The organism is Brachybacterium subflavum (genome assembly GCF_009299795.1).
GTDB classification, from domain to species: domain Bacteria; phylum Actinomycetota; class Actinomycetes; order Actinomycetales; family Dermabacteraceae; genus Brachybacterium; species Brachybacterium subflavum.
Genome location: NZ_VIGP01000004.1, coordinates 390,167 through 445,887 on the forward strand (window position 1 = coordinate 390,167; position 55,721 = coordinate 445,887).

The 55,721-nt window shown below is 72.6% G+C and carries 52 protein-coding genes and 1 pseudogene (2 of these 53 running past the window's edge); 10 read left to right on the forward strand and 43 right to left on the reverse strand.

The window, feature by feature from the left end; genetic code table 11:
• From FHG10_RS12010 to FHG10_RS12040, 7 genes are all read right to left on the reverse strand, one after another.
• Positions 1 to 2,340 carry the 5' portion of an FtsK/SpoIIIE family DNA translocase gene (locus tag FHG10_RS12010; protein ID WP_152353565.1) on the reverse strand. 759 nt of this gene lie to the left of the window's left edge, so the window shows 2,340 of its 3,099 coding nt (coding positions 1-2,340); it begins with the start codon at positions 2,338 to 2,340; its stop codon lies beyond the left edge, outside the window.
• Positions 2,341 to 2,457: 117 nt separating this feature from the next.
• A complete protein-coding gene (locus tag FHG10_RS12015; RefSeq protein ID WP_152353566.1) occupies positions 2,458 to 4,158 on the reverse strand; it encodes a ribonuclease J in 1,701 nt (566 codons plus the stop codon).
• A gap of 15 nt (positions 4,159 to 4,173) precedes the next feature.
• Positions 4,174 to 5,094, reverse strand: a complete 921-nt coding sequence (gene dapA / locus FHG10_RS12020; RefSeq protein WP_152353567.1) for a 4-hydroxy-tetrahydrodipicolinate synthase — start codon at positions 5,092 to 5,094, stop codon at positions 4,174 to 4,176.
• 54 nt (positions 5,095 to 5,148) lie between these two features.
• Complete coding sequence (thyX, locus tag FHG10_RS12025; RefSeq protein ID WP_152353568.1) at positions 5,149 to 5,880, reverse strand: FAD-dependent thymidylate synthase; 732 nt, start codon at positions 5,878 to 5,880, stop codon at positions 5,149 to 5,151.
• Between the two features lie 29 nt (positions 5,881 to 5,909).
• Positions 5,910 to 6,656, reverse strand: a complete 747-nt coding sequence (locus FHG10_RS12030) for a type 1 glutamine amidotransferase (RefSeq protein ID WP_406565165.1) — start codon at positions 6,654 to 6,656, stop codon at positions 5,910 to 5,912.
• Positions 6,657 to 6,763: 107 nt separating this feature from the next.
• Positions 6,764 to 8,101, reverse strand: a complete 1,338-nt coding sequence (locus tag FHG10_RS12035) for a MurT ligase domain-containing protein (protein ID WP_406565163.1) — start codon at positions 8,099 to 8,101, stop codon at positions 6,764 to 6,766.
• Positions 8,102 to 8,130: 29 nt separating this feature from the next.
• The gene (locus FHG10_RS12040) at positions 8,131 to 8,868 is read right to left on the reverse strand and encodes an HAD-IA family hydrolase (RefSeq protein ID WP_152353570.1); all 738 of its coding nucleotides are present in this window, start codon (positions 8,866 to 8,868) and stop codon (positions 8,131 to 8,133) included.
• A 69-nt stretch (positions 8,869 to 8,937) separates the two neighbouring features.
• On the opposite strand from FHG10_RS12040, the gene FHG10_RS12045 reads away from it, so the two are divergent.
• Together FHG10_RS12045 and FHG10_RS12050 are read left to right on the forward strand one after the other, a co-directional pair.
• On the forward strand, positions 8,938 to 9,792 hold the full coding sequence (locus FHG10_RS12045; RefSeq protein ID WP_227488215.1) for an AzlC family ABC transporter permease: 855 nt from the start codon (positions 8,938 to 8,940) through the stop codon (positions 9,790 to 9,792).
• Positions 9,789 to 10,103 carry an AzlD domain-containing protein gene (locus FHG10_RS12050; protein ID WP_152353571.1) on the forward strand — a complete coding sequence of 105 codons (315 nt, stop codon included), beginning with the start codon at positions 9,789 to 9,791 and terminating at the stop codon, positions 10,101 to 10,103. Before FHG10_RS12045 ends, FHG10_RS12050 begins: the two co-directional genes overlap by 4 nt.
• Here the strand turns inward: FHG10_RS12050 and FHG10_RS12055 are convergent, their stop codons facing one another.
• From FHG10_RS12055 to FHG10_RS12080, 6 genes are all read right to left on the reverse strand, one after another.
• Positions 10,104 to 10,631, reverse strand: a complete 528-nt coding sequence (locus FHG10_RS12055) for a hypothetical protein (RefSeq protein WP_152353572.1) — start codon at positions 10,629 to 10,631, stop codon at positions 10,104 to 10,106. It lies immediately after the preceding gene.
• A gap of 2 nt (positions 10,632 to 10,633) precedes the next feature.
• Entirely contained in the window at positions 10,634 to 11,389 is a 756-nt protein-coding gene (gene dapB / locus FHG10_RS12060; protein WP_152353573.1) for a 4-hydroxy-tetrahydrodipicolinate reductase, read from the reverse strand.
• A 56-nt stretch (positions 11,390 to 11,445) separates the two neighbouring features.
• Positions 11,446 to 12,795: a M16 family metallopeptidase gene (locus FHG10_RS12065; protein ID WP_152353574.1), complete on the reverse strand. Its 1,350-nt coding sequence runs from the start codon at positions 12,793 to 12,795 to the stop codon at positions 11,446 to 11,448.
• Between the two features lie 109 nt (positions 12,796 to 12,904).
• Positions 12,905 to 15,154 (reverse strand): polyribonucleotide nucleotidyltransferase, encoded by a 2,250-nt coding sequence (locus tag FHG10_RS12070; protein ID WP_152353575.1) that lies wholly within the window; start codon positions 15,152 to 15,154, stop codon positions 12,905 to 12,907.
• 252 nt (positions 15,155 to 15,406) lie between these two features.
• Entirely contained in the window at positions 15,407 to 15,676 is a 270-nt protein-coding gene (gene rpsO / locus FHG10_RS12075; protein ID WP_152353576.1) for a 30S ribosomal protein S15, read from the reverse strand.
• Positions 15,677 to 15,842: 166 nt separating this feature from the next.
• Positions 15,843 to 16,853, reverse strand: coding sequence for a bifunctional riboflavin kinase/FAD synthetase (locus tag FHG10_RS12080; RefSeq protein ID WP_152353577.1), 1,011 nt, complete (start codon positions 16,851 to 16,853; stop codon positions 15,843 to 15,845).
• 333 nt (positions 16,854 to 17,186) lie between these two features.
• On the opposite strand from FHG10_RS12080, the gene FHG10_RS12085 reads away from it, so the two are divergent.
• On the forward strand, positions 17,187 to 18,761 hold the full coding sequence (locus FHG10_RS12085; protein ID WP_152353578.1) for a L,D-transpeptidase family protein: 1,575 nt from the start codon (positions 17,187 to 17,189) through the stop codon (positions 18,759 to 18,761).
• A gap of 207 nt (positions 18,762 to 18,968) precedes the next feature.
• Here the strand turns inward: FHG10_RS12085 and FHG10_RS12090 are convergent, their stop codons facing one another.
• From FHG10_RS12090 to FHG10_RS12125, 8 genes and pseudogenes are all read right to left on the reverse strand, one after another.
• Positions 18,969 to 19,190: a hypothetical protein gene (locus FHG10_RS12090; protein ID WP_152353579.1), complete on the reverse strand. Its 222-nt coding sequence runs from the start codon at positions 19,188 to 19,190 to the stop codon at positions 18,969 to 18,971.
• A gap of 193 nt (positions 19,191 to 19,383) precedes the next feature.
• On the reverse strand, positions 19,384 to 20,334 hold the full coding sequence (truB, locus tag FHG10_RS12095) for a tRNA pseudouridine(55) synthase TruB (RefSeq protein ID WP_152353580.1): 951 nt from the start codon (positions 20,332 to 20,334) through the stop codon (positions 19,384 to 19,386).
• Complete coding sequence (gene rbfA / locus FHG10_RS12100) at positions 20,334 to 20,846, reverse strand: 30S ribosome-binding factor RbfA (protein WP_152353581.1); 513 nt, start codon at positions 20,844 to 20,846, stop codon at positions 20,334 to 20,336. Before rbfA ends, truB begins: the two co-directional genes overlap by 1 nt.
• A complete protein-coding gene (locus FHG10_RS12105) occupies positions 20,839 to 22,110 on the reverse strand; it encodes a TRM11 family SAM-dependent methyltransferase (RefSeq protein ID WP_193636293.1) in 1,272 nt (423 codons plus the stop codon). Before FHG10_RS12105 ends, rbfA begins: the two co-directional genes overlap by 8 nt.
• A 130-nt stretch (positions 22,111 to 22,240) precedes the next feature.
• A complete protein-coding gene (gene infB / locus FHG10_RS12110; RefSeq protein WP_152353582.1) occupies positions 22,241 to 25,162 on the reverse strand; it encodes a translation initiation factor IF-2 in 2,922 nt (973 codons plus the stop codon).
• A 96-nt stretch (positions 25,163 to 25,258) separates the two neighbouring features.
• Positions 25,259 to 25,714: a YlxR family protein gene (locus FHG10_RS12115; RefSeq protein WP_193636294.1), complete on the reverse strand. Its 456-nt coding sequence runs from the start codon at positions 25,712 to 25,714 to the stop codon at positions 25,259 to 25,261.
• Positions 25,715 to 25,814: 100 nt separating this feature from the next.
• A pseudogene (gene nusA / locus FHG10_RS12120) lies at positions 25,815 to 26,744 on the reverse strand (transcription termination factor NusA); the annotation flags it as partial.
• A 1-nt stretch (position 26,745) separates the two neighbouring features.
• Positions 26,746 to 27,480: a ribosome maturation factor RimP gene (locus FHG10_RS12125; protein WP_152353585.1), complete on the reverse strand. Its 735-nt coding sequence runs from the start codon at positions 27,478 to 27,480 to the stop codon at positions 26,746 to 26,748.
• Between the two features lie 232 nt (positions 27,481 to 27,712).
• Between FHG10_RS12125 and FHG10_RS12130 the strand changes: the two genes are divergently transcribed.
• Positions 27,713 to 28,756 carry a DUF4439 domain-containing protein gene (locus tag FHG10_RS12130; RefSeq protein ID WP_152353586.1) on the forward strand — a complete coding sequence of 348 codons (1,044 nt, stop codon included), beginning with the start codon at positions 27,713 to 27,715 and terminating at the stop codon, positions 28,754 to 28,756.
• Between the two features lie 86 nt (positions 28,757 to 28,842).
• On the opposite strand, the gene FHG10_RS12135 is transcribed toward FHG10_RS12130, so the two are convergent.
• On the reverse strand, positions 28,843 to 30,624 hold the full coding sequence (locus FHG10_RS12135; protein ID WP_152353587.1) for a proline--tRNA ligase: 1,782 nt from the start codon (positions 30,622 to 30,624) through the stop codon (positions 28,843 to 28,845).
• A gap of 112 nt (positions 30,625 to 30,736) precedes the next feature.
• The gene (locus tag FHG10_RS12140; RefSeq protein WP_227488216.1) at positions 30,737 to 31,015 is read right to left on the reverse strand and encodes a hypothetical protein; all 279 of its coding nucleotides are present in this window, start codon (positions 31,013 to 31,015) and stop codon (positions 30,737 to 30,739) included.
• Between the two features lie 300 nt (positions 31,016 to 31,315).
• On the opposite strand from FHG10_RS12140, the gene FHG10_RS12145 reads away from it, so the two are divergent.
• Genes FHG10_RS12145 through FHG10_RS12165 form a run of 5 tightly spaced genes read left to right on the forward strand, consistent with a single transcriptional unit; the run spans position 31,316 to position 36,734 of the window.
• Positions 31,316 to 32,959 carry a sugar ABC transporter ATP-binding protein gene (locus tag FHG10_RS12145; protein ID WP_152353588.1) on the forward strand — a complete coding sequence of 548 codons (1,644 nt, stop codon included), beginning with the start codon at positions 31,316 to 31,318 and terminating at the stop codon, positions 32,957 to 32,959.
• The gene (locus tag FHG10_RS12150; RefSeq protein ID WP_152353589.1) at positions 32,956 to 33,963 is read left to right on the forward strand and encodes an ABC transporter permease; all 1,008 of its coding nucleotides are present in this window, start codon (positions 32,956 to 32,958) and stop codon (positions 33,961 to 33,963) included. Before FHG10_RS12145 ends, FHG10_RS12150 begins: the two co-directional genes overlap by 4 nt.
• Positions 33,960 to 34,961: an ABC transporter substrate-binding protein gene (locus FHG10_RS12155; protein WP_152353590.1), complete on the forward strand. Its 1,002-nt coding sequence runs from the start codon at positions 33,960 to 33,962 to the stop codon at positions 34,959 to 34,961. Before FHG10_RS12150 ends, FHG10_RS12155 begins: the two co-directional genes overlap by 4 nt.
• 56 nt (positions 34,962 to 35,017) lie before the next feature.
• A complete protein-coding gene (locus tag FHG10_RS12160) occupies positions 35,018 to 35,875 on the forward strand; it encodes a class I SAM-dependent methyltransferase (RefSeq protein WP_152353591.1) in 858 nt (285 codons plus the stop codon).
• Positions 35,876 to 35,879: 4 nt separating this feature from the next.
• The gene (locus tag FHG10_RS12165; protein WP_152353592.1) at positions 35,880 to 36,734 is read left to right on the forward strand and encodes a class I SAM-dependent methyltransferase; all 855 of its coding nucleotides are present in this window, start codon (positions 35,880 to 35,882) and stop codon (positions 36,732 to 36,734) included.
• Between the two features lie 6 nt (positions 36,735 to 36,740).
• Here the strand turns inward: FHG10_RS12165 and FHG10_RS12170 are convergent, their stop codons facing one another.
• The 9 genes from FHG10_RS12170 to rpsB all read right to left on the reverse strand — a co-directional run bounded on the left by FHG10_RS12170 (position 36,741) and on the right by rpsB (position 45,592).
• Positions 36,741 to 37,589 (reverse strand): GNAT family N-acetyltransferase, encoded by an 849-nt coding sequence (locus FHG10_RS12170; RefSeq protein ID WP_152353593.1) that lies wholly within the window; start codon positions 37,587 to 37,589, stop codon positions 36,741 to 36,743.
• A 13-nt stretch (positions 37,590 to 37,602) separates the two neighbouring features.
• Complete coding sequence (locus tag FHG10_RS12175; RefSeq protein ID WP_152353594.1) at positions 37,603 to 38,943, reverse strand: M50 family metallopeptidase; 1,341 nt, start codon at positions 38,941 to 38,943, stop codon at positions 37,603 to 37,605.
• 76 nt (positions 38,944 to 39,019) lie between these two features.
• Positions 39,020 to 39,568 (reverse strand): DivIVA domain-containing protein, encoded by a 549-nt coding sequence (locus tag FHG10_RS12180; protein ID WP_152353595.1) that lies wholly within the window; start codon positions 39,566 to 39,568, stop codon positions 39,020 to 39,022.
• A 92-nt stretch (positions 39,569 to 39,660) separates the two neighbouring features.
• Positions 39,661 to 41,007 carry a 23S rRNA (adenine(2503)-C(2))-methyltransferase RlmN gene (rlmN, locus tag FHG10_RS12185; protein ID WP_152353596.1) on the reverse strand — a complete coding sequence of 449 codons (1,347 nt, stop codon included), beginning with the start codon at positions 41,005 to 41,007 and terminating at the stop codon, positions 39,661 to 39,663.
• Positions 41,004 to 41,912, reverse strand: a complete 909-nt coding sequence (locus tag FHG10_RS12190) for a phosphatidate cytidylyltransferase (RefSeq protein WP_227488217.1) — start codon at positions 41,910 to 41,912, stop codon at positions 41,004 to 41,006. Before FHG10_RS12190 ends, rlmN begins: the two co-directional genes overlap by 4 nt.
• Before the next feature lie 38 nt (positions 41,913 to 41,950).
• Positions 41,951 to 42,517, reverse strand: a complete 567-nt coding sequence (gene frr / locus FHG10_RS12195) for a ribosome recycling factor (protein WP_152353597.1) — start codon at positions 42,515 to 42,517, stop codon at positions 41,951 to 41,953.
• Positions 42,518 to 42,693: 176 nt separating this feature from the next.
• A complete protein-coding gene (gene pyrH / locus FHG10_RS12200; RefSeq protein WP_152353598.1) occupies positions 42,694 to 43,452 on the reverse strand; it encodes a UMP kinase in 759 nt (252 codons plus the stop codon).
• A gap of 193 nt (positions 43,453 to 43,645) precedes the next feature.
• Positions 43,646 to 44,470, reverse strand: a complete 825-nt coding sequence (gene tsf / locus FHG10_RS12205) for a translation elongation factor Ts (RefSeq protein WP_152353599.1) — start codon at positions 44,468 to 44,470, stop codon at positions 43,646 to 43,648.
• Positions 44,471 to 44,569: 99 nt separating this feature from the next.
• A complete protein-coding gene (gene rpsB, locus FHG10_RS12210) occupies positions 44,570 to 45,592 on the reverse strand; it encodes a 30S ribosomal protein S2 (RefSeq protein WP_152353600.1) in 1,023 nt (340 codons plus the stop codon).
• Positions 45,593 to 46,143: 551 nt separating this feature from the next.
• Here rpsB and FHG10_RS12215 point away from each other — a divergent pair.
• Complete coding sequence (locus FHG10_RS12215) at positions 46,144 to 46,752, forward strand: murein hydrolase activator EnvC family protein (RefSeq protein ID WP_227488218.1); 609 nt, start codon at positions 46,144 to 46,146, stop codon at positions 46,750 to 46,752.
• Between the two features lie 11 nt (positions 46,753 to 46,763).
• On the opposite strand, the gene FHG10_RS12220 is transcribed toward FHG10_RS12215, so the two are convergent.
• The 11 genes from FHG10_RS12220 to rimM all read right to left on the reverse strand — a co-directional run.
• Positions 46,764 to 47,843 carry a tyrosine recombinase XerC gene (locus tag FHG10_RS12220; protein ID WP_152353601.1) on the reverse strand — a complete coding sequence of 360 codons (1,080 nt, stop codon included), beginning with the start codon at positions 47,841 to 47,843 and terminating at the stop codon, positions 46,764 to 46,766.
• Between the two features lie 80 nt (positions 47,844 to 47,923).
• Positions 47,924 to 49,201, reverse strand: a complete 1,278-nt coding sequence (dprA, locus tag FHG10_RS12225; protein WP_152353602.1) for a DNA-processing protein DprA — start codon at positions 49,199 to 49,201, stop codon at positions 47,924 to 47,926.
• On the reverse strand, positions 49,201 to 50,766 hold the full coding sequence (locus tag FHG10_RS12230; RefSeq protein ID WP_152353603.1) for a YifB family Mg chelatase-like AAA ATPase: 1,566 nt from the start codon (positions 50,764 to 50,766) through the stop codon (positions 49,201 to 49,203). The genes dprA and FHG10_RS12230 overlap by 1 nt, the downstream gene beginning before the upstream one ends.
• A complete protein-coding gene (locus FHG10_RS12235) occupies positions 50,763 to 51,170 on the reverse strand; it encodes a YraN family protein (protein ID WP_152353604.1) in 408 nt (135 codons plus the stop codon). Before FHG10_RS12235 ends, FHG10_RS12230 begins: the two co-directional genes overlap by 4 nt.
• 108 nt (positions 51,171 to 51,278) lie before the next feature.
• Positions 51,279 to 51,581: a DUF2469 domain-containing protein gene (locus tag FHG10_RS12240; protein WP_109275318.1), complete on the reverse strand. Its 303-nt coding sequence runs from the start codon at positions 51,579 to 51,581 to the stop codon at positions 51,279 to 51,281.
• A complete protein-coding gene (locus FHG10_RS12245; RefSeq protein WP_152353661.1) occupies positions 51,578 to 52,447 on the reverse strand; it encodes a ribonuclease HII in 870 nt (289 codons plus the stop codon). The genes FHG10_RS12240 and FHG10_RS12245 overlap by 4 nt, the downstream gene beginning before the upstream one ends.
• A 14-nt stretch (positions 52,448 to 52,461) precedes the next feature.
• On the reverse strand, positions 52,462 to 53,271 hold the full coding sequence (gene lepB, locus FHG10_RS12250; protein ID WP_152353605.1) for a signal peptidase I: 810 nt from the start codon (positions 53,269 to 53,271) through the stop codon (positions 52,462 to 52,464).
• A gap of 10 nt (positions 53,272 to 53,281) precedes the next feature.
• On the reverse strand, positions 53,282 to 53,857 hold the full coding sequence (gene lepB / locus FHG10_RS12255) for a signal peptidase I (RefSeq protein WP_227488219.1): 576 nt from the start codon (positions 53,855 to 53,857) through the stop codon (positions 53,282 to 53,284).
• Positions 53,858 to 53,859: 2 nt separating this feature from the next.
• A complete protein-coding gene (gene rplS, locus FHG10_RS12260) occupies positions 53,860 to 54,210 on the reverse strand; it encodes a 50S ribosomal protein L19 (protein ID WP_152353606.1) in 351 nt (116 codons plus the stop codon).
• 304 nt (positions 54,211 to 54,514) lie between these two features.
• Positions 54,515 to 55,246: a tRNA (guanosine(37)-N1)-methyltransferase TrmD gene (gene trmD, locus FHG10_RS12265; RefSeq protein ID WP_152353607.1), complete on the reverse strand. Its 732-nt coding sequence runs from the start codon at positions 55,244 to 55,246 to the stop codon at positions 54,515 to 54,517.
• A gap of 3 nt (positions 55,247 to 55,249) precedes the next feature.
• Positions 55,250 to 55,721, reverse strand: partial view of a ribosome maturation factor RimM gene (rimM, locus tag FHG10_RS12270; RefSeq protein ID WP_152353608.1) — the 3' portion only. It continues 83 nt past the right edge of the window; only the last 472 of its 555 coding nucleotides appear in the window; its start codon lies beyond the right edge, outside the window — the gene reads right to left on this strand; its stop codon occupies positions 55,250 to 55,252.

Here is a 55,721-nt window from a genome sequence, read left to right on the forward strand (position 1 = left end):
GGGGGAATCCAGGATCACGCGGGAGTCCTGGAGGGAGGAGGTCGAGAAGGCCAGGCGGCTGGGCACGTTCGCCTTGATGATGCCGGTGACCACGTCGACGCTCGGACGCTGGGTCGCGAGCACGAGGTGGATGCCGGCGGCGCGGGCCAGCTGCGTGATGCGCTGGATCGAGGCCTCGACGTCGCGCGGGGCGACCATCATCAGGTCCGCGAGCTCGTCGACGACGACCAGCAGGTACGGGTACGGGGCGAGGCGCCGCTCGCTGCCCGCGGGCACCTCGACCTCCCCGGCGCGCACGGCCTTGTTGAAGTCGTCGATGTGCTTGAAGCCGAAGGTCGCGAGGTCGTCGTAGCGGGCGTCCATCTCCTTGACGACCCACTCGAGGGCCTCGGCGGCCTTCTTCGGGTTGGTGATGATTGGCGTGATGAGGTGCGGGATGCCCTCGTAGATCGTGAGCTCCACGCGCTTGGGGTCCACGAGCACCATGCGCACCTCCTCCGGGGTGGCGCGCATGAGGATCGAGGTGATCATCGCGTTCACGAGGCTCGACTTGCCCGAGCCGGTGGCACCCGCGACCAGCAGGTGCGGCATCTTCGCGAGGTTCGCGACGACGTAGCCGCCCTCGACGTCCTTGCCCACGCCCATCACCATCGGGTGCTCGTTGCGGGTCGCGACGGGGCTGCGCAGCACGTCGCCCAGGGCGACGGTCTCGCGGTCGGCGTTCGGGATCTCGATGCCGATGGCCTTCTTGCCCGGGATCGGCGAGAGGATGCGCACGTCCGAGCTCGCGACCGCGTACGAGATGTTCTTGTCGAGCGCTGTGACCTTCTCGACCTTCGTGCCGGGTGCGAGCTCGACCTCGTAGCGGGTGACCGTCGGGCCGCGCGAGAAGCCGACGACCTCCGCGTTGACGTTGAACTGGGCGAAGACCTCGCCGAGGGCCTCGACCACGCGGTCGTTGGCCTCGGAGCGGGACTTCGCGGGCGGGCCCTCGAGGAGGAACGACGAGTCCGGGAGGGTGTAGACGACGTCGCCCGCGAGCTCGAGCTGCTCCCCCGCGCGCGGCAGGTCCCCGCTGGGCGGGAGGATGATCTCGGGGCGCTCCTCCTGCGCCGCCTTCGAGGCCGCGGCCGCCGACGGGGCCTGGCGGGTCTGCTGGCCGTCCTGCGCGCCCGCGGCGCCCTGACCGCGCGCGCCCTTCTGTCCGCGCGCACCGGAGGCCGGCATCGGCGCGGTGCGCCCGTCGGCCCCGGCGCCGCCGGCCGGGAGGGCGGCGGTCTTCCCGGGGAAGCCCTTGGCGCGGGCGTTCTCGTCGGCGACGGCGTCGAAGACCTCGGTGCTGTCGGTGCCCTCGGCGCCGTCCGCGGCGCGGGAGCCCTTGCGGGTGCGGGCACCGCGGGAGCGACGGCCGCCGGCGGCGTCCTCGTCGTCCTGCACGGCGCCGGAGAAGGCCTCGTCGCCCGCGTAGCCGAACTCGTCGTGGTCGCGCGCGGCGTCCTCGGCGATCTCCTTCTTGGTGCGGCGGCGACGGGGCTTGGGAGCGGTCTCCGCCTGCTCCTCGGTCGCGGCGGGGGCGGCGGAGCGGCGCGGGCGCATTCCGAAGCTCTCGCGCTCGGCGTCCTCCTCCTCGCTGTGGCCGACGAGGCTCGCGTACACCCCGCGGATCCGTGAGGGCAGCGCCTCGACGGGCGTGGCGGTGAGCACGAGCACCGCGAACAGGGCCACGAGGACGTAGACGGCGATCACCACGGGGGCCGGCACGAGCGCCTCGAGGGGCGCGGCGCCCAGGTAGCCGAGGACCCCGCCGCCGGAGGCGAGCGCGTCGATCCCGTCGGACGGGGCGGGCATGCGCGCGTGGATCGAGGCGATCGCGGAGAACGAGACCATGAGCAGGGCGACGCCCAGGGCGATCCGCGTGTTCGCGCGCACGAAGTCGGGGCGCCGGAACATGCGCAGCGCCCAGCCGATCGCGAGCAGGGGCACCGCGACGGAGGCGATGCCGAAGGTGCCGCCGACCACCGCGTGCACGCCGTCGAACAGCGCGCCGGGCGCGCGGAACCACTCGCGGGTCGCCACGAGGGCCGCGATCAGCAGCAGGAACAGGGCGTAGCCGTCACGGCGCTGGTCGAAGGGGACCTCCCAGCGGGCCACGCCGATCGCGCGGATGAACCCGCCGATCGCGCGGGCGATGCCGAGGTATCCGGCGCGGACTGCGCGCACCGGGAGCGGGAGCGTCGACGGATCGTGGGCGGCCGCGCCGGCTCCTTGCGAGGAGCGGGAGGACGAGGTCCGGGACGAGCCCTTCGACGCACGTGCGGGGGAAGACGTACGTGTCGCCATGGGGCCAATCTACCCTCTCGGGCCCGTCGGGCCCGGGTGCGGCGACACGGAGACGTCCCGGATCCCGCTCGGGGCGAGCGGGATCCGGGACGTCCGGCAGGGTGTGCGCCGGCCCGATCAGGCCTCGACGACCACCGGGATGATCATCGGGCGGCGGCGCAGGCGCTGACCCACGTAGCGGCCCACGACCCGCCGCATGACCTGCTGCAGCTGGTGCGTGTCGCGCTTGCCGGTCTGCTCGGCGAGGGCCTTCTCGAGGGCCTTGACGATGTCGGGTCGGATCTTCTCGAAGACGGCCGTGTCCTCCGCGACGCCGCGGGCGTGGATCTCCGGGCCCGCGAGGATCTCGCCGGTCTCGGAGCTGACCACGGTGAACAGGGAGATGAAGCCCTCATCGGCGAGGATGCGGCGATCCTTGAGGTCGGCCTCGGAGATCTCGCCGATGCTGGATCCGTCCACGTACACGTAGCCGTTGGGGATCTCGCCCACGACCTTCGCGTTCCCGTCCTTGAGGTCGACCACGGAGCCGTCGTGCGCGAGGACCACGTGGTCGGCGGGCACGCCCGAGGACTCGGCGATGCGACCGTTGGCGATGAGGTGGCGGACCTCGCCGTGCACAGGCATGACGTTCTTCGGCCGCACGATGTTGTAGCAGTACAGGAGCTCCCCCGAGCTCGCGTGCCCGGAGACGTGCACGCGGGCGCTGCCCTGGTGGACCACCTCGGCGCCGAGGGCCATCAGGCCGTTGACGATCCGGAAGACCGCGTTCTCGTTGCCGGGGATCAGGGAGCTCGCGAGGATCACGACGTCCCCGGGGCCCACCGAGACGCGGTGGTCGCTGTTCGCGATCCGGCCCAGCGCCGCCATCGGCTCGCCCTGGCTGCCGGTGCACATGAGCACGACCTTCTCGTCGGGCAGGGAGTCGATCTTCTTGACGTCCACGAGGGTGTTCGGCGGCACGTCGAGGTAACCCATGTCCGAGGCGATGCCCATGTTGCGCACCATCGAGCGGCCCACGAAGGCGACCTTGCGGCCGTGCTTCGCGGCGGCGTCGAGGACCTGCTGGACGCGGTGGACGTGGCTCGAGAACGATGCCACGACGATCTTCTGGCGCGAGCGCGCGAAGATCGAGTCGATGACCGGGCCGATCTCCCGCTCGGCGGTCGTGAAGCCCGGGACCTCGGCGTTCGTGGAGTCGACCATGAACAGGTCGACGCCCTTCTCACCCAGGCGTGCGAAGGCGCGCAGGTCGGTGATGCGGCCGTCGAGCGGCAGCTGATCCATCTTGAAGTCGCCGGTGTGCAGGACGGTCCCGGCGGGGGTCTGGATGTACACGGCGAGCGCGTCGGGGATCGAGTGGTTGACGGCGACGAACTCGCAGTCGAAGGGGCCGAAGCTCTCGCTGTCCCCCTCCTTGACGGCGAGGGTGTACGGCTTGATGCGGTGCTCGCGCAGCTTGGCCTCGATGAACGCGAGGGTGAGCTGGCTGCCGACGACGGGGATGTCGGGCTTCAGGCGCAGCAGGTAGGGCACGGCGCCGATGTGGTCCTCGTGGCCGTGGGTGAGGACGATCGCCGCGATGTCGTCGAGGCGGTCCTCGAGGTACTGGAAGTCCGGCAGGATCAGGTCCACGCCGGGCTGGGACTCCTCGGGGAACAGCACGCCGCAGTCGACGACGAGCAGGCGCCCGTTGTAGTCGAAGACGGTCATGTTGCGGCCCACGTCGCCGAGGCCGCCCAGCGGGATGATCCGCAGGGTGTCCTTGGCGGGCTTGCGGGGCTGCTGGAGCCGCTCGCTGAAGGGAGTGGTGAGTGTCATGGGTCCTTCCGGTGTTCAGACGAGCGTCGGGATCCCCTCGACGGCGGCGAGCGATTCTCTGAGCTCGGCCATCTGGGGTGCGCTCGCAGGGGCGAGGGGGCCGCGGACGGTCGCGTGCGGGAGAACGCCCTGGAGCACCAGGGCCGTCTTCGCGGCGACCGCGCCGGGCATACGGGTCATGACCGCCTCGACCACGGGGGCCAGGCGGCGGTTGAGCTGCTGGGCAGCGGGGAGGTCGCCGGCCTGGACGGCGGCGACCATCTGCGCCTCGAGATCACCGGCGACGTGGCCGACGACCGAGACGATGCCGGCCGCTCCGACGGCGAGCCAGGCGAGGTTCAGGGCGTCCTCCCCCGAGTAGTACACGAGGTCGGACTGGGCGGTGACCAGGGCGGCCTGCTGGAGGTCGCCCTTGGCGTCCTTGACCGCGAGGATCCGCTCGTGCTGGGCGAGGCGCAGGAGCGTCTCGTGCGCGAGCGGGACGCCGCTGCGGCCGGGGATGTCGTAGAGCAGGATCGGCAGCTCGGTGGCGTCGGCCACCTGCTCGGTGTGCGCGATGATGCCGTCCTGGGAGGGCTTCGAGTAGTAGGGCGTGACGACGAGCAGGCCCTGCAGGTCGAGGTCCGCGTGGGCGCGGGCGAGCTCGATGCTGTGGCGGGTGTCGTTGCTGCCGACGCCCGCGAGCAGAGTGATCCCGGGGCCGACGGCCTCGCGCACGGCCCTGACCAGGGCGATCTTCTCCGCGTCGCTCGTGGTGGGCGATTCGCCCGTCGTCCCGTTGACCACGAGGCAGTCGTTGCCGTGCGCGACGAGATGCGCGGCGACGGCCTGCGCCGCATCCAGGTCGAGCTTCTCACCGTCCTCGGTGAAGGGGGTGACCATCGCGGTGCCGACGGTGCCGAAGGGCCGTGCTGCCGGTGCGGGCTGGACGGTCATCTGTCCTCCTGGTGGGACTGCCTGATGGGGATGCGGGTCTGTCGGGCGGACGGGTCAGGGGGCGACGCGGCCGCCCGCCTCGAAGGCGGCGTGGGTGAGCGGCATCTTCTCGGCGAAGTGCTGCTCCATGAGCTCGGCGACCATCTCGATCTCGCGCTGCGGGAAGGAGGGGAACGCCGAGTCGGGGCGCTGGGTGCGCAGGCTGAGGAAGTTCATCATGCTGCGCGCGTTCACGGTGACGTACATCGAGGAGTACAGGTTCAGCGGGAGCACGGTGCGCGCGACCTCGCGGGCCACGCCCGCCTCGAGCATCCGCCGGTATCCCTCGTACGCGGAGGCCGACTGCGCGCGCACGGTCTCGTTCACGAGTTCGTGCTGCTCGGGAGTGCCGGGCTCGAAGGTGTAGGCGCCGGGCTTGCCGACCTGCTGGAGGCTGCGCTCGGGGCCGGGCACGTAGAACACCGCTCGCATCTTCCGGTAGCGCCCGGACTCCTCGTTGTAGGAGGCCATGCGGTGGCGCATGAACTCGCGGAACACGAAGATCGGCGCCTCGACGTAGAAGGTGAAGCTGTTGTGCTCGAAGGGGCTGCCGTGGCGGTCTCGCATGAGGAACCGGATCAGGCCCTTGTCGCGCTCGCTCGCGTCCTCGCCCGCGGTGGCCAGGGTCTTCTCCCCCTGGGTCGAGACGCGGGCCGCGAAGACGACGTCGCCGTCCTGCGCCGCCGACCGCACCAGCTGGACGGTCATGTCGGACCGGAAGACGATGTCGCTCTCGCTGTCGCTCATGGTTCCCCAGGGTAGTCGAGCCGGTGGCCTCAGCGCGGCCGGGACATGGCGATGTCGCGGGCGCGCTGGGTGACGATCCCCTCCAGGTCGGGCGCGGTGTACGCGCACTCCCCCACCCGGTGGCGCACGGCCGCCCCGAGCAGATGGTCGGCGAGCGCCGGGTTCTTGGGGAGCACGGAGCCGTGCAGGTAGGTGCCGATGACCTCTCGGTGCACGGCGCCCTCGGTGCCGTCGGCCCCGTTGTTCCCGCCGGCGCTCGAGCCGTCCTGGCCGAAGGGGCGCACGGTGCCCAGCGCCGTGCAGTCCGCCCCGAGAGTGGTCAGCCCGGAGTGGTTCTCGTAGCCGACCACGGGCCCGAAGCGCTCGGTCTCGATGGTGAGGTTGCCGATCAGGCGGGTGCTGCTGCCGCGGGTCTCGACGTCCAGCAGGGAGATGCCGGTCAGCGGCTCGTCGGCCGTGTCGCCGGTGGCCGGCACGAACACGTGGCCGAACAGCTGGTAGGAGCCGCAGACGGCGAGCATGGGGACGTCCTGCTCGGCCCACTCGCGGATCGCGGGGCCGTGGGAGAGCAGGTCTGCGGCGATGCGCATCTGGCCGGAGTCCTGGCCGCCGCCGGCGACCACGAGATCCACGTCCTCCGGGAGCTCGTCGCCGACCTCGTGGGCCAGCAGGTCGACCTCGAAGCCGCTCCACTGGGCGCGCCGGATCAGCGTGAGGGTGTTCCCCCAGTCGCCGTAGATGTTCATCTCGGAGGGGTAGAGCTGCAGGATCCGCAGAGCGGGAGCGTCCTGCCGGGCGGGCTGCTGGCGCGGCGTCGGGACCGGCGTGAGGTCCGCGCCGGTCCCGTCCTGCGCGGCCGACGGTGCGGGGTGCTCGTTCGTGCTCACAGGACCGTCTCCACGTGGGTGATCCGCGAGAGCTGCGTGCGCACGGCGAGCATCGCGGTGTAGGTGCAGAAGATACGCATCGGCCGGCCGCTCGCGCGGGCGGCATCGATCAGCGACCGCAGGGCCGCGCCGAGGTCGGTCTCGACGCCGTCCACGAGCACCTCGTCGTAGCGCAGGCGCAGGGCCATGTCGTAGGCGCGCACGCCGCTGACCACGTGGACGCCGCTCGCGCGCAGGGCGCTGAAGTCGACGTCCCAGAGCCAGGACATGTCGCGGCCGTCGGCGTACTCGTCGTTGATCGCGATCATGGTCTCGGCCGGGTCCGTGCCCGCGCTGAGCAGGCTCATCCGGAACCCGGCGGGGTTCTTCACGAGGGCCAGCTCGAGGGGGACGCCGTCGACCTCGAGCATCTCGCCGCGTCCGAAGGCGGCCCGCACGTGGGCGAGGGCGCGCAGCAGGGCCGGGAGGTCCGCGTCGGCCCCGAGCAGGGAGGAGGCGAGGGCCAGCGCGCCGGTGGCGTTGAGCATGTTGTGGACGCCGGGCAGCACGAACTCGACCTCGTGCTCGGCGCCGTCGACGAGGATGCGGGCGCGGCGGCCGTCGATGGCCTCGAGCCGCGTGGTGGGTGTCCGCGCGCCGTCGGCGGGGCCTGCGCCGAGGCCGGCGTCCTCGAGCATCGCGCCCCCGGCGTCCTCGCGGCGCAGGTCGTCGTCGGAGAGGAACACGCGGCGCAGCCCCTCCCCGATGCCGAAGCGCTCGATCCGAGCGCTCAGGTCGTCGGTGAAGCGCGGCGCGGACAGGCGCGGGTCGTCCCCGTTGAGGACGACGAGCTCGGTGCTGGCCTTCGCGACGGTGTGCAGGAGGTCGGCGGTGTGGTCGATCTCCCCGAAGCGGTCGAGCTGGTCGCGCATGACGTTCAGCAGCAGGCTCGCACGGGGACGCACCTGGCGCACGAAGTGCACGGCGTGGGCCTCGTCGAGCTCGAGCACGGCGATGTCGGCGGCGAGGCGACCGCGGGCGTCGACCTCGGTGAGCAGGGCCGCTGCCACACCGCGCACGAAGTTCGAGCCGGTGGGGTTGGTGAACACCCGCAGGCCCTGGGAGCGCAGCAGCTCCACGAGGATCTTCGTGGTGGTCGTCTTCCCGTTGGTGCCCGAGACGACGACCACGCCGAGCGGCAGCTCCTCGAGGGTGCGGGCGAGGAAGCCGGGATCGACCCTCTCGACCACGAGACCGGGGAAGGCACTGCCGCCGCGGCCCCCGCCGCGGAGTCTGGCCAGGCGGCGCGCGGCACGGCCGGCGGCCACGGTGAGAGCGGAACGCATGCTCGGCATCGTACTGGAGCCGGCAGGCGGGGACGCCCTCAGCGGCGGACGACGCGCAGGTGCCCCTCGTGCACCTCGACGGCGACGTCGTCCAGGGAGGTCAGCAGCGCCTGGGCGTGGGGTGCGAGCTCGTGCGCGAGGGTGGTCGTGGTCACCGCGATCGCCGGGCTCCCCGCGGCGCGGGCGGAGGCGAGGCCTCCCAGGGAGTCCTCGATCACGAGCGCCCGGGAGGGATCCGCGCCCAGGCGCTCGGCGCCGAGGACGTAGGGCTCCGGGTCCGGCTTGCCGCGGCTCACCTGGTCGGCGGTGACGAGGGTCTCCTCGGGGTAGGGCAGGTCGGTGATCGCCCAGCGGGCCTCGAACAGGCGCCGTGTGCAGGAGGTCACGATCGTCCAGGTGGGTCGGTCGAGCCGTTCGGCGGCGGACTGCAGCTCACCGATCAGCCGGGCCGTGCCCGGGAGGATCGAGATCCGCTTGGCGTCCTCGACCTCCAGGTCCTCGACGCGCGCATGGGCCGCCTCGATCTCGTCGGCCGGCATGTCGGGGAAGACGTCGGCGAGCACCCCGCGGGCGGGCTTGCCATGCAGGGTGTGGTCGAAGGTCCGGGTCGAGCCGTGCTCCTCGAACAGCTTCGTCCACGCGCGCTCCACCGAGGGGCCCGAATCGACGAGGGTCCCGTCCATGTCGAGCAGGAGGGCGTCGACATCCAGGGGGAAGGGGTCCTGAGGGGCCTGAGCGCCCTTCCCGGGGGCGCCCGCGGCGGAGGCTTCGTTCATGTCTCCCACGGTCTCATACCCCGCGCGACCTGCGCATGCGGGAAACTCCCCGGTTACTGTGGACGGGTCATGAGCATGCACGATCCGAGCGACCGCTCCCCCGCCGCGCAGAGCGCCGGCCGCGCTCCGTCACCGGATGCCGCGTCGGTGTCCCTCGCCGTCTCGGCCGCCCGTCGCAAGGGCCTGTCGGTGGGGGTCGCGACCGGCCTGTACGGGATCTCCTTCGGGGCGCTCGCGACCGCCTCGGGGCTCGACGTGTGGCAGGCGATGGTGCTCTCGGCGATCATGTTCACCGGCGGCAGCCAGTTCGCCTTCGTGGGCGTGATCGGAGGGGGCGGGAGCGCCCTGGGCGCGGCGCTGGCCGCCGTGCTGCTGGGCATCCGCAACACCCTCTACGGCCTCGTGCTCGCGCCCACGCTGCCGCGCGGCGGGGCGAAGGGTGCCGCGCGCTCCCTGCTCACGATCGACGAGTCCGCGGCCGTGGCCGCGACCGCCGGTCCCCCGGCCGCCAAGCGCGCCGGGTTCTGGGCGACGGGGATCGCGGTCTACGTGTTCTGGAACCTGTTCTCCCTGGTGGGGGCCGTGATCGGGCAGAGCGTGGGCGATCCGGGCGCCTGGGGCCTGGATGCCGCGGCCGCCGCGGCGTTCCTGGGGCTGCTGTGGCCGCGCCTGGTCGCGAAGGACGTGGTGGCCGTTGCGGTCGCCGCGGCCTTCATCGCGCTGATCGCGACGCCCGTCCTGCCCGCCGGTCTGCCGGTGCTCGCCGCGGCGCTGGTCGCGGTGGTCGCAGGACTCCTGCCCCGCCGCGCCGGGGCTGGCGGGAGCGCGGTCGACGGGAGCCGGGTCGACGGCGATCTCGCCGGCGACACTCCGACCGAGAACTCTCCGGCCGACTCATCGAACGGGGACGGTGAGCGCACATGAGCTGGCTGTGGGCGGGCGTGATCGCGGCGGCGGTGCTGTCGTTCGCGCAGAAGTGGATCGGCTACCAGGTGCCGCCGGGGGTCCTCGAAGAGCCGCGCATCGCGCGGGTCACCGCCCTGCTGCCCGTCGCGCTGCTCGGCGCGCTGGTCGCCACCCAGGCCGCGGCCGACGGCCAGCAGCTGATGGCCGACGCCCGGCTGCCCGCGCTCGCGGTCGCCGCGCTGCTGCTCGCCCTGCGCGCGCCCTTCCTGGCGGTCGTGATCGCGGCCGCCGTGGTCGCGGCGCTCTGCCGAGCGCTCGGCTGGGGCTGATCAGACCCCGCGCCCGGCCTCCACGGCGATCGCCCGGCGCACGGCGGCCCGGGCGTCCCGGGTGTCCCGGTTCGCGGAGTAGGCCAGGCCCAGGCGATACCAGGCCCTCCAGTCGTCCTCGCCACCGTCCTGGACGGCGTCGCGCGCCGCCTCGAACTCGGCGCGGGCCGCGGCCCTGCGCGCATCGCGCTGGGCGATGGGGTCCTGCTCGGCGCGGGCCTGGGCGCCGTCGGCCCCGACGACTCCTGTCCCGGCGCCGTCGGCCCCGGCGCCGTCTGCCCCTCCACCGACCCGGGGCTCGAAGCGCGCCGCGCCGTAGAGCCGCGCGAGACGTCCCGCGCGCAGGCCGAACAGGACCTCGCGCCAGGTCACCCACACGGTGAGCACGAGCAGCACCACGAGGCCCGCTGCCAGCCCCCAGCCGATCACGCCGCCTGCGCGCGCGAAGCCGGTCGCGATCCACAGCAGGCCCCAGCAGTAGGCCGCCGTGACCAGAACCAGCAGGGCGACGCCGATCTTCGCGCGCATGCTCAGCCGAGGTCCATGTAGCCGTCGAGGCCCACGGTCAGCCCGGGACGGGAGCCGACCTCGCGCACGCCCAGCAGCACGCCGGGCATGAAGCTCACGCGGTCGAAGGAGTCGTGGCGCAGCACCAGCTGCTCGCCGATCCCGCCGAACTGGACGACCTCGTGGGCGACGAGGCCGCGCTGGCGGACGGCGTGCACATGGACGCCGTCGACGACCGCGCCGCGGGCGCCGAGCTCGTCCTTCTGCGTGGCGTCGGGTACGGCCCCCAGCCCCCCGGCCTCCCGGCCGCGCGCGATCGCGGCCGCCGTGTGGCGGGCGGTGCCCGAGGGCGCGTCGAGCTTGTCGGGATGGTGCATCTCGATGACCTCGGCGCTCTCGTAGTAGCGGGCCGCGGCCTCGGCGAAGCGCATCACCAGGACGGCGCCGATCGCGAAGTTCGGGGCGATGAGCACGCCGGTGCTCGGGTCCTCGCCGAGCGCGGCGCGGACCTCGGCGAGGGAGTCCTCGTCCCAGCCGGTCGCGCCGACCACGGCGTGGATCCCGCGCTCGACCGCCCAGAGCACGTTGCGCTTGGTGGCGGCGGGGACGGTGAGGTCGACGACGACCTGTGCGCCGGCATCGGCCGCGGCGTCGAGCGGGTCGGAGCTGCCGATCCGGGCGACGAGCTCGAGGCCGTCGGCCTCCTCGATCGCCGTGCAGGCGGCGCTGCCCATGCGACCGTGGGCGCCGAGGACGGCGACGCGGATGCTCTGCGACATGGTGGGTTCCTTCCGGGAGGGCGGTGGGATGAGGTGTGCGGCGCCGAGTCGGCGGCTCAGCCGGCTTCGGGGCCGACGTCGACGCGGGTGGTGAAGGAGCCGGCGAGGCGGGCGGCGAGCTCGCGCACGTCCTCAGCCGTCACGGCGGCCATCTTCTCGAGCGCCTCGTCGACCGTGGAGTACCGCCCCTGGACGAGCTCCAGGCTGCCCAGGCGCCCCATCCGCGAGGCGGTGTCCTCGAGGCCGAGGGCGAGCGCGCCCGTGATCTGGCCGAGCGCGCGTCGCATCTCCTCGTCGGTGACGCCATGATCGCGCATCTGCTCGACCTCGGCCCCCATCAGCTCGACGACCTGCTCGGCGCGCGCCGGACGGCACGCGGCGTACATGCCGAACAGGCCCGCATCGCGGTAGGCGGCGCTGAAGGAGTAGACGGTGTAGACCAGACCGCGCTCCTCCCGGATGTGCTGGAACAGCCGCGAGGACATGCCGCCGCCGAGGATCGCCATCAGCACGTTCATCGCGTGGCGGTCCTCGCTGCTCGCACAGATCGACGGCCCGCCCAGGTAGATGTGGGTCTGCTCGAGAGGCCGGACGATCCGGTGCGGGACCACGGCCGACGCCGGCCCGGGCACTGCGCCGTCGACGGGCAGCGAGCGCTCGAGGGCGGGCCGACGCTCCGAGGGCGCCGCGCCCTCCGGGAGGTCCCAGCCGCCCGCGGACAGGCTGGCGGTGAGGCGCTCCGCGAGCTCGTCGTGGTCGAGGTCGCCGACCGCAGTGACGACGAGGTTCTGAGGCCTGTAATGCGCGGCGAAGTGCGAGCGCACGTCGGCGTCGGTGAGGGCGCTGACGGTCTCGAGGGTGCCGCCGACGGGGCGTCCCATGGGGGTGTCGGGCCCGAGGACCTGGGCGAGGAACTCCTCGTACCCGGAGTCGGTGGGGTCGTCCTGCGCCATCGCGAGCTCCTCGAGGATCACCTCGCGCTCGGTCTCGAGCGCCTCGGGGGCGAGGGTCGAGGAGGTGACCATGTCGGTGAGCACGTCCAGGGCGAGCGGCAGGTCCGCGCTGCGCACGCGCCCGTGGTACACGGTGTGCTCCTTCGCGGTGACCGCGTTGGACTCGCCGCCCACCTCGTCGAAGGCGGTCGCGATGTCCAGGGCGCTGCGCCTGCCAGTGCCCTTGAACAGGAGGTGCTCGAGGGCGTGGGTGGAGCCGGCGTGAGAGGGGGTCTCGTCGCGCGAGCCCACGGGCAGCCAGAGCCCGAGCGTCGCACTGCGCACCGAGCGGTCGGTCTCCGTGAGCAGGCGGACGCCGCCGGGGAGGATCGTGCGCCGCACGAGCGGCCCCTCTCCCCCCGGTTCGAGGAGCTGGTCGCGGACTGCGGCGTCGGTGGTCAGGTCGATCGGCACCAGAGGATCCTCCCATGGTCGGGTGCGAAGTGGTGGAGAGCGAGCGCGGGCGGCACCCCGTCATGGGGTGCCGCCCGCGGCGGTCACGCGTTCACGCGATCAGTCGAGCTCACTCGGAGTCGGACGCCTTCTCGGTGCCCTTCTCCTCGGCATCGTCCTCGGCGATGGCGAGGCTGATCTTGCCGCGCGCGTCGATCTCGCGGATCTCGACCTCGATCTTCTGGCCGACCTTCGCGACGTCCTCGACGTTGTCCACGCGCTTGCCGTCGTTCAGCTTGCGCAGCTGGGTGACGTGCAGCAGACCGTCCTTACCGGGGGTCAGCGAGACGAAGGCGCCGAAGTCGACGACGCGCACCACGGTGCCGAGGTAGCGCTCGCCGACCTCGGGCACCATCGGGTTGGCGATCGCGTTGATCGTCGCCCGGGCGGCCTCGGCCGACGGGCCGTCGGTCGCGCCGATGTAGACGGTGCCGTCGTCCTCGATGGTGATGTCGGCGCCGGTGTCGTCCTGGATCTGGTTGATCATCTGGCCCTTGGGGCCGATGACCGCACCGATCTTGTCGACGGGGATGGTCACCGCGAGCACGCGCGGGGCGTTCGGGCTCATCTCGTCCGGCACGTCGATGGCCTCGTTGAGGACGCCCAGGATGTGCAGGCGGGCCTCGCGGGCCTGGGACAGCGCGGCGGCGAGCACGGAGGCCGGGATGCCGTCGAGCTTGGTGTCGAGCTGGATCGCGGTGACGAACTCGTCGGTGCCGGCGACCTTGAAGTCCATGTCGCCGAAGGCGTCCTCCGCACCGAGGATGTCGGTGAGGGCCGCGTACTTGGTCTCGCCGCCGACGGTGTCGGAGACGAGGCCCATGGCGATGCCCGCGACGGGTGCCTTGAGCGGCACGCCCGCGTTGAGCATCGACAGCGTCGAGGCGCACACGGAGCCCATCGAGGTCGAGCCGTTGGAGCCCAGCGCCTCGGAGACCTGGCGGATCGCGTAGGGGAACTCCTCGCGGCCCGGGAGGACCGGGACCAGGGCGCGCTCGGCGAGCATGCCGTGGCCGATCTCGCGGCGCTTCGGGGAGCCCACGCGGCCGGTCTCGCCGGTCGAGAAGGGCGGGAAGTTGTAGTGGTGGATGTAGCGCTTGCGGTTCACCGGCGAGAGCGAATCGATCTGCTGCTCCATCTTGAGCATGTTCAGCGTGGTCACACCCATGATCTGGGTCTCGCCGCGCTGGAACAGGGCGGAGCCGTGCACGCGCGGGAGCACCTCGACCTCGGCCGAGAGCTGGCGGATGTCACGCAGGCCGCGGCCGTCGATGCGCACGCCCTCGGTGAGGATCTTCTGGCGCACGACCTTCTTGGTCAGCGCGCGGAAGGCGCCGGAGATCTCCTTCTCGCGGCCCTCGAGCGCTGCGCCCTCGGCGCCGAGCTCGGAGACGACCTCGGCGGAGAGCGCGTCGGTCGACTCCTCGCGCTCCTGCTTGCCGGCGATGCTCATGACCTCGCGCAGGCGATCGGAGGCGGCCTTCTCGACGAGCTCGTAGGCGTCGTCCTGGTAGTCCAGGAAGAGCGGGAACTCGCGCACCGGCTTGGCGGCCGCATCGGCCAGCTCCTGCTGGGCCTCGCACAGCGTGCGGATGAAGACCTTGGAGGCCTCGAGGCCCTCGGCCACGACCTCCTCGGTGGGGGCGATCGCGCCCTGGTCCTTGATCATGGACCAGGCGTTGTCGGTGGCCTCGGCCTCGACCATCATGATCGCGACGTCGTCACCGACGATGCGGCCGGCGACGACCATGGAGAACACGGCCTCGTCGAGCTGGCTGAAGGTCGGGAACGCGACCCACTGCCCGCCGTCGGCGTTGGGCATGAGGGCCACGCGCACGCCGCCGATCGGGCCGCTGAAGGGCAGGCCCGAGATCTGGGTGGAGGCGGAGGCGCCGTTGATGCCGACCACGTCGTACGCGTCGTCGGGGTTGACGGCCATGACCGTGAGGACGACCTGGACCTCGTTGCGCAGGCCCTTGACGAAGGCCGGGCGCAGCGGGCGGTCGGTGAGGCGGCAGGCGAGGATCGCGTCGGTGCCCGGGCGGCCCTCGCGGCGGAAGAACGAGCCGGGGATGCGGCCCGCGGCGTACATGCGCTCCTCGACGTCGACCGTGAGCGGGAAGAAGTCGAAGTTGTCCTTCGGCTTGTTGGAGACGGCGGTGGCCGAGAGCACCATCGTGTCGTCGTCGAGGTACACCGAGACGGCGCCGGCGGCCTGCTGGGCCAGACGGCCGGTCTCGAAGCGCACCTCGCGGGTGCCGTAGCTGCCGTTGTCGATGACGGCGGTGGTCGCCGTGATGTCGGGGCCTTCCATGGCCATGGGGATCTCCTTCGATGGGATCGGAGCCCCTCGCCGGACGCGGCCATCGTCAGGGGCCCGCGGGGAGCCTCCGGATCCGGATGGATCGGGGTTCCCGAAGGTCTCTGCCGAGGACCGTGCCCACGGTCGAGGAGCTGGTGGGTCGTGCGGGCCGGCGCTCTGGGCGCGGCCTCGCGGTTCGTGCCCCGCGCACATGTCACGGGGCCGGATGCGAACCGCCGCCCGTCCCGTGGGGACGAGCGGCGGCGGGTGTCACCGGCGGATGCCGAGGCGCTGGATCAGCGCACGGTAACGCTCGATGTCGACGTTCTGCAGGTACTTGAGCAGACGGCGGCGCTGACCGACCAGGAGCATCAGACCACGACGGGTGTGGTGGTCGTGCTTGTGCTCCTTGAGGTGCTCGGTCAGGTAGGTGATGCGGTGGGTCAGGAGCGCGATCTGGACCTCGGGCGAACCGGTGTCGCCCTCAGCGGTCGCGTATTCCTTGATGATCTCCTGCTTGGTGGCGGAGTCGAAGGCCATGTCGGCTTCTCCCTCGGTCGTTGCGCGGCGCACCGGGGCCTGTTCTCCCGGGCTCTGTGTGTCGGACCCTGCTGCGCTCCGGGCACGTCCCCGGCTTCACGAGCCTGGACGCGCCGTGCGGGCGCGCGGAGTCCTCCGCGGCCGATATGACGGCGGTGAGAGTTTATCAGCGGCGGTGGAGGACGTCGGGCTGCACTCCGTCCAGAGTGCGGCGAGTCACGTCCTTGTCGATCTCCATCTGGGCCACGAGCGCGTCGACCGAGGAGAAGCGCAGGGTGGGCCGCTGGCGCTCGACGAACTCGAGGCGCACGGTGTCCCCGTACAGGTCGAGGCTGTCGTCGCCGTGGACGTAAGCCTCCACCATCCGCGGGGAGTCCTCGCTGCCCTCGTGGAAGGTCGGGTTGGTGCCGATGGAGATCGTCGTGACCGCTCCGACGAGGGGCTCGGTCCCGCGGTGCTCGCTCGCCTGCTCGACCACGGTGAGGAAGCCCGCATAGACCCCGTCCTGCGGCACGAGCCCGTGGGGGCGCGGCCCGAGGTTCGCGGTGGGGAACCCGAGCTCGCGACCGCGCTTGAAGCCGTGGTGGACCGTGTCGGACACCGTGTGGAAGCGGCCCAGCATCGCGGTCGCCTCGGGCATGTCGCCCTCCAGCAGCGCGGCGCGGATCGCGGAGGAGGAGATCCGCTCCCCGTCGAGCGGCAGATCGGGCAGCACCACGACCTCGAACCCGTGCTTCTCCCCCAGCGCGCGCAGGGTCTCGACGTCACCCGAGTTCCCGCGCCCGAAGCGGGTGTCGGCGCCCGTGACGATGCAGCGCATGCCCAGGCCCTCGACGAGGAAGACGCGCACGAAGTCCTCGGCGCTGTACTGGGCGAAGTCCCAGGTGAACTCGAGGTCGAGGACGCCGCTCATGCCGGCCAGGAGCAGCAGGCGATCGCGGTCCTCGTGCGCGGTGACGAGGGCGGGGTCGCCCGGGGTGTGCATGACGTGGCGCGGATGCGGCCAGAAGGTCAGGGCGACCGGCTCCAGCGAACGGGCAGCGGCGTTCTCCCGCAGCGCGTCGAGCACATAGCGGTGCCCCAGGTGGACGCCGTCGAAGTTTCCGATGGTCACCGCGCTCGCGCCGAGGTCGGCGGGCACTTCCTCGAGGGAGTGCCAGATCTGCGCACGGGTCACGGTGAGGATCCTTCCGATGGGGCCCGGTCCCGCGCCGGGGCCGGGTTCCGGGGGCGCGGGCGGGAGGACGGGGAACACTGTAGCGCCGCACGGGCGCACCGGAGCGACGGCCCGGTCGCCCGTCGTGGGGATCGCACGAGCGGGACGGGGCAGGAACAGGGCGGCCGTCGGGCGACCGGGTCGACTGTGACGCGTCTGTGACTCCCGTCCCCTCGGCTCGACCGCGGAGTCTGACGTATGGTGAAGGGTACGAATGCGGACCCGTGGACCTTCTGCGGGCGGTCCCGTGACGAGGGGGAACCGGAACCGCAGCGAAGAGATGAGCGAGACCATATGTCGCACCTCACCGACACCACCGATGTGGGCCGGTCCGGCGGCGGACGCCGACGTGTCCTGCTGATCGTGATCGCGATCCTGGCCGTGCTGGCGGTCGTCCTCACGGGCGGCGCGTTCGCGTACGCCAAGAACTTCGAGGGCAAGGCCCTCCCGGGCACGACGGTGCTGGGACAGGACGTGTCCGGCAAGAGCGCCGAGGAGATCTCCGCGCTCGTCCAGAAGAAGGCCGAGGGCACGGAGGTCACCGTCGACACCGACGGCGAGACCACGACCGCGTCCCTGGCCGATCTCGGCGTCGACGTCGACGCGGAGAAGACCGGGCAGGAGGCCGTCGCCCACGACGGCTCGATCGGCGAGGTCGTCTCCTCGACGCTCTCCGGTTCCCGCGGCGTCGACCCGGTGGTGACGGTCGACGAGAAGGCTGCCGCCGACTACGCCACCCAGCAGATCCCGAAGGACCGCACTGCCCCCGTGGACGCGAAGGTGTCGTACGACGAGGACGCCGGGACCTGGAACGTCTCCGAGGCGAAGAACGGCCAGGGCGTGGAGACCGACGCGTTCGTCTCCGCCCTCACGAAGGACGCCTCGAAGCTCGAGAGCTTCACCCTCACCCAGGAGGTCACGGAGACCGCCCCGAAGATCACGACGGACAAGGCCGACAAGGTCAAGGGCCAGATCACGAAGATGCTGGACCAGCCGATGTCGATCACGGGCCCCGACGGGGCGACCCACTCGGTCTCGAAGGACCGCCGCTCCGGCTGGCTCTCCGTCACGACCGACGACAAGGGCAAGGACCTGAAGATCGGGGTCGACGAGGACGCCGTGCGCGAGTGGGTCTCCGCACGCGCCGACGAGGACAGCGTCGAGAAGAAGGACGGCATCGAGCAGGTCGACACCGACGGCAAGGTCGTCAAGACCATCGCCGAGAAGACCGACGGCGTGAAGATCACCAACACCGACGCCGTCACCGAGAAGCTCGTCGCGGCGATGACCGGGACCAGCCCGCTGGAGGCGTCCTTCGAGACCAAGAAGGTCGAGGCCGAGATGACCAAGGCCAAGGCCCCCGAGTCGAAGGACGACGAGGACTCGAAGAAGAAGGACGAGGACTCGAAGGACGACGAGAAGTCCAAGGACGATGACAAGTCCAAGGACGACGATGACGCCGCCGCCGACAAGCCGACCGGCGAGAAGTGGATCGACGTCAACCTCTCGGACAGGACCGTGACCGCCTACCAGGGCGACACCCCCGTGTGGGGCCCGCGCTCCATCGTCGACGGCGACGGGGCCAACGGCCACGGCACCGTCACCGGCTCGTACAAGATCTACCTGCGCTACGACAAGCAGGACATGACCAACGGCGCCTACAAGGACCAGCAGGACCCCGAGTACTACAACACCAAGGACGTCCCCTGGGTGCAGTACTGGTACCGCGGATACGCCTTCCACGGCGCGCCGTGGCGCTCGTCCTTCGGGTACTCCGGCTCCCACGGCTGCATCAACATGCGCGTCTCGGACGCCAAGTGGCTGTACGACTGGGCGTCGATCGGCACCCGGGTCGAGGTGCACCGCTGATCCGGAGATCCTGATCCAGTCCCCTCATCGAGGTATCGGCGGCGGACCGAGCCGTTACCCGCCCGAACAGCAGAAGGGCCCCGCCGAGAGGCGGGGCCCTTCTGCTGTGCTGGTGGACGCACGGCCGGCGCTGGGAGCAGTGTCCGGCCCGGGTGAGTGCGCTCGATCACGTCTTCCCGCGACAGATCAGCACTTGAACTGTGCGGATCAGATGACGTCGGAGTCGCGATGCGTCTCGGCCTGAGCGATCACCCCAGGTGTCCACTCCTCCTCCGGCACCAGCCGCGCAATCTCCCAGCGCTCGTGCACGGGGCACTTCTGGAACCGCCTGGTCCCCAGCCGGATCGACTTGAAGGACACGAACGGGAACCACACGGTCTCGTAGTAGGCACCCTTGCTGCATTGCACGATCGTTCGATCGAGATCCATTGCCTGAGACTATCCGACGGTCGAGAAGAGACGACCTGTTGCCGGCCCCGCGTGATGCCCCGGTCGGTGACCAGGGCGCCGGCCCGCTGCGCTCCCACCGTCGATCGGACAGGGCCTGCCACGGTGAGGCGTCCCTCCCGCTCTCGTCCTCCCCACACCTCTGAGAGATGGCCTGGCATCTGGGAGGCCCGCTCTAGCTGCGGGCCTCCGGAGGGACGACGAGGACGGGTCGCAGACGCTCTCCCTCGGCGTCGACCTCGGCCTCGACGACGGCGACCAGGCGACCCTCCGGGTCGAGTGCAGCTCGCACTCCCCCGTCGGCCCCGCCCGGGGACGCCGACGCATTCACGCGCTTGCCCTGTCCGAGCGCGATCGCCCGCTCCTCGTCCAGTGCGACAGTGGGCATCACGCGCGCGGCGGACTCCCCCAGGCCCCGCAGAGGCAGCTCGACGTCGTCGCCCTCGCCGGGGGCGGGAACGTGCACCGCGTCCTGGACGGCGAAAGGTCCCACGCGAGTGCGCCGCAGTGCGGTGAGGTGCCCGCCCACGCCCAGCGCGGCGCCGAGGTCCCGGGCGAGCGCCCGCACGTAGGTGCCGGAGCTGCACGTCACGGTCACGTCGAGATCCAGGAAGGGATCCGCCTCGCGCACGGCGAGCACGGTGAGGTCGCTGATCGTCACGGGACGCGCGGAGAGCGTCACGTCCTCCCCCGCGCGGGCGCGGGCGTACGCGCGCTTGCCGTCGACCTTGATGGCGCTGACGGTCGAGGGCACCTGCTGGATCTCCCCTCGCAGGGCGTCCAGGCTGTCCTCGATCCGGTCCGGTGCGAGGCCGGCGGCGGGGACGAGCTCGCCGATCTCCTCGCCCTCGCGGTCGTCGGTGGTGGTGGCGCGGCCCAGGCGGATCGTCGCCGTGTAGGTCTTGTCGAGCCCTACGAGGTGGGTGAGCAGACGCGTCCCCTGGCCGACGCCCAGGATCAGCAGCCCGGTGGCCATCGGGTCGAGGGTGCCGGCGTGACCGACCTTCTTCGTGCCCAGCAGCCAGCGCAGGCGCGCGACCACGTCATGGCTCGTGCGCTCGGGCGCCTTGTCCACGAGCAGCACGCCGTGGGGAAGGGCCGCGAGGTCCTGCGGGCCGCGCGCCATCACGCGCGCGCGTCGCCCGCGGCGCTCTCGTCCGCGGAGTCCTCCGCAGCGCCGTCCTCGAGGTCCGCGCCGTCCTCGTCCTCGTCCTCATCGCGGGGCTTGCGGTAGGGGTCCTCCTCGCCCGCGAAGGACGCGCCCTCCTGCTGGCGGGCGAGATCGGCGTCGCGGGACCTGGCCTGGACCAGGAGGTCCTCGATCGTGCGGGCGTTCTCCGGGAGGGCGTCCTCGACGAACTCGAGGGTCGGCGTCAGACGCACGCCGGTCTGGCGGCCGACCTCGCGGCGCAGCATCCCGGTGGCGCTCTGGAGGGCGGCGGCGGTGCCGGCGCGCTCCTCGTCGTCCCCGAAGACGGTGTAGAAGATCGTGGCGTGCTGGAGGTCGCCGGTCACGCGCACCTCGGTGATCGTGATGAAGCCCAGGCGGGGATCCTTCACGCGGGTGTCGAGCATGGTCGCGACGATCTGCTGGATGCGGTCGGCGAGGCGCCGGGCGCGGGGGCTGTTCTCACTCATGGCGGGTCCTTTCGCGGGGCTCGTGCGCCTCGGCACGGGCGGGCGGGTCTGTCGTGGTGGCTTCGGGGTCTGCGACGGCTGCGGCCGTGGCCGACACGGAGGTGGGCTCGTCCGCGGAGGCGGCGAGGACGCGCAGGAGGTCCAGCTGGGGATGGTCGTCGGGGACGGCGAGGACCACGTCGCGGTCGATGGCCTGGTCGACGCGATGGCGGAACGCGCCGTCGCCGCTGAGCACGGTGAGCCCGTGGGATCCGAGGATCTCATGCACGCGCGCGTAGGGGGCCGTGCGGCGGTTCAGCGCGAGCGCCATGCCGCCGCCGGTGCGCAGCAGCGCGCGCCATGCGGGGATCGCCTGCTCGAGCAGGTCCAGCGGGGAGCGCTGCCAGCCCTCGGTGCGGGCGCCGTGCTGGACGCCGTAGGGCAGGTCCGCCACAAGGGCGTCCACGGAACGATCGGGGAGCACCTCGCCGAGCCGCGTGGTGTCGCAGGTCAGCAGGTGGAGCTTCTGGACCTCGCCCGCGCGCTGCGCTCGTCGGTCCGCGGCGAGCTCGAAGTCCCAGCGCGAGCCTGCCCCGCGCCCGCCTGCCGGCGAGCGGAGGCCCAGGCGGCCCGAGCTCTGGGTGTGCGGGAGGTGCTGCTGCTTCGCCCACGTGGTGAGGAAGGTGCGGTAGGCGTCGATGTCCTTGGCGTCGATGTCGGCGCCGGTGGGGCTGAGGCCGAGACGCAGTGCGCGGCTGAGCGTCGTGCCACGGCCGCACGTCGGGTCCAGCACCGCGAGATCTCCGCGCAGCACTCCCCCGCGGCGGCTCGACAGGGCGGCGGCGAGGTTCAGCAGCAGCGCGGTGAACTGCTCGTTCGTCTTACCCGAGTACCGCAGGGTGGTCTCGAGCTCGCTGCCGTGGCGCATGACCCCGGGCAGGGGCGTCGGGCGCAGCAGCGGGAGGGCTGAACCGATCGGCTCGGCAGCTGCCGACACCGCTGCAGCGCCGGGCCGCGACGCCTCGAAGGCTGCGAAGGTCGAGGAGAGCTGCGCGACGAGCGGACGCATGGCGTGGCCCCCGACCGAGCCCGGGGCGTCGTCCTGGGCGTCGGTCCCGATCTCGAGGTAGTCGGCGCCCGCGATCTCGCGCTCGCGCACGTTCACCGGCGCTCCGAGATGGGCACCGAGCACCCAGCGGGCCTCGCGCACCGCGAGAGGACCGGCCGACGCGGTGAACACGCGGTTCGCCGAGGGGGCGCGCAGCACGAGCAGGCTCTCGGTCATGGCCTCGTATCCCTCCCTGTCGGCCAGTGGGGCCCCGGCCGAGCACGCATCGTCGGAGCGGGCCGGGCGCCGCCGGGATGCAGGGACGCGTCGGGCGCCCCGGATCGACCGGGGCGCCCGACGCGCGCTGTCACTTCGAGGTGTTCTCGCGAGGCTTCTCGCGCATCTCGTAGGTGGTGATCACGTCATCGTTCTGGAGATCGTTGAAGCGCCCCAGGTTGATGCCGCACTCGAAGCCCTCCCGGACCTCGGTCACGTCGTCCTTGAATCGACGCAGACCGGCGATCTCGAGGCCCTCGGTGATGACCACTCCGCCGCGTGTGATGCGGGCCTTCGCACCGCGGCGGATCTCGCCGCTGCGCACGATCGAACCGGCGATGTTGCCGAACTTCGAGGAGCGGAAGATCTCGCGGATCTCCGCCGACCCGGTGTCGACCTCCTCGTACTCGGGCTTGAGCATGCCCCGCAGGGCCTGCTCGATCTCCTCGATGGCGCGGTAGATCACGGAGTAGTACTTGATCTCCACGCCCTCGCGGTCCGCGTACTCCGCGTTCTGACCCTCGGCGCGCACGTTGAAGCCGATGATCACGGCGTCGGAGGCGACGGCGAGGTTGATGTTGTTCATCGTGATCGCGCCGACGCCGCGGTCGATGATCCGCAGCTGCACCTGGTCGTCGATCTCGATGCCCAGCAGGGCCTCCTCGAGCGCCTCGACGGAGCCCGCCGCGTCGCCCTTGAGGATGAGGTTGAGGGTCTCGACCTTGCCCTCGGCCATCGACTTGGTGATGTCCTCGAGGCTGATCCGCTTGCGGGCCTTCGACAGCGCGGCGGCACGCTTGGCGGCCTCGCGCTTCTCGGCGATCTGACGGGCGGTGCGCTCGTCGGCCGCCACCAGGAAGGAGTCGCCGGCGCCGGGCACGGAGGTCAGACCGAGCACCTGCACCGGGCGGGACGGGCCCGCCTCCTCGACGTTCTGCCCGTGCTCGTCGAGCATCGCTCGCACGCGGCCGTGGCCGGTGCCGCAGACGATCGCGTCGCCCACGTGGAGCGTGCCCTGCTGCACCAGGACCGTGGCCACCGGGCCGCGACCGCGGTCCAGGTTGGCCTCGATCGCGATGCCGCGGGCCTGCTTGTCCGGGTTGGCCCGCAGGTCAAGGGCGGCGTCCGCGGTGAGCAGGACGGCGTCCAGGAGCTTGTCGATGTTCTGGCCCTCGCGGGCGGAGACGTCGACGAACATGGTCTCGCCGCCGTACTCCTCGGCGATCAGGTTGTACTCGGTGAGCTGCTGGCGCACCTTGTCCGGGTTCGCGTCCGGCTTGTCGATCTTGTTGACCGCGACCACGATCGGCACCTCCGCCGCCTGGGCGTGGTTGAGCGCCTCGATGGTCTGCGGCATCACGCCGTCATCGGCCGCGACCACGAGGATCGCGATGTCGGTGACGTCGGCGCCGCGGGCTCGCATGGCCGTGAAGGCCTCGTGGCCCGGGGTGTCGATGAAGGTGATCGCGCGGTCCTCGGGACCGTCCTCGCTCTCGTGCTCCACCTCGACCTGGTAGGCGCCGATGTGCTGGGTGATCCCGCCGGCCTCGCCGGCCTGGACCTTCGCGTTGCGGATCGAGTCCAGCAGGCGGGTCTTGCCGTGATCGACGTGGCCCATGACGGTGACCACCGGCGAGCGGGGAAGACGATCCTCGTCGTCCTCCTCGGCGAGCTCGGCATCGAGATCGATGTCGAACTGCTCGAGCAGCTCGCGCTCCTCGTCCTCCGGGGAGACGATCTCGATCTTGTAGCCGAGCTCCTCCCCCAGCAGGTGGAAGGTGTCCTCGTCGAGGGACTGGGTGGCCGTGGCCATCTCGCCCATCGCGAAGAGCACGGTGATCAGCGACGCAGGGTTCACCTCGATGCGGTCGGCGAAGTCGCTGAGGGAGGCGCCGCGGCGCAGCCGGATGGTGGTGCCGTTCCCGCGCGGGATCGACACGCCGCCCGGTGCGGGCGCCTGCATCTGCTCGAACTCCTGACGCTTCGCGCGCTTCGACTTGCGCGAGCGCGCGGGCTTGCCGCCGCGTCCGAAGGCGCCCTGGGTGGCGCCGCGTCCGCCGCGACCGCGCGGGCCGCCGAAGCCGCTGCGGGGACCGCCGCCCCCGGGACCGCCGCCGGGGCCGCCGCCGCTGCGGGGACCGCCGCCGCGGCCGCCGCGACCGCCGCCGCCCGGCTTCTGGGCGTCGGCGAGGCCGCCGTGGGAGTGCTGGCGCATGATGCCCGGGGTGGGCATACCGGGACGGGGAGCGCCCGAGCGCGCGCCGCCCTCGCGGGGCGGGCGCGAGCCCTGGTCCCCGCCGGAGCCGGAGCCGGCGCCGCCGCGGCCCTGCGGGCGCGGCCCGCCGGGACGGGGCATGCCCTGCGCGGTCGCGAAGGGGTTGTTGCCGGGACGCGGGCCGCCGGGGCGGTTGCCGCCGCCGCCATCGCGCTGCGGGCGCGGACGGCCGGGACGCGGCATCCCCTGGGAGGTCGCGAACGGGTTGTTGCCGGGGCGGGCGCCGCCGGGCTTGGGGGCGGCGCCGGGCTTGGGGGCGGCCGAGCCGGACGACTCCGAGCCGTCCGCGTCATCCCCGCGGGGCTGCTCGCCCTGCGCGGCGCTCTCGGCGGCGCCCTCCCGCTTCGCCGCGGCGGTGCGGGGCGTCGGCGCGGAGGGCTTGGAGGGAGCGCTCGAGGGCTTCGCCGCGGGCGCCTCGGCGCTCTCCGGCTCCGCCTGCGAGGGCTTCGGGGCCGGCGCGGGCTTCTCGGCCGACGGGGCCGACGCGGCACCGTCCTGGGCGGCGGCCTTCGGGGAGGCGGGGGCCGGCTTCGCGGCGCCGGGCTTCGCAGCCGGCTTCTTCTTCTCGCTGCCGGCCTCGGAGGCCGGGAACGCCTCGCGCAGCCTGCGCGCGACGGGTGCTTCGATGGTCGAGGAGGCGGAACGGACGAATTCGCCCATGTCCTGCAGCTTCTGCAGAACGACCTTGCTCGGCTGTCCGAGCTCCTTGGCGAGCTCGTGGACGCGGACCTTAGCCACAATTCTCCTGTCTCGGTCCGGCCGACAGAAGGGCGCGGACCATTAGTTCCTGTGGGTGCTCATGACCGAGTACTCATCGGATGTCCATTGGTTCTTCTACCTGTTCCCCTGGAAGGCGAGTGGGTAAGAGGCCTCGAGATCCCGGGCGAGGAGCCCGGTGTCGACAGCGCCGCGGAAGGACCGGGCGAAGCCGCCCCGCTTGAGCGCGAGGTCGAGGCATGATGCGTCGGCGTGGAGCCACGCTCCCCGACCCGGCGCGGATCCCGAGGGATCCGCACGCACTCGGGGCGCGACCCCCTCGAGGGCCTGCTCCATGATGAGGCGCACCAGCTGGTCGCATGGGGCCACCGTGCGGCAGCCCACGCACGTGCGCTCGGGCCGACGGCTCGTGGAACGGTTCTCCACAGGGCCTCCAGTTCGTGCGCACACAGCCTGACCAGTGTAGCCGACCTGCTCGCGGAGCCCGGCATCCGCGAGGCGTGCGTTACAGCTGCGAGGATTCCTGACCCGGCGAGGGGTCGGCGGCGGGCCCCTCGGCGACAGCGGGAGCATCCGATGCGGCGGAGTCCGACGGCGCCTCGTCCGACGGGGCTGCCTGCGCGACGACGGGCTGCTCCGGGGCGGCGTCCGAGCGGATGTCGATCTTCCAGCCGGTGAGCTTCGCGGCGAGCCGGGCGTTCTGCCCCTCCTTGCCGATGGCCAGGGAGAACTGGCCGTCGGGCACGATCGCGCGGACGGCGCGACCCACCTCGTCGGTGACGGCGACAGAGGTGACGCGGGCCGGCGAGAGCGCATGGGCGACGAAGACGGTGGGGTCCTCGTCGAAGTCGACGATGTCGATCTTCTCGCCGTTCAGCTCGTTCATCACCGAGCGGACGCGCGCGCCCATCGGGCCGATGCACGCGCCCTTGGGGTTCACGCCGGGCACGGTCGCGCGCACGGCCATCTTGGTGCGATGGCCGGCCTCGCGGGCGAGACCCACGATCTCGACGGTGCCGTCGGCGACCTCGGGGACCTCGAGCGCGAACAGGCGGCGCACGAAGTTCGGATGCGAGCGCGAGAGCGTGATCTGCGGCCCCTTGGGGCCGCGGCGGGTCTCCACGACATAGGCGCGGATGCGGCGCCCGTGCGAGTGGTCCTCGCCGGGGACGCGCTCGTGCGGGGGCAGCACGGCCTCGACGGTGCCGAGGTCGACCATCACCATGCGCGGGTCCCGGCCCTGCTGGACGATCCCCGAGACGATGTCCTCGGTGCGGTCGGCGTACTCGCCCAGCACCGCGTCGTCCTCGAGCTGGCGGATGCGCTGGAAGATCACCTGGCGCGCGGTCGAGGCGGCGACGCGCCCGAAGTTCTCGGGGGTGTCGTCCCATTCCTCGACGAGCTCGCCCTCGGCGTCGCGCTCGCGGGCTAGCACGGCGACGGCGCCGGTGCGCTCGTCGATCGTGACCTCGGAGTCCTTCACCGGGTGGTCGGTGTGCAGATAGGCGGCGTGCAGGGCCTGGCGGATGGCGTCCAGGAGCACGTCGACGGGGATCTCCCGCTCGCGCTCCAGGGCCCGCAGGGCTCCCATGTCGATGTCCATGTCAGCGCTCCGAATCGTCAGCGGCGGATGAGGGGCGGGCGGTGCCGTCCTCAGGGGCGGGGGCGGCGGGGTCGGCCTGCCGATCGGGCACGGCCGCGGCGGCGCGGGCGGCGAGCTCGTCCAGCTGCGCCGGGTCCGGCGGCGGGGTGAACTCGACCTCGACGCGCGCCGAGACGACGTCCGAGAGGGGCACGGCGAGGAACTCGGGAGTTCCCGCCGGGAGCCTCCGGGGGCGTCCGCGATCGTCGACGCCGGGCTCGGGATGCAGCGTGAGCGTCCCGTCCTCCGCCACGGCGAGCAGCCGGGCGCGCAGGCTCTTCTCGCCCGGCGCGCTCGCAGCGCGGGTCGCGGCGGAGTCCTCGGTCGCGCTCGGCGCCCCGCCCGCCCGGGCGCTGTGGGCCCGCGTGATCGTGAGCAGACGGCCACGGGAGCGGCGGAAGTGGCGGGGCTGCGTGAGCGTGCGCTCGGCGCCGGGAGTGGTGACCTCGAGCAGGCTCGGGCCGGGGCCGAGGATCGACTCGTCCTCGTCCAGCAGCTCGGAGATCCCGCGGGACGCCTCCGCGACCGCGTCGAGGTCCGCGCTCCCGGTGCGGTCCTCGGCGAGATCGACGACGAGCGTGACCTCGGTGGTCCCCTGGCGCTCGCGGACGGCGGCGTCCTCGAGCACGAGGTCGTGGCGGGAGAGGATCTGCGATGCGGCGTCCCGGACGCGCCCGACGGTCTGCTCGGAGGTCATGGCTCCCACCTCTTCTCCTGTGTTCTGCTGTGCGTCCTGCGGGAGCACCACTCTAGTCCGCGCACACGTGTCGCGCCCGCGCGGGAGGCCCCGGAGCGCGCGCACGTGGCGAGGCGCACGCCCCAGCGGCGGGCGCTGACGCGGGACGCCGCGCAGCGATGGCGGAGCAGCACGACCGCGGCGGTGCCGCGCGGTGGCGGAGGGGCCGTGCGGTGATGGCAGAATCGGGCTCATGCGTGCCGAGCTCCCCCGTCCCCGGCCCCGCCGTCGTGCGGTCCTGCTGGGCGGGCTCTCGCTCGGCGCGCTCGCCCTGTCCGGCTGCGACGGCGTGAGGGTAGGCCAGCCCGCCGTGTACACCCCGCCCCCGGAGGGCATCGACGACCTCTACCGCCGCGACCTGCTGGCCCTGCTCGAGACGGGCCTCGGCGCGCAGATCGGGGCCGACGAGCGCTCGCGCGACCTCGTCGGCGGCGTGCAGGAGGCCCTCGGCCGGCAGCGCGAGGCCATGCTCACCGGGGCCGAGGCGGAGGACGAGAGCTCCGCGTCGAGCGACGGCGGCGACGACGGAGACAGCGACGGAGGCACGGGCGACGGCGGTGGCGGCGATGCCGCGCCGACCGACCTGCAGGGGCTCTCGGACCTGCTCGTGGCGATCCGCGACCTCACCGCGGACGCGGCCCGGCAGGTCTCCGGCTCCCTCGCGCGTCCCATGCTCGCGACGGGCGTCTTCGCGGCCTGGGCGGCGCAGCGGCTCGCGCGGATCGCGGGCACCGAGGAGCCCGCCGCTCCGCCGTCGGCCGAGAAGATCGAGCCCGCGCGCGACGTGCCGGAGTCCGACCCGCCGTCGATCGGAGCGCAGGTCGACTACCACTCCTCGCTCGAGCGGGCGCAGGAGGACGAGTGGTACGCGGGATATGTGCGCGAGGTGCTCGCGGCTGCCGAGAGCGGGAAGAAGCGCGCGGCCCTCATCGCCCTGAGCGACGCGGACCGCGAGCGCGCCGAGCAGCTCGGCGCCTTCGCCCGCGAGGACGGCGCGAAGGAGGTGCTGCGCGCGGCCGTGTACCCGCTGCCGGGCGGCGGCGTCACGCAGGACCTGCGGAAGGACGAGCCCGAGGCGCTCGCCCTCACCCTCGTCGAGGACCACGTGATCCTCACCGGAGCCGCGCCCTTCGAGCGCCGATCGCTCTCGATCGCGGCCGCACTGGACCAGGCGGTGCTGCTGGCGTCCCTGCGCACGTCCCTCTCGGCGCTGCCGACCCTCGACCCGGAGGGCTGACAGGCGCCGTCCGCCTCCCCGAGGACTGGACGCCCCGGCCCTCGCGGTGAGGGGCGGAGCGTCAGCTCGAAGGACCGCCCGCGCGTTCAGGCGCGGACGGCGCGGACCACGAGCTCCACGACCTCCTGCGGGGAGACCTCGGCGACCTCGCCGCTCGCGCGATCGCGGATCTCGACCTTGCCCTCGGCGAGCCCGCGACCGACGACGACCGTGGTGGGCAGGCCCAGCAGCTCCGAGTCCTTGAACTTCACGCCCGGGGAGACCTTGGGACGGTCGTCGTAGAGCACCTCGAGGCCCTGGGCCTCGAGGTCCTGGGCGATCCTGTCCGCCTCGTCGAACACCGACTGGTCCTTGCCCGTGGCGAGGACATGGACGTCGGCCGGGGCGACGGCGCGCGGCCAGGTCAGGCCCTTCTCGTCGTGATGCAGCTCCGCGATCGCGGCCACCGCACGGGTGACGCCGATGCCGTAGGAGCCCATGGTCACCACGGCCGATTTGCCGTTCTCGTCGAGCACGCGCAGGTCGAGCGCCTCGGCGTACTTCCGTCCCAGCTGGAAGATGTGCCCCATCTCCATGCCCCGGGTCAGGCGCATCGGGCCCGAACCGTCGGGCGCCGGGTCGCCGTCGTGGACCGCGGCGGCCTCGATCGTGCCGTCGGCCGTGAAGTCGCGGCCGAAGACGAGGTCGTAGACGTGCTTGTCCTTCGCGCCGGCGCCCGCGACCCAGCGAGTGCCGGGGACGACGCGCGGGTCGACGAGGTAGCGGATCTTCGAGGGCGCCTCGCTCCCGAGGCCCTCCGGGCCGATGTAGCCCTTCTCGAGCACGGGGTGCTTCGCGAAGTCCTCCTCGGTGAAGGCCGTCGCGATCGCGGGGGCGACGGAGACCTCGAGGCGCTTGTCGTCGATCTCGCGGTCGCCGGGCAGGGCGATCACGAGCGGCTCCGTGCTGCCGTCGGGGTGGGTGAGCAGGTACACGAGGTGCTTGAGCATCTCGAAGCGGGTCCACTCCCCCGTCTCCGAGACGCACCCCTTCCCGGGGAAGGCCTCGTTCGAGAAGTCCGTGAGCTTCGCGATCGTCGAGGCGCCCGGGGTGTCCTCGACGTGCGCGGCGGGCAGCTGTGCGATCCGGTCCTGGGACAGCGCCTCGGGGACGACGGTCGTGACGGCCTCGACGTTCGCGGCGTAGCCGCCCTCGGAGACCACGAAGGTGTCCTCGCCGATCGGCGTGGGGTGCAGGAACTCCTCGGAGCGGGAGCCGCCCATGGCGCCGGCATCGGCCTGGCAGATGACCGTGGGCAGCCCCAGGCGCTCGAAGGTGCGCTGGTAGGCGCCGCGCTGCTTGAAGTAGGAGGCGTCCAGACCGGCATCGTCGATGTCGAAGGAGTAGGCGTCCTTCATGATGAACTCGCGCACGCGCAGCAGGCCGGCGCGCGGACGCGCCTCGTCGCGGTACTTCGTCTGGATCTGGTACAGCATGACCGGGAGGTCCTTGTACGAATTGAACAGATCCTTCACCGCGAGGGTGAACATCTCCTCGTGGGTGGGCGCGAGCAGGTAGTCGGCCTGCTTGCGGTCCTTCAGACGGAACAGGGTGGGCCCGTACTCCTCCCAGCGGCCGGTCGCCTCGTAGGGCTCGCGCGGCTGCAGCGCGGAGAACAGCAGCTCGTTGCCGCCGATCGCGTCCTGCTCCTCGCGCACGATCTGCTCGACCTTCCGCATCACCCGCAGGCCCAGCGGCAGCCAGGTGTACACGCCCGGCGCGCTGCGCCGGACGTAGCCGGCGCGCACCAGCAGCTTGTGGCTCGCGACCTCGGCGTCCGACGGGTCCTCGCGCAGGGTGCGGACGAACGAGGAGGACATGCGGATCATGGAGGGCCTTTCGAACGGAGGGGTGGGTGCCCCACGGCGGCGGGAGGAACCCCCCTCCATGGTAGAGGAGCCGCACCCGTGCCAGGTGCACGTCCGCCGGCGGGCGCTCGTCTCAGTTCAGCTGGAGCACCGCCACGCCGAGGCCGGAGACCAGCGCGATGCCCACGAGGACGATCCAGCCGAGCAGCGCGACCAGGTTCAGCGCGATCCCCCAGCCGGCTCGCCCACGGGCCAGCGGCTCACGGCCGCGCGAGGAGACGCCCAGCCACAGGCCGATGATCGGCCCGATGAGGATCCACCCGGCCAGCAGGGAGCAGACGCCGATGACGAGGCTCGCCGTGCCCCGTCCGGTCTCGTCGCCGGTGCGGACGCTCATGGACGTGCGGGCCATCGTTCTCTCCTTCGTCGAGGCTCTGCGTGCCGGGCGGCGGCCGGTGCTCGTGCGCGTCGGCTCGCCGTTCCGACGGGGTCACCCCATCCTCGCGGCGCGCCGCCGTCATCGCGTCGGCCTCCGGTGGCGTCCTCGGGGCCCCGACTGCGACCTGGGGTGGAACGGGTGCGACGGGCGGCACGACCTGCGCAGGGGTGCAGCGGCCGGGTTCGGCGCGATCCGGGTTGACATGGCGCACCCGCCGCCCTCTACCATCGAGTAATCGATTTCCGACGATGATGTCCGGACGGTGCGTGTGCGATGACGGATCCGCAGAGGGCTTCCGACCCCGAGTCCGACCCCGAGGGCGAGCTGCTGCTCGAGGTCCGGGGAGCCGTGAAGACGTTCCCCGGTGTGCGCGCGCTCTCCGATATGCGTCTCGACCTGCATGCGGGAGAGGTGCTCGCACTGGTCGGCGAGAACGGCGCCGGCAAGTCCACGCTCATGAAGGTGCTCACGGGCGTGCATCGGCCCGACGCCGGCGAGTTCCGCTACCTGGGACGGCCCCTGCGGGTGAGCGGCCCTCTGGACGCGGCCCGGCAGGGGCTCGCGATCATCCACCAGGAGCTCAACCTGATCCCCGCGCTCACCGTGGCGCAGAACATCTTCCTGCGCCGCGAGGATCCCGCCGCAGGTCTGTTCACCCGTCCCCGCGGCCTGGAGGCGCGCACCCGGGACCTGCTGGACCGGCTCGGCATGGACCTCGACCCGTCGGCCCGGGCCGAGGAGCTCACCGTCGCCCAGCAGCAGATGGTCGAGATCGCGAAGGCGCTCAGCTTCGACGCCCGCGTCCTGGTCATGGACGAGCCCACGGCCGCGCTCAACGAGACCGAGGCCGCCGCCCTGCACGCCCTCATCCGCGATTTCGTCACCCCGCGCACCGGCGTCGTCTTCATCTCCCACCGCATGGAGGAGCTGCGCGGTCTCGCCGACCGCGTCCAGGTGATCCGTGACGGCGAGTACGTGGACGACTTCCCGATGGCCGGCGCGACCCTCGACGACGTCGTCACCAAGATGGTCGGCCGCCCCGTCGACACCTCCGGGCGCGCGCACGCGCCGCGCGACGCGCAGCCCGGGCGCGAGGACCGCCCGGTCCTCCTCGCCGTCGAGCACCTGCGCAGCGAGCCTCTCGTCCACGACGTCTCCTTCGAGCTGCGCGAGGGCGAGATCCTGGGCTTCGCGGGTCTGATGGGCGCCGGGCGCACCGAGACGGCGCGCGCGCTGATCGGCTCCCTGCCACGCCAGGGCGGCGAGGTCCGTCTGCGCGGGCGCCCCGTCGCCTTCCGCTCCCCCGCCCAGGCGGCCCGCGCCGGCATCGGCTACCTGCCCGAGGACCGCAAGAGACTGGGCCTCATGCTCGAGAGCTCCGTGCTGGCGAACATGGAGCTCTCCGCGCTCGGCTCCCGGTTCCAGCGCGCGGGCCTCGTGCGCCGCAGCGTCGCGCGCCGGGCGGCCGAGGAGCAGGCGAGCGCGCTGCGCATCCGCACCCCGCACCTCGAGCAGCCGATCAAGAACCTCTCGGGCGGCAATCAGCAGAAGGCCGTCATCGGTCGCTGGCTGATGCGGGAGAGCGACGTGCTGATCTTCGACGAGCCCACCCGCGGCATCGACGTCGGCGCGAAGGAGGAGATCCACTCGCTTCTCGAGGACCTCGCCGCGCAGGGCCGCTCCCTGATCGTCATCTCCTCCGAGCTGCCCGAAGTGCTGCGCCTCGCCCACCGCGTGGTCGTCATGGCCCAGGGCCGCGTCACCGGCGTGCTCGACGCGGCCGACGCCGACCCCGAGTCCGTCATGCGCCTCGCGGCCGTCGAGGAGACCCCCTCGCGCCCCCGCACCGCGGATCCCGCCCCCGCACCGGAGCGCGGACGCACCGATGCGCCCGCCACCACGGAAGGACACCGATGAGCACGCTCGCAGTCTCCCCGGCCCGCGAGGAGTCCGCCGCCGACCGCCCGCGCGGACCGCGCCGCGTCCGCCTCCAGCAGCTGCTGGCCGCCGGGACCCTGGTCCTGATCTTCCTCGCGTTCTCCATCGCGAGCCCCACGATCTTCCCCACCTGGGGGAACGTCGTCACGATCCTGTACTCGACCGTGGTGATCGGGCTCCTCGCCCTGGGAGCGACCTTCGTCATCACCACCGCCGGCATCGACCTCTCCGTGGGGACGGGCATGGCGCTGTGCGCGGTGATGAGCGGCATGTTCATCGTGAACTGGGGGATCCCGGTACCGCTCGGCATCGTGCTCGCGATCCTCTTCGGCGGGCTCATCGGCCTGATCAACGGGGTGAGCGTCGCGCTCCTCGACCTGCCGCCGTTCATCGCGACCCTGGCGATGATGATGGTCGCCTCCGGGCTCGCCCTGGTGATCTCCGGCGCCGCCCCGATCTACTTCGAGGCCCCCTCCTACATGGGCTTCTCGACCGGGACGATCATCCCGTCGATCCCCAACGCCGTGCTCGTGCTGGCTCTCGCCGCCGTGATCGCGGCGGTGCTCATGTCCCGCACCCTGCTGGGGCGCTACGCGACCGCGATCGGCTCCAACCAGGAGGCCGCGGAGCTCGCGGGCGTGGCCGTGAAGAAGTGGCTGATGATCGTCTACATCGTGGGCGGTCTGTTCACGGGCCTCGCGGGCGTCATGATCTCGGCACGGCTCGGCTCCGCGCAGCCCGCGACCGGCATGGGCTACGAGCTCGACGCGATCGCCGCCGTCGTCATCGGCGGGACCTCGCTGTCCGGCGGGCGCGGAACGATCGTCGGCACGATGATCGGCGCGCTCATCATCTCCGTGCTCACCAACGGCCTGCAGATCCTCTCGATCCCCCAGGAATGGCAGGACGTCCTGCTGGGAGCGGTGATCCTGGCGGCCGTGTTCATCGACCGCCTGCGCCGGCGCGCGGAGCGCACGGCATGACCGGGAGCGAGGACGGGACGGTCGGCGGGCCGCGTGCCGGTCGGCGCGCGCCGAGTCGTCGCGCGCTGCTCGCCCTCGGCGGTGTGGGCCTGCTGCTCCCGGCGGCCGGCTGCGGCCGCTCCCGCGAGGACGTCACGCACATCGCCCTGGTCTCCAAGGGCTTCCAGCACCAGTTCTGGCAGGCCGTGCGGCGCGGGGCCCGCGCGGAGGCCGACGAGAACGGCGTGGTCCTCACCTTCGAGGGCCCGCCCGCGGAGACCGACGTCGAGGCCCAGATCACGATGCTGCAGAACGCCGTGACCAGGAGCCCCGATGCGCTGGGCCTCGCCGCCCTGGACTCCCGCGCGGCGGCCCTCGCCCTCGAGGAGGCGCAGTCGAAGGGGATCCCGGTGATCGCCTTCGACTCGGGCGTCGACTCCGACATCCCGCTCGCGACCGTGGCCACCGACAACGCCGCGGCCGCGAAGGAGGCCGCCAAGCACATGTGCGACCTGATCGACGGGAAGGGCCAGGTGGGCATCGTCGCCCACGATCAGGTGTCCCTCTCCGGCACCGACCGCCGCGACGGCTTCCTTCAGGGCCTGGAGGAGTACGGGCCCGACGTGGAGGCGCTCGAGGTGCAGTACGGGGAGGGCGACCAGGCGAAGTCCGCTGACATCGCGCGCTCCATGGTCACCGCCCATCCCGACCTGAAGGGTCTGTTCGGCACCAACGAGGGCTCCGCGATCGGCGTCCTCAAGGGCGTCGAGGAGTCCGGGCGCACCGACCTGGCCGTGATCGGCTTCGACTCCGGGCGCGCGCAGGTCGAGGCGATCCGCGCCGGCGAGATGGCGGGCGCCGTCACCCAGGACCCGATGCAGATGGGGCGCCTCACCGTGCGCACCGCGCTCGAGGCCCTCGCGGGGAAGAAGGTCGAGAAGATGATCGACACCGGATTCCTCTGGTACGACGCGGACAACATCGACAGCGATGACGTGCAGCGGGCGGTCTACCTCTGAGCGTGCCGCGCGAAAACCCCTCGGCTCGTGCGACCCCCGGCCGCTACCGTCGGACCATGGAACCCCGTGCACAGCACTTCGCCGACAACCGCGCCAACTGGGACGACCGCTCGGCGCTCCACGAGGCCTCGGGCTACGGCATCGAGGAGCTCGTCGCCGACCCGTCGGCGATCAGTCCCGCGCTGGCCCAGGACCGCGAGCGCCTCGGGGACCTCACGGGGCTCGACGTCATCCATCTGCAGTGCCACCTGGGCACCGACACGGTCGGGCTCGCACGCCTCGGCGCCCGCAGGGTCGTCGGCCTGGATCTCTCACCCGCCTCCCTCACCCGGGCCGCACGGATCGCCGAGCGCTGCCGCGCCGATCTCGAGCTCGTCGAGGCCAACGTGTACGACGCGCGCGAGGCGGTGAGCGGGGACTTCGACCTCGTGTACACCTCGATCGGCGTGCTGTGCTGGCTGCCCGACGTGCGCGCCTGGGCGCGCGTGATCGCCTCCCTGCTGCGCCCCGGCGGCAGATTCCTCGTCCGCGACGACCACCCGATGTTCATGGCGATCGGTGAGGACGTGAGCGACGGGCTCCGCATCGAGCAGCCCTATTTCGAGCGCGAGCAGCCGATGACCTGGGACGAGGAGTTCAGCTACGTCGAGGCTCCGCCCGACGCCCCCGCGATCGCGCACAGCCGCAGCCACCAGTGGAACCACTCCCTCGCACAGATCGTGAACGCCCTGCTGGAGGCCGGCCTGGTGCTCGACTCGCTCGAGGAGACGCCGTACTCGGCCTGGTGCCCGTGGCCCGAGCTCATGGTGCGCGAGGGGGATCGCTGGCGTCTGCGGGAGGACCCCGACCGGATCGCCCTGCAGTTCGTCGCGACCGCCCACCGGCCGACGACCGACGCCGATGGTGAAGGATGAGCGCATGACGCACCCCTGGGATCCCGCATCCGTCCCCGCACCCGCACCCTCGACGTCCACCGATCCCCCCGCCCCCGCCGGCACCGCGGCGCCCCGCGGCGACGGCTCCGCCGGGGACGCCGACTACTCGGCGATCGGCGCGGGCTACCGGACCTACCGCAGGCCGGACCCCCGGATCGCGGAGGCGATCGAGGACGCGCTGGGGACCGCGCGCACCCTGGTGAACGTGGGCGCGGGCGCGGGATCCTACGAGCCGACGGACCGCGAGGTGACGCCCGTCGAGCCGAGCGCCACCATGCGTGCGCAGCGCCCTGCGGGCCTCGCCCCCGCGATCGAGGCGGGCGCCGAGGACCTGCCCTTCGCCGACGGCGCCTTCGACGCGGCGCTCGCCACCTTCACCGTCCACCAGTGGGGCGACCTCGAGCAGGGGCTGCGCGAGGTGCGGCGCGTGACCACCGGTCCGGTCGTCGTCCTCAGCTGCGATCCGGCGGCGCTCGACCGGTTCTGGCTGGCCGAGTACGCGCCCGAGGTGATCGAGACCGAGGCCTCCCGCTACCCGGCTCCCGCACGCATCGCCGAGATCCTGGGCGGCGACGCGGAGGTGCGGGAGCTGCCGATCCCGCGCGGCTGCACCGACGGCTTCGGCGAGGCCTACTTCGGCAGGCCCGAGGCCCTGCTGGATCCGGGCGCGCGCACGGCGAACTCCGCGTGGAGCTTCGTCGGTCCCGAGGCGGCCGAGCGCTTCGTGCGCGAGCTGCAGGCCGATCTCGACTCCGGCGCCTGGGACGCGCGGCACGGGCACCTGCGGGAGGCCGAGGCGTTCGACGGCTCCCTGCGCCTGATCATCGCGCGGCCCTGAGCGCACTCAGAAGAGGATCGTCGTGAGCTCGCCGCGCTGGGTGAAGCCCGCGGCGGCGTATGCGCGGCGCGCGGGCTCGTTGAAGTCGTTGACGTAGAGGGAGACCCGCGGGGCGTGGTCCCGGGCGACCAGGCCGACGAGGTCGTGCATGGCGGACCGGCCCACCCCCTCCCCGCGGCGCTCGGGGTCCACCCAGACGCCGTGGATCTGGGCGACGGGCCCCAGCACCGCGCCCACGTCGGCCTTGAACAGCACCCGCCCGTCGCGCACGACCACGTACGTGCGGCCCAGGGCGATGAGGTCGCGCACGCGCGCCCGGTAGCCGCGACCGCCGTCATGGGCGAGCGGGTCGGTGCCGACCTCCTCGCGGAACATCGAGACCGCGGCGGGGAAGACGATGCCCTCCTCGCCGCGCACCGCCTGGCGCAGACCCGAGGGCAGCAGGGGCCGGGACGGCGCCGCGGTCGCCTCGAGCAGCGGCTGGGACCAGCGCTGCTCGCGGATCTGCCGCCCCCAGACGGGGGCCAGCTGCGCCCACAGCGACGTGACCGCCGAGCGCTCCCCGACGATCGAGCTGCAGCGGCGGGGACGCGCGGCGAGATGCTCGGCGAACAGACCGATCGCGCGGGGGCTCGCGCTCACCGGCGACACGTTCACGCCGTGCCAGAGGAGGCCGTCGGTGCGCCGCTCCTCCCCCGCGATGCTGAACTCCTGACCGATGCTCAGGCTGTGGCGGAGGTCGACGAGCCGCGCGCCCGGCAGGGCGTTGACCAGGGGGTCCGTGAGGACGTGGTCGATCGCGCCCTGCACGCCGATGGGCCTCAGGGCTCGCAGCCGAGGACCGCGGGAGAACATGGATCCGAGCCTCTCACGGGAACAGGGTGATGGGGTCCACGATGTCCGCATACAGCAGCATGACGGTCATCCCGAGGAAGAGCAGCGCGACCACGTTGGTCAGCGGCAGCAGCCGCGACATGTCCACCGGGCCCGGGTCGGGCCGTCCGCGCCAGCGCGCGATCCGCCGTCGGATCCCTTCGACGAGGGCGCCGGCGACGTGACCGCCGTCCAGGGGCATGAGCGGGATCAGGTTGAACACGAACAGGGCCATGTTCAGCGAGGCGAGCATCGAGATCAGCGTGGAGATCTTCGCCGTGAGGTCGAAGCGGGGCTGGTCGGCGCTCGCGACCTCCCCCGCGAGCCTGCTCACGCCGACCACGCCGATGGGACCGTCGGGATCCCGCTCTCCGTCGCCGAAGGCGGCCTTCCCGACGTCGATCAGCCGCATGGGCAGCGTGACGACGATCCGGGCGGTCCCCTCGAACGTCTGCAGGACCATGCCCGGCACCTCGAGCGGCGACTGCCGGCGCAGCTCCTGGCCGGGGCCGACGCCCAGGAAGCCGACCTCCTCGGTCACCACGTCCCCGTGCGCGTCGGTCTTCGCGCTGCCGTCGTCGGCGATCACGGGGCGCTCGTCGAGGATCGGTGTCGCGTGCAGGGTGACCCTCTCCCCGTCGCGCTCGACGACCACGTCGATCTCGCGGTCGCCGGCGCCGCGCACGGCGCTCGTGACGTCGGCCCACTGATCGATCGCGTGCCCGTCGATCTCCAGCAGCCGGTCCCCGGGCTCGATCCCCGCGGCGAGGGCGGGGGCCTCGGGATGCCCCGTGCAGGAGGTGCCCTCGGGGGCGTCGGCCGGGAGCACGCAGCGGGAGACGGTCTCGACGGTCGTCGAGGACGCCGGCAGCCCGATCCCGCACACGAGCACACCGAGCAGCACCGCGCTGATCAAGAGGTTCATCGTCGGCCCGCCGAGCATGACGACGAGCTTGCGCGGCACGGCGAGCGCGGAGAACGTGCGATGGGACTCGGCCGGGTCGTACTGCTCGGCCTCCCACTCGCGGGCGTCCTGCGCCATCTGCTGGAACAGGCCCGTGGAGTCCTCGCGGATCGTCCCCGGGGCGTCGTCGCGGCGCGGCGGATACATGCCGATCATGCGGATGTACCCGCCCAGGGGGAACGCCTTGATGCCGTACTCGGTCTCGCCGCGGCGGCGGGCGAGGACCGTCGGTCCGAAGCCGATCATGTACTGGGTGACGCGCACCCCGAACGCCTTGGCGGGAATCAGGTGCCCCAGCTCGTGCAGGGCGATGGAGACCGCGATGCCCAGGGCGACGGCCAGGACCCCGAGCGCGTACAGGAGGACGGTCATGGGCGGGGGCGCCCGCTCGCGGCGGGTCCGATCCGGAGGTCCCCGGATGCGGCCGACGGGGTCCGGACGGGCGGGATCACGGCACGGAGGCCATGAGGTCGGCGACGTGGTCGAGGTACACGTCGACCACGGCCTCCTGGTAGCCGTCCTCGCCCTTGCGGCGGCGGAAGGCCGCGCGGCGCACGTCGTCCACGCTCATCGGCAGGCCCTCGGTGAAGTAGGCGATGAGCTGGTCGCACAGGGCGTCGACGTCGGTGCGGTCGTAGGAGCGCTCACCATGGGCGGCCGGGGCGAACCGCTCCCCGGCGGGACGCTCGAGGCGGTCCTTGAGGGTCTCGGCGCGCTCGGTGAGGCGGGAGATCCACTGCTCCTCCCCCTGGGCGGCGATGGCGTCGTCGCGCTGCTGGAGGGCGAAGGCGTCCGAGAGCCGGTCCAGGGCCTCGTCGACGGTGCGCATGTCGTAGCCGCCGCGGACGGTGCCGAAGCTCGCCGAGGTGACGTCGGCGCTGTCGAAGCCGGAGCCGCCGTGCTCGTAGGCGGTGCGGGCGCGCGCGAGGAAGTCGTCCACCTCATGCGGGTCGTAGCCGACGCTGAAGCGGGAGACGCGCTCGAACGATGTGCTCACGGGGCAGTTCCTTCCGGGGGTCGATGCCGCGCCCTCACTGTACCGAGCGGGCGGGGCGGGGGGCTGGTGCCGCGCCGGGCGGGTCCCGGCGCTCAGCCGACGGTCTCGGGCGCGTCCTCGAGCAGGTTCCCCTCGTCGTCCTCGGGACGGGAGGCGATGGCCTCGACGCGGGCGACGCGCGCCTCGCGGTCGGCGCGATGGGTGTCGGACTCGATGACGGTCGCCGCGAGCTGGCCGCACGCTCCGTCGATGTCGGAGCCGCGCGTGTCGCGGATCGTGGTGCGGATGCCGTTGTCCCGCAGGGTCTCCACGAAGCGCTTCTCCACCATCGGGTCCGAGGCGGTCCACTTCGAGCCCTTGACGGGGTTCAGGGGGATCGGGTTCACGTGCACCCAGTGCCGCCCGCCCTTGTCGATCAGGCGGTCGGCGAGCAGCTGGGCACGATGCTCCTGGTCGTTGATGTCGCGGATCAGCGCGTACTCGATGCTCACGCGACGGCCGGTGGCCTCGAAGTACTCGTGGGCGGCGCTGAGGATCTCGTCGACGTCGAAGCGGGTGTTGATCGGGACGAGCTCGTCGCGCAGGGCGTCGTCCGGGGCATGCAGGGAGACCGCGAGCGTCACCGGGATCTCCTCCTTGACGAGCTTGCGCACCGCGGGAGCGAGGCCCACGGTCGAGACGGTGATGTTGCGGGCGCTCATCCCGAAGCCCTCGGGGGCCGCGGCGTTCAGACGCTTGCAGACGGTCGCGACCGGCCGGTAGTTCGCCAGCGGCTCGCCCATGCCCATGAACACGATGTTGCTCACGCGCCCGGTCCCGCCGGGGACGTCGCCCGCGGCGAGCTTCCCGTTGGCGATCCGCACCTGCTCGAGGATCTCGGCGGTCGAGAGGTTGCGGCTCAGCCCCATCTGCCCGGTGGCGCAGAACGGGCAGTTCATGCCGCAGCCGGCCTCCGAGGAGATGCACAGGGTGGTGCGGCCCGTGTAGCGCATGAGCACGGACTCCACGAGGGAGCCGTCGAACAGCCGCCAGAGCATCTTCTGGGTGGCGCCGTTGTCGGCGCTCTGCATCGAGACGAGCGTGAGCAGCTGCGGGAAGAATCGTGCGACGAGCTCCTCGCGGCGGTCCTTGGGCAGGTCCGTCATCGCCTCGGGGTCGACGGTCGCGTGCTCGAAGTAGTGCACGGACAGCTGCTTGGCGCGGAAGCTGGGCAGGCCCATCTCCTCGACGGCCGCGATGCGCTCGTCCATCGTGAGGTCCGCGAGGTGGGCCGGCGGCTTGCCGCGCCGGGTGGGGCGCAGCTGCAGCTGGCCGGGGGCGAGGGCGATCTTCTCGCCCGGGACCGCCTCGCGGGAGAGGTCGGGCAGGCTCGGTCCGTCGGCCGACGGGGCCGCGCGGCGGGCGCCGGGCGCGGAGGGGTCGGGAAGGTCGTGCGTCATACCAGCACCTCCAGGAGGATGAATGTGGCGGGGGCCGCCAGCAGGATCGAGTCGATGCGATCCAGGACGCCCCCGTGGCCGGGCAGCATGTGCCCCATGTCCTTGATGCCGAGGTCCCTCTTGAGCAGGGATTCGGCGAGGTCGCCGCAGGTCGAGATGATCACCAGCACCGGGCCGATGACCAGGCCGGTCCACCAGGGCGCCGTGTCCGCCAGGAGCAGGAAGACGACGGCCGCGGCGGTGCCCAGCACGAGGGATCCGAAGAATCCCTCCCAGCTCTTCTTGGGGCTGATCGACGGGGCCATCGGATGTCGGCCCATCAGCACCCCGGCGATGAACCCGCCGGTGTCGTTGGCGACGGGCACGAGGAACGCGAGCAGCACGAGGAGGGCACCGTCGGGCCGGTCGAAGAGCAGCAGCGAGAAGCAGCCCAGGAAGGGCACCCAGGCGATCGTGAACACGCCCGCGGCGACGTCGCGCAGCGCGACGGTGCCCATCGACTCGGTGACCCGCCAGAGGATCAGCACGCACACGGCCAGCGCCGTCGCGACCACCAGTCCGTCCAGGCGGAAGACCTCGGTGGTGACGACCATGCCGATCACGCCCACCAGCACGGGCATCACGGGCACGCGCATGCCCCCGGCGGAGAGCGCGCGGGTCAGCTCGAGGACGGCGAGGACCAGCGCGAGCGCGATGAAGGCGGGGAAGACGACGGGGACGACGAACAGGCACACCAGCAGCACGCCCACCAGGCCGATGCCGACGGGGATCGCCGCGCGCAGGTCACGGCCGGGTCCGCGCCGCTTCGCCGCCGGGGCGCCGGGATCGGACTCGGCGCCGAGCGCACCCGGCACCACCCCGTCCGGCAGGGACGGGGCGGTGCGATCGGGTGCTGCGGGGACCACGGCGCGGACGAGCGGGACGGTCGAGGGAGCGCGAGCGCTCAGACCGTGGCCAGCTCGGTCTCCTTGGCCGCGAGCGCCTCGTCGACCTGTTCGATGAACTTCTTGGTGAGCGCCTCCAGGTCCTTCTCGGCGCGCGAGCCCTCGTCCTCGCCGACCTCCTTGTCCTTGACCAGCTTCTCGATGGCCTTCTTCGCGGTGCCGCGGCTGGCGCGCACGGCCACGCGGCCGTCCTCCGCCTTGGACTTCGCCTGCTTGATGTAGTCCTTGCGGCGCTCCTCGGTGAGGGCCGGCAGGACGATGCGCAGGTTGTCGCCGTTGTTCGTGGGGTTCACGCCCAGGTCGGAGGCGCGCAGAGCGCTCTCGACCGCGCCCGTGGAGGACTTGTCGTAGGGGGTGACGATGACCGTGCGGGCCTCGGGGAACTGCAGCGAGGCGAGCTGGTTCAGCGGGGTCGGGGCGCCGTAGTACTCCACGGTGATGCCCTGGAACATGGCGGCGTTCGCACGACCGGTGCGGATCGTGGAGAACTCCTCCTTGGTGACCTCGATCGTCTTGGTCATCTTGCTCTCGGCGTCCTTCAGGATGCCGGGGATGTCATCGCTCACGTCGCGCTCCTCGCTGCTCTTCTCGTGGCTCAGGTCGTGGTGGCTCCGGCTTCGTGCGCCGGCGCCGCTGTCCATTCTCCCCCATCGCTCCCCCTCGTGCGCGTCCGGCGGCGGCCGGGAGGCATGCGAAGGGGCGTGAGGGCCGGGTCGGACGGCGTCCGACCCGGCTCGCGGGCTCACCCGCCGGTGACGAGGGTGCCGATGCGGTCGCCCACCATGGCCCGGGTGATGCTGCCGGGGGCGTCCAGGCCGAAGACCATCATCTGCTGGGCATTGTCCATGCAGAGGCTGAAGGCGGTGGCGTCCACGACCTTGAGGCCGCGCTGCAGGGCGTCGCCGTAGGTGATGTGCTCGATCTTCTCCGCGGTCGGATCCTTGTGCGGGTCGGCGGTGTAGACGCCGTCCACGCCGTTCTTGGCCATCAGGACCTCCTGGCAGCCGATCTCCAGGGCGCGCTGCACGGCGACCGTGTCGGTCGAGAAGTACGGCATCCCGGCGCCCGCGCCGAAGATGACCACGCGGCCCTTCTCGAGGTGGCGCACGGCGCGCAGCGGCAGGTAGGGCTCGGCGACCTGGCCCATCGCGATGGCCGTCTGCACGCGCGTGGAGACGCCCTTCTGCTCGAGGAAGTCCTGGAGGGCGAGGCTGTTCATGACGGTGCCGAGCATGCCCATGTAGTCGGCGCGGCGGCGGTCCATGCCGCGCTGGGAGAGCTCGGCGCCGCGGAAGAAGTTGCCCCCGCCCACGACGACGGCGCACTCGACGCCCTGCGCGACGCCCTCGGCGATCTCGCCGGCGATGCGGGAGACCACATCGGGGTCCACGCCCACGGTGCCGCCGCCGAAGGCTTCGCCCGACAGCTTGAGGAGGACGCGGCGACCGCCCTCCTTCTTCGGGAGAACCGGGATCTGGGAGGTGACGGACGCCTGGGTCATGGAAGGTCCTTCCGGTCGAGGTCTCGGGCGATGATACCGGCGCGCGGGGCGGCGGACCCCATGGATCGGCACGGACGTGATGACGTCCGCACCCGCGACGGCGGAGGGCCCCGCATCCGTGGCGGATGCGGGGCCCTCCGGTGATCGGGCGCGGCGCGGGCGCGGGGCCCGGGCGCTCGTCAGATGCGCGGGATCAGTTGCCGACGCGGAAGCGGACGAAGCCCGTTAGGGTGCCGCCGGCGCCCTCGAGGACCTTCCCCACGGTCTGCTTGGGATCCTTGGCGAACGCCTGGTCGAGCAGGACGTTCTCCTTGAAGTAGCCGTTGAGGCGCCCCTCGATGATCTTCGGGATGGCCTTCTCGGGCTTGTTCTCGTTCTTCGCCGTCTCCTCGGCGATGCGGCGCTCGTCGGCGACGATCTCCGCGGGCACCTCGTCGCGCGTGAGGTACGCGGGCGAGTAGGCGGCGATGTGCATCGCCACGTCGCGCGCGACCTCGGCGCCGGCCTCGTCGGTGGCGACGAGCACGCCGACCTGCGGGGGCAGGTCCTTGTTGGTGCGGTGCATGTACGAGGTGACGACCTCGCCCTTCACCCGGCCGATGCGGCGCACGACGATCTTCTCGCCCATGGTCGCTGCGGCGCTGGTGAGGGCCTCGCCGAAGGAGGTCTCGGCGAGCTGCTCGGGGTCGGCCGCGCCGGACTCGACGGCCGCGGCCACGGCCTCGTCGCCGAGGGCGACGAACTTGTCGTTCTTGGCGACGAAGTCGGTCTCGGAGTTGAGCTCCACGAGGGTGCCCTCCTGACCGCCGTCGGCGTCGCGGATGTCCGCGGCGATGAGGCCCTCGGAGGCGCTGCGGCCCTCGCGCTTGGCGATGCCCTTGAGGCCCTTCACGCGGATCAGCTCGACGGCCTTGGCCTTGTCGCCCTCGGCCTCGTCGAGAGCCTTCTTGACGTCGAGCATCCCGGCGCCGGTGGACTCCCGGATCTCCTTGATGTCAGCAGCCGTGTAGTTCGCCATGTGTTCCTTCTTCCTGGTGGGAGAGGTCGTGCGGGGAGGTGGGGAGGAGCCCCCGGGCGGGGTGCGCCGCGAGGGGCGCACCCCGCCCGGGGAGCGCGCTCACTCGGAGGGCTCGGTCTGGACCTCGGTCTCGCCGGCGGACGCCTTGGCGTCCTCCTCGGCACCGAGGACCTCGGAGGCCTCGACGTCGGAGGCGTCGGCGGTGGGGACCTCGGGGGTCTCCTCGACGGCCTTCTCCTCGGCCGCAGCGGCCTTCTGCTCCTCGAGGTTCTTCTCGGCACCGGCGACGCCCTCGGCCTCGGCGGTGACGGACTCCTCGGCGGGAGCGCCGTCCTGCTGGACCTCGGACTGCTTGAGCAGCTCCTGCTCCCACTCGGCGAGCGGCTCCGCGTCGACCGCGGAGACGTTCTTCTCGCCCTTCTCGGACTTCGCGTGGCGGTCCTGGAGGCCCGCGGCGACGGCGTCGGCCACGACGCGGGTCAGCAGGGCGACGGAGCGGATCGCGTCGTCGTTGCCCGGGATCGGGTAGGTGATCTCGTCGGGGTCGCAGTTGGTGTCGAGGATCGCGACGACCGGGATGCTGAGCTTCTGGGCCTCGTCGACGGCGAGGTGCTCCTTGTTGGTGTCCACGATCCAGACGGCGCTCGGGGTGCGGCCCATGTCGCGGATGCCGCCCAGGGTCTTCTCGAGCTTGTCCTTCTCGCGGCGCATCATCAGCAGCTCCTTCTTGGTGCGGCCGGAGGAGGCCACATCGTCGAAGTCGATCTGCTCGAGCTCCTTGAGGCGGTTCACGCGCTGCGAGACCGTCTGCAGGTTGGTGAGCATGCCGCCGAGCCAGCGCTGGTTCACGTAGGGCATGCCCACGCGGGTGGCCTGCTCGCGGATGGACTCCTGCGCCTGCTTCTTCGTGCCGACGAACAGGATGGTGCCGCCGTGGGCGACGGTCGCGCGGACGAACTCGTACGCCTTGTCGATGTAGGTGAGCGTCTGCATCAGGTCGACGATGTAGATGCCGTTGCGCTCGGCGAACACGAAGCGCTTCACCTTCGGGTTCCAGCGACGGGTCTGGTGTCCGAAGTGGACGCCGCTCTCGAGGAGCTGGCGCATGGTGACGACTGCCATGGTCTGTCTCTTCCCGGCCCTGGGCTCGCGCGGCGCACCGTGGCGGCGTCCGCGGTCCTCGCGCAGGACCTGCATTCTCGGTTCTCCCCTGCCGCCGGACGGCGCAGGGCCTGGTGCCCGGCCCCCCGACCTCCCCGGATCCCTCCCCCGCCGAGAGGCGGGGACGCGGATCGCGAGGACCGACGACCGGAGGGACCATGCGGGCACGCGAAGTCGCCCGGACATGCCGGACGCTGTCGTCAGTCTAGCCGACCGCGGTGCCCGCAGGCACCCTCCGGGGAGCGCCGTGCATCACGCGCGGCGCGGCGTTCACCCCGCCGATCCTCCCCATGCCCCGGTTGTCCACCGCCGGGCCCCGGAGACCGACGGGAGGGCGCGCGCGGCGCGAGGATCCGGGCATGGATCCTCACCCGGCGCACCGCCCCCGTCCCGTCCGGCCGACCCGATGCGCGCGCACCGCGCGTCCCGTGCGCACCGCGCTCCCCGCGCTCCGCCCGCCTCCCGTGCACCGGCCCGGCGGCCCTCAGGGCGCCCACGCCCCACGCGGTGCGATGCGGCTCCTGGTCGCGCTGATGGGCATGATGCTGGTCGCCGCGCTGCAGATGACGGTGCCCGCGCACGGCGATCCCGGGGCCGCCATGGACCCTGCGGGAGGCGACGGAGCCGGCACGGACGCTTCGGTGCAGGCGCGATGGGAGTGGCCGATGGCGTCCCCGCACCGGATCATCGCGCCGTTCGTCGCGCCCGAGCACCGCTATGGGCCGGGCCACCGGGGCGTGGACATCCTCGCGAGCGGCGCCGAGGTGCGAGCCGTCGAGGACGGGACGGTCCGCTTCGCCGGTTCCGTGGCCGGTCGGGGCGTGGTCTCGATCCTGCATGCCGACGGGCTGCTGTCGACCTACGAGCCGGTGACGGCGGACGTGCGGGCGGGCGATCGGGTGCGCGCCGGCCAGGTGATCGGAGAGTTGGAGGAGGGCAGGCCCGGCGCGGGCGAGGGCGCGAGCCACTGCACGCAGGCGTGCCTGCATCTCGGGGCTCGACGCGGTGGCGACGACTACGTGGATCCCGAGCCGCTGCTCCGTGGGGCGGAGCCGAGCGTCCTGCTGCCTCTGGAGGCGGTGGGGACTGCGCTCGCGCTGCTCGGCCGGCACGCGGGCTGAGGGCCGGCGGATCAGGCGCGCGGGTGCGCCTGGTCCAGGGTGCTGCGCAGGCGCTCGGCGCTGACGTGGGTGTAGATCTGGGTGGTGCCCAGCGAGGAGTGGCCCAGGAAGTCCTGGACGCTGCGCAGGTCCGCGCCACCCTCCACGAGGTGCGTGGCGGCGGTGTGGCGCAGCGTGTGCGGGCTGATGTGACGGTGGATCCCCGCCTCCTGGGCGTGGCGGTCCACGAGGGTGCGCACCGCGCGGTCGCCCAGGCGCCCGCCGCGGGACCCGAGGAACAGCGCCTCGCCCGAGCGCGTGGAGGCGAGCACGGGGCGGCCCGCGCTGGTCCACTCCTCGATCGCGCGGATCGCGGGCAGGCCGACGGGCACGATGCGCTCCTTGGAGCCCTTGCCGAGGACGCGGACGGTGCGCTCCGTGTGGTCGATCGCGCGCAGGTCGAGGGCGACGAGCTCGGAGACGCGGAGACCCGAGGAGTAGAGCAGCTCGAGCACGGCCGCGTCGCGCAGGCGCAGCGCCGCCTCGATCACGCGCCGGGAGTCGTCGGCGCCCTGTCCATCGTGGCTCATCCCGTCCGGGCTCTGTTTGCCCGTGCCCCGCCTTCTCGACGTCTCCTCGTCCTCCGTGCCGGGCGCACCGCGCGGCGGGCGGGGCGCGGCGGTCCCGTGCTCGGCCGCTTCGAGCAGCTCCTCGGTCTGGTCCTGGCTGAGCACGGCGGGCAGATGGCGGCCCCGCTTGGGGGCCCTGAGCCGCCCGCCGATGTCCTGCGGGATCCGTCCGGTGCGCGCGAGCCACGTGGTGAAGGTGCGGGCGGCCGCCGCCGACCGGGCGAGGGACGAGGACGCGAGGCCCGCCTCGGCGCGGGACCCGAGCCAGGAGCGCAGGGCCGTCACGTCGAGATCCGCGAGCTCGATGCGCTCGACCTCGTGCAGATGCTCGAGCAGGCTGCGGGCCTCGCGGGAGTAGGCGGCGACCGTGTGCTCGGAGCGTCCGCGCTCGAAGCGCAGGTGCTCGGCGAAGGCGTCGAGCACGGCATCGTCGTCCTCGGCGCGCACCGCTCCCCCGTCGCGTGCGGTGCTCCCGGTGGCCATGGGCCCAGTGTGGCACCGCGCCGCCGACGGGACCGGGCGGCGCGCCCCCGCGACGGCGCGCGGCAGAGGCGCAGCATCGCTCAGCGCCTGCCCACCTTCTGCCCGGTGATGCTCACGTGCCCGAGGGCCTCGAGCCTCCCGAGGGCCGCCATCACCTCGCTCTCGCGGCGGCCGACCTCGCTCGCGAGCCGGTCGATCGTGATCCGCGAGCGCGGCGGCACGGCGTCCAGCACGCGCCGGTCGGCGGGGTCGAGGAAGTCCAGCTCGTCCTGCTGGGCGAACGAGGAGTCACCGGCCGGGGCGGCGCCCGGCAGCAGCTCGCGGATCTCCTGCGCCTCGGTGACCAGGATGGCCTGTCCGTCGCGCACGAGCCGATGGCAGCCCGCGGAGGCGGCCGAGGTGATCGGCCCGGGCACCGCACCGACGAGGCGCGGCGGCACGAGCGTCCCGGCATGCCGCGCGGTGGACAGCGCGCCGGAGCGCCAGGCCGCCTCGACGACCACCACGACGCGGGCGAGCGCCGCGATCAGCCGGTTGCGGGCCAGGAACCGCCAGCGCGTCGGGGCCGTCCCGGGCGGAGCCTCGGTCAGCAGCACATGGCGTTCCCGGATCGCGCGCAGCAGCTGGTCGTTCCCCCGCGGGTACAGCCGGTCGAGGCCCCCGGCGAGGACGGCAAGCGTGGGTCCGCCGGCGGCGAGCGCCCCGCGATGCGCCGCGGCGTCGATGCCGTAGGCACCGCCCGAGAGCACCGTCGATCCCTCTGCGGCGAGCTGCGCGGCCATCGACGAGGCGCAGTCCTCTCCGTACGGGGTCGAGGCGCGCGAGCCGACCATCGCGATCGCCCGGTCGTCGGCGAGCTGCGCCGGATCCCCGGGGCCGTGCGCCCACAGGCAGAACGGGGCAGCGGGCCCGAGATCATCGAGGCCCGCGGGCCATTGGTCGTCACCGGGCACGATCACGCGCACGCCCAGGCCGGCGGCCCGGTCCAGGGCGGCCTGCGCATCGATCCTCCGGTCGCGCTCCCTCCAGCGCGAGAGCGCGGCCGCGGCGGCGACGCGGCGATCGGTGCGCTGGGCACGGGGCGCGCTGGGATCGTGGACCGGCAGGACCCGCAGGGCGTGCTCGACCGCGTCGAGATCCCCGCGCGCGAGGATCTCCAGCCCCTCGCTCACGCCGTGGACCGTGCAGGTCGAGTGCGCGGCGTCGTCGGAGGGCTCCGCCAGCAGTGACCAGGTGATCCGGGCCATGCGATCCGCCCGCGACGATGCATCCGCCGCGTCGGAGTCGTCCGCCGCGACGCGTGCGTCCGGCTGCCCGCGCCCTTCGTGCGCGGAGTCCCGCGGGCTCGCTGCGCTCATCACAGGTCCTTCCCGCGCAGGGTGAGCGCGAGGCCCACATGATCGGTGTCGGGGCGCGCGCTGCCCTCGAGGTCGGCGAGGGTCCAGGCCACGCGCAGCACGCGGTCGTGGCCGCGCAGGGTCAGGCGGCCGTGGGAGAGGGCGCGCTGGAGCATGGCCGCGGCGCGGCCGTCGGCGCTGTAGGCGCGTCGCAGCTCGGGGCCCGGGATCTGGGAGTTCAGGTGCCAGGGCTCGTCGGCGAAGCGCGCCGCCTGGCACTGGCGGGCGCGGGCGACGCGCCGGGCGATCTCCGCGCTGGACTCGGAGGCGCCGGCGTCGCGTCGCATCGGGTCGACCGGTCCCACATCCACGCGCATGTCGATCCGGTCCAGCACCGGACCGGAGATCTTCTTCAGATAGCTGCGGCGCTGCATGGGAGTGCACGTGCAGCGCGTGCCCTTCCCCCAGGACAGCCCGCAGGGGCACGGGTTGGCGGCGAGCACGAGCTGGAAGCGCGCGGGGTAGCGGGTGACGCTCAGCGAGCGGTGCAGGGTGATGTCGCCGGTCTCGAGGGGCTCGCGCAGCGCCTCGAGCACGCGGGAGTTGAACTCGGGCGCCTCGTCGAGGAAGAGCACGCCGGCGTGGGCGCGGGAGACCGCGCCGGGGCGGGCGATGCCGCTGCCGCCGCCGATCACGCTCGGCGCGCTCGCGGTGTGGTGCGGGCTCTCGAAGGGCGCGGTGCGGATCAGGCCGCCTCCGGCGTCGAAGGTGCGGTCCAGGGAGCGGATCGCGCTGAGGGCGATCGCGTCCTCGTCCTCGAGGGCTGGCAGGATCCCGGAGATCCGGGAGGCGATCATCGTCTTCCCCGTGCCCGGAGGTCCCTGCAGCATCAGGTGGTGCCCGCCGGCGGCGGCGACCTCGGCGGCACGGCGCGCCTGGGCCTGACCGATGACGTCGGCGAAGTCGAGCCCGGGGCGGCGCGCGCCGGCGTCCGCCTCGGGTGCGGGCGCTCTGCGCGGCGTGAGGACCTTCTGGGCGGGACGGTTCAGGGGCGCCCGGCACCCGTGGTGGCGCATGACCTGGCCCAGGTCCGCCGCGGAGAACACCTCGATGCCCTCCACGAGCCGCGCCTCGCGCGCGTTCCCCTCGGGGACCACGGCGCGGCGCACACCCGCCGCGTGCGCGGCGATCAGCGCGGGCAGCACGCCGGGGACCGGGCGCAGCGTCGCGTCCAGACCGAGCTCGCCGAGGTGGACGACGTCCGCCACCGCCTCCGGGTCCAGCGTGCCCTGGGCGGCGAGGATCGCGACGGCGATCCCGAGGTCGAACCCCGAGCCCACCTTGTGGATGAAAGCGGGGCTCAGGTTCACCGTGATCCTGCGCTGGGCGAGCGGGGTGCCGATGGCCCCCGCCGCGGCACGCACGCGCTCACGCGCCTGCAGGGTGGTCGAGTCGGGGAGGCCGACCAGGGAGAACGCGGGCAGCCCGGTGGCGACGTCGGCCTCGACCTCCACGAGGGTCCCGGTGACGCCGCGCAGCCCGACGGCGCCCGTCCTCGCGCCCCGGCACGTGGTCCCGGCGCTCATGACACGGACCGCAGGTGCTCGATCTCGCAGCCGCCCGCGCCGAGCACGTGCACGGCGACCACGTCGATCCGCACCTCGTGGTGCCGCGGGGCGTGCTCCATGAGGTACGCGCCGGCGAGCGCGCGCAGACGTCGCACCTTGAGCGGGGTGACGGCGGCCTGCGGGACGCCGGTGACCAGGGTGCGGCGCGTCTTGACCTCGACGAACACGAGTGTGGTGCCCTCGAGGGCGACGATGTCGATCTCGCCGGCGCGGAAGCGGACGTTGCGCTCCACGATCTGCCAGCCGGCCTCGGCGAGGTGGTCGGCGACGACCTGCTCGCCGATCGTCCCGAGCTCGAGGGCGCTGAGCCTGGCCAGCGGGACGGCAGTGGGGAACGGGATGGGTGCGGGTCGACGTGTCATGCCCTCACCCTGGCGCTCGCGCCTGTCGCGCGCGCGGCCGCGGGCCCCGTTGTGGATGACAGGGCATTGGGGAGGAACGGAGGACGGATCGTCCGGCGGTCCCCGGGATCAGGGAAGCGCGATGTCGGGCTTCGCGAGCTCCTCGATGTTGACGTCCTTGAAGGTCACCACGCGCACGGAGCGGACGAAGCGGCTCGAGCGGTAGATGTCCCAGACCCAGACGTCGGCCAGGGTGAGCTCGTAGAAGACCTCGCCGCCGGCGGTGCGGACCTGCATGTCGACCTGGTTGCACAGGTAGAAGCGGCGCTCGGTCTCCACCACGTACGTGAACAGCCCCACCACGTCGCGGTACTCCCGGATGAGCTGCAGCTCCATGTCGGACTCGTAGCTCTCGAGGTCCTGGGTGCTCACGGCTGCGCCTCCTTCGGGATCCGGGGACGGGGCTGCTCGCCCGCGTCCGCCCACAGTACGCCAGGGACGCCCGGCGTCCCCTGGACGTTCTCGTCCCCGCTCGCGGGGAGGCCCAGGTTCCAGGACCTGCGGTGCTGGGCGTGGGCTCCGCGGGTGCGCAGCGCCTCGCGGTGCGCCGCTGATCCGTACCCTTTGTTGCCCGCCCAGCCGTAGTGGGGCGCGAGGGCATCGAGCTCGACCATGTGCGCGTCGCGCGCGACCTTCGCGAGCACGCTCGCCGCGGCGACGCTCATGCAGTCGCGGTCCGCCTTCACGCGCAGCTGCACGGAGGGGAGGGAACGCCCCTCCGCCCGCTCGCCCGCCGCGTCGGGGGCCGGTTCGGCGAGAGCCGGGGTGATGACGTCGGCGTCTCCGTCCATGAGCACGATGTCCGCGGCGACGCCGAGCCCGGTGATCGCGCGGCCCGCGGCGAGGCTCAGCGCGGCCAGGATGCCGCGGGCGTCGATCTCCTCGGGGCTCGCCCACCCCAGGGCGTGCGCGTGCGCGACCTCCCGGAGGGGGCCGACGAGGGCTTCGCGGCGTCGGGCGGTGAGGGCCTTGGAGTCGCGGACGCCCTCGGGCAGCGCGTGCTCCGGACCGTCGGATCCGATGAGGACGGCGAAGGCGCCGACGACCACCGGGCCCGCGAGCGCACCACGGCCCACCTCGTCGACGCCCGCGACGACGACGGGGCGCGCGGGGTCGGCGGAGTCGTCGCCGCGCGACGCGTCGGGCGAGGCGTCGGCGTGCGCGAGAGCGAGGGCGATCTCGGTGTCCCAGGTCGGGGCCACCGTGCGGCGCCGACCCGCGGGCGAGGACGTCAGCATGGTCACGGGCGACCTCAGGAGGGGTCGGGGACGGAGGCGAAGGCGTCGCGCCCGTCGCCCAGTCCGGTCCAGCGGCTCACGGGCCAGAAGATCGCGACCGCGCGCCCGGTGACGTCGTCCTCGTCGACGTAGGGCTCCTCGCCCTGCGAGTAGTGGTACGAGGAGTCCGCGGAGTCGAAGCGGTTGTCGCCCATGACCCAGAGCTTGTCCTTCGGGACCGTGACGTCGAAGGAGGTCTGGCAGGCGGGGGTCTGGGGATTGATGTAGGGCTCGTCGAGGGTCTCGCCGTTCACCGTGAGGTCCCCACCCTCGACGCACTCCACGTGATCACCAGGCAGGCCGATCAGGCGCTTGACCAGGTGGTTCTGGGAGGGATCGGGGGCCAGGCCCACCCAGCTGAGCACCGTCAGCAGGCGATAGCGTGAGGACTGGTCCGCCCCCGTCTCGCTCTCCATCCAGTTCTGGGTGTCCTCGAAGACGACGACGTCGCCGCGATGGAGGTCGAAGACCCCGGGGCTCAGCTTCGAGACCAGGATCTTGTCGTTCTGGACCAGCGTCGGGTTCATCGAGTCCGAGGGGATGAAGAACGGCTGGATGAGGAAGGTCTTGACGAGCACGGCGATGATCAGGGCGACCAGCATGGTCACCGCGTAGTCGAGCCAGCTCCCGCGGTACCCGCGGCGCCGTGCGGCGCGCGCGCCGCCGCTCCCGCCGGGGCGGGGGCGCTCCCCTGTGCCGCCGGCGCTCGCGCCCTCCGACGACTGGTCGCGGACGGCCTGGTCCTCGGGATCGTGGTCCCCGGGGGTCGGCGCCTTCTCGTTCATCGCGCTGATCCTATCGGTCGAGTCGGCCGGCTCTTCCCAGGGGCCAGACAATGCGACTGGCCTCACCGATCACGCGATCGGTCGGGATCATGCCCCCGCCGGGCGACCCGAGCAGGAAGCGGGAATCCGTGGAGTCCGCCCGGTTGTCGCCGAGGACGAACATGCGCCCCTCGGGGACCTCGAGGTCGAAGCGGACCGTGCTCGTGTCGGTGCCTGGTGCGAGGTAGGGCTCCTCGAGCCTCTCGCCGTTCAGCACGAGGTGTCCGCCGTCGTCGCAGCAGCGGATGCTGTCACCGCCCACGGCCACCACGCGCTTGACCCAGTAGCGCGAGATCGCGCCGTCCTTCGGGAAGTAGCCCGAGCCGTCGAAGACGACGAGCTCGCCGCGATGCACCGCGGCGGAGCCGGTGCGGTCGGCGAGGATCACGTCGCCCGAGCGCAGCGTCGGCTCCATCGAGCCGCTGGGCACGCGGAAGGGCGCGGCGACGAACTGGCGCACGCCGAACGCGACGACCAGCAGCAGGACCACGCACGCGGCGGCGGCCACCAGGAGTGGCCGCCGCCGCGTCGACGAGGTGCTGGGCACGCTCAGGAGTGGTCGCGCTTCTCCTTGATGCGGGCCTTCTTGCCCGTGAGGTTGCGCAGGTAGTACAGCTTCGCGCGGCGGACGTCACCGCGGGTGACCACCTCGATCTTGTCGATCGTGGGGGCGTGGACGGGGAACACGCGCTCCACGCCGACGCCGAAGGACACCTTGCGCACGCGGAAGGTCTCGCGGATGCCGTCGCCCTGACGGGCGATGACGTAGCCCTGGAAGACCTGCACGCGGGAGCGGTTGCCCTCGACGACCTTCACGTGGACCTTGACGTTGTCGCCGGCGCGGAAATCGGGGATGTCGTCCCGCAGCTGCGCCTGATCGATCGCATCGAGCTTCTGCATCGTTCTCTCCTGCCGTTCGCCCCAGGTCGGACGGGGTTCTCGAAGGGACCTGAGCCCCTGCATGGTGAACCGTGACGTTCCGGTGCGGCGACGCTCGCGAGGAGTCGCACCGCTCCGTGGTGCTGGGCCTCTGGCCGCGTTTCCGACGCGACGGACCTGCCCGGCCGCTTCCTGCATCGCTCCCCTGGGGCAGAGCGGTGCGCGGCGTGCACACAGCGGGTCATTCTGCCAGCAGCGCGAGCGCCCCGGCAATCCTGCCCGGCGCAGATCACGCCGAGACGGCGGGACGGGCGGCGGAAGGAGGTCAGCCCCGGGCGTCCCAGAGGTCGGGGCGGCGCTGCCGCGTGCGCTCGGCCGAGCGCTCGGCGCGCCAGGCAGCGATCCTCCCGTGATCGCCGGAGAGCAGGACCTCGGGGGCCTCGCGCACGGCGCCGGACGGTTCCGTCCAGCGCGCCGGCCGCGTGTACAGGGGATATTCGAGCATCCCGTCGGAATGGGACTCCTCCACCAGAGACGCCGCGTTCCCGACGACGCCGGGGACCAGGCGCACGATCGCCTCGGTGAGGGCGAGCACGGCGACCTCTCCCCCGTTCAGCACGTAGTCGCCGAGGGAGACCAGGGCGACCTCGTGCCCCTCGTCGGCCAGGTGCTCGTAGACCCGCTCGTCGATGCCCTCGTAGCGCCCGCACGCGAAGACGATCCACTCGCGCGCGGACCACTCCTGGGCGAGGTCCTGTCGGAACACCCGCCCCGCCGGGTTCGGGAAGACGATGAGCGGGCGGGCGTCGGCTCCGAGCTCGTCGCGGCCCTCGGCGATCACGGCGGCGAGGGCCTCGGCCCATGGCTCGGGCTTCATCACCATGCCGGCGCCCCCGCCCAGCGGCGAGTCGTCGACCGTGCGGTGGCGGTCGTGGGTCCAGGTCCTCAGGTCGTGGCGGTGCACGGAGATCAGGCCGTCGCGCGCGGCCTTCCCGATGAGGGAGAGGTCGAGGGCCTGGAGGTACTCGGGGAAGATGGTGATCGCGTCGATGCGCACGGCTCAGGCCCCGGTTCCCGGCTCGTCCTCGCCCGACGGCTCGAAGAGGCCCCCGGGCGGGTCGGCGATCACCGTGCCGGCCTCCACGTCGACCTCGGGCACGAGCTCCTCGACGAAGGGCAGCATGACGCGGCGGCCCTCGGCGGAGCGCACGATGAGCAGGTCCTGGGCCGGGTAGTGCTCGAGATCGATGACGGTGCCCAGCTGGCGTCCGTCGACATGGCGGACGGCGAGGCCCTTGAGCTCGGAGGGGTACCAGGCCTCCGGGTCCTCCTCGGCCTCGACCGCGGTGTCCACGGCGAGGGTCAGCTCGACCCCCCGCAGGGACTCGGCGTCGGTGCGGCTCGCGACCTCGGAGAAGCGCGCGTACCAGCGTCCCTGCTGGATGCGGGTGGCGGCGATCGTGAGGTCCCGCTCGCCGGCGCTCGTCGCGGCGCTGAAGGCGGTGCCCGTGGCGAGACGCTCCTCGGGCTGG

Excerpts from the sequence above, each read along its gene's own strand:
- rplS (WP_152353606.1), bottom strand. The coding sequence starts at position 54,210 with ATGCAGAAGCTCGATGCGATCGATCAGGCGCAGCTGCGGGACGACATC.
- FHG10_RS12160 (WP_152353591.1), top strand. The coding sequence starts at position 35,018 with ATGGAACCCCGTGCACAGCACTTCGCCGACAACCGCGCCAACTGGGAC.
- lepB (WP_152353605.1), bottom strand. The coding sequence starts at position 53,271 with ATGAACGAGAAGGCGCCGACCCCCGGGGACCACGATCCCGAGGACCAG.
- FHG10_RS12050 (WP_152353571.1), top strand. The coding sequence starts at position 9,789 with ATGAGCTGGCTGTGGGCGGGCGTGATCGCGGCGGCGGTGCTGTCGTTC.
- FHG10_RS12175 (WP_152353594.1), bottom strand. The coding sequence starts at position 38,943 with ATGACCGTCCTCCTGTACGCGCTCGGGGTCCTGGCCGTCGCCCTGGGC.
- FHG10_RS12215 (WP_227488218.1), top strand. The coding sequence starts at position 46,144 with ATGCGGCTCCTGGTCGCGCTGATGGGCATGATGCTGGTCGCCGCGCTG.
- FHG10_RS12170 (WP_152353593.1), bottom strand. The coding sequence starts at position 37,589 with ATGTTCTCCCGCGGTCCTCGGCTGCGAGCCCTGAGGCCCATCGGCGTG.
- FHG10_RS12220 (WP_152353601.1), bottom strand. The coding sequence starts at position 47,843 with ATGGCCACCGGGAGCACCGCACGCGACGGGGGAGCGGTGCGCGCCGAG.
- FHG10_RS12145 (WP_152353588.1), top strand. The coding sequence starts at position 31,316 with ATGACGGATCCGCAGAGGGCTTCCGACCCCGAGTCCGACCCCGAGGGC.
- FHG10_RS12235 (WP_152353604.1), bottom strand. The coding sequence starts at position 51,170 with ATGACACGTCGACCCGCACCCATCCCGTTCCCCACTGCCGTCCCGCTG.
- FHG10_RS12015 (WP_152353566.1), bottom strand. The coding sequence starts at position 4,158 with ATGACACTCACCACTCCCTTCAGCGAGCGGCTCCAGCAGCCCCGCAAG.
- FHG10_RS12150 (WP_152353589.1), top strand. The coding sequence starts at position 32,956 with ATGAGCACGCTCGCAGTCTCCCCGGCCCGCGAGGAGTCCGCCGCCGAC.
- FHG10_RS12045 (WP_227488215.1), top strand. The coding sequence starts at position 8,938 with ATGAGCATGCACGATCCGAGCGACCGCTCCCCCGCCGCGCAGAGCGCC.
- FHG10_RS12125 (WP_152353585.1), bottom strand. The coding sequence starts at position 27,480 with ATGACCTCCGAGCAGACCGTCGGGCGCGTCCGGGACGCCGCATCGCAG.
- FHG10_RS12105 (WP_193636293.1), bottom strand. The coding sequence starts at position 22,110 with ATGACCGAGAGCCTGCTCGTGCTGCGCGCCCCCTCGGCGAACCGCGTG.
- FHG10_RS12130 (WP_152353586.1), top strand. The coding sequence starts at position 27,713 with ATGCGTGCCGAGCTCCCCCGTCCCCGGCCCCGCCGTCGTGCGGTCCTG.
- tsf (WP_152353599.1), bottom strand. The coding sequence starts at position 44,470 with ATGGCGAACTACACGGCTGCTGACATCAAGGAGATCCGGGAGTCCACC.
- FHG10_RS12115 (WP_193636294.1), bottom strand. The coding sequence starts at position 25,714 with ATGCTCCCGCTGTCGCCGAGGGGCCCGCCGCCGACCCCTCGCCGGGTC.
- thyX (WP_152353568.1), bottom strand. The coding sequence starts at position 5,880 with ATGAGCGACAGCGAGAGCGACATCGTCTTCCGGTCCGACATGACCGTC.
- rpsB (WP_152353600.1), bottom strand. The coding sequence starts at position 45,592 with ATGGCAGTCGTCACCATGCGCCAGCTCCTCGAGAGCGGCGTCCACTTC.
- rbfA (WP_152353581.1), bottom strand. The coding sequence starts at position 20,846 with ATGAGTGAGAACAGCCCCCGCGCCCGGCGCCTCGCCGACCGCATCCAG.
- pyrH (WP_152353598.1), bottom strand. The coding sequence starts at position 43,452 with ATGACCCAGGCGTCCGTCACCTCCCAGATCCCGGTTCTCCCGAAGAAG.
- rpsO (WP_152353576.1), bottom strand. The coding sequence starts at position 15,676 with ATGGCCTTCGACTCCGCCACCAAGCAGGAGATCATCAAGGAATACGCG.
- dapA (WP_152353567.1), bottom strand. The coding sequence starts at position 5,094 with ATGACCGTCCAGCCCGCACCGGCAGCACGGCCCTTCGGCACCGTCGGC.
- FHG10_RS12040 (WP_152353570.1), bottom strand. The coding sequence starts at position 8,868 with ATGAACGAAGCCTCCGCCGCGGGCGCCCCCGGGAAGGGCGCTCAGGCC.
- FHG10_RS12035 (WP_406565163.1), bottom strand. The coding sequence starts at position 8,101 with ATGCCGAGCATGCGTTCCGCTCTCACCGTGGCCGCCGGCCGTGCCGCG.
- truB (WP_152353580.1), bottom strand. The coding sequence starts at position 20,334 with ATGGCGCGCGGCCCGCAGGACCTCGCGGCCCTTCCCCACGGCGTGCTG.
- rlmN (WP_152353596.1), bottom strand. The coding sequence starts at position 41,007 with ATGACGCACGACCTTCCCGACCCCTCCGCGCCCGGCGCCCGCCGCGCG.
- dapB (WP_152353573.1), bottom strand. The coding sequence starts at position 11,389 with ATGTCGCAGAGCATCCGCGTCGCCGTCCTCGGCGCCCACGGTCGCATG.
- dprA (WP_152353602.1), bottom strand. The coding sequence starts at position 49,201 with ATGAGCGCAGCGAGCCCGCGGGACTCCGCGCACGAAGGGCGCGGGCAG.
- FHG10_RS12085 (WP_152353578.1), top strand. The coding sequence starts at position 17,187 with ATGTCGCACCTCACCGACACCACCGATGTGGGCCGGTCCGGCGGCGGA.
- FHG10_RS12230 (WP_152353603.1), bottom strand. The coding sequence starts at position 50,766 with ATGAGCGCCGGGACCACGTGCCGGGGCGCGAGGACGGGCGCCGTCGGG.
- FHG10_RS12135 (WP_152353587.1), bottom strand. The coding sequence starts at position 30,624 with ATGATCCGCATGTCCTCCTCGTTCGTCCGCACCCTGCGCGAGGACCCG.
- FHG10_RS12165 (WP_152353592.1), top strand. The coding sequence starts at position 35,880 with ATGACGCACCCCTGGGATCCCGCATCCGTCCCCGCACCCGCACCCTCG.
- FHG10_RS12090 (WP_152353579.1), bottom strand. The coding sequence starts at position 19,190 with ATGGATCTCGATCGAACGATCGTGCAATGCAGCAAGGGTGCCTACTAC.
- FHG10_RS12245 (WP_152353661.1), bottom strand. The coding sequence starts at position 52,447 with ATGCTGACGTCCTCGCCCGCGGGTCGGCGCCGCACGGTGGCCCCGACC.
- FHG10_RS12070 (WP_152353575.1), bottom strand. The coding sequence starts at position 15,154 with ATGGCCATGGAAGGCCCCGACATCACGGCGACCACCGCCGTCATCGAC.
- FHG10_RS12155 (WP_152353590.1), top strand. The coding sequence starts at position 33,960 with ATGACCGGGAGCGAGGACGGGACGGTCGGCGGGCCGCGTGCCGGTCGG.
- FHG10_RS12140 (WP_227488216.1), bottom strand. The coding sequence starts at position 31,015 with ATGGCCCGCACGTCCATGAGCGTCCGCACCGGCGACGAGACCGGACGG.
- FHG10_RS12055 (WP_152353572.1), bottom strand. The coding sequence starts at position 10,631 with ATGCGCGCGAAGATCGGCGTCGCCCTGCTGGTTCTGGTCACGGCGGCC.